At 56.5% G+C, this 57,062-nt stretch carries 57 protein-coding genes (1 of these 57 running past the window's edge); 12 read left to right on the forward strand and 45 right to left on the reverse strand.

The window, feature by feature from the left end; translation table 11 throughout:
• Positions 1-252 precede the first annotated feature (252 nt).
• Positions 253-2,184 (forward strand): methyl-accepting chemotaxis protein, encoded by a 1,932-nt coding sequence (locus ACOTXT_RS12465; RefSeq protein ID WP_039266142.1) that lies wholly within the window; start codon positions 253-255, stop codon positions 2,182-2,184.
• A 45-nt stretch (positions 2,185-2,229) separates the two neighbouring features.
• Here the strand turns inward: ACOTXT_RS12465 and cobB are convergent, their stop codons facing one another.
• From cobB to lolC, 5 genes are read right to left on the reverse strand one after another with little or no spacing between them, the layout of a single operon-like run.
• The gene (gene cobB, locus ACOTXT_RS12470) at positions 2,230-3,051 is read right to left on the reverse strand and encodes a Sir2 family NAD+-dependent deacetylase (RefSeq protein ID WP_021240739.1); all 822 of its coding nucleotides are present in this window, start codon (positions 3,049-3,051) and stop codon (positions 2,230-2,232) included.
• 14 nt (positions 3,052-3,065) lie between these two features.
• Positions 3,066-3,977: an N-acetylglucosamine kinase gene (gene nagK, locus ACOTXT_RS12475; RefSeq protein WP_111986467.1), complete on the reverse strand. Its 912-nt coding sequence runs from the start codon at positions 3,975-3,977 to the stop codon at positions 3,066-3,068.
• Positions 3,978-4,030: 53 nt separating this feature from the next.
• Complete coding sequence (gene lolE, locus ACOTXT_RS12480) at positions 4,031-5,275, reverse strand: lipoprotein-releasing ABC transporter permease subunit LolE (RefSeq protein WP_045372940.1); 1,245 nt, start codon at positions 5,273-5,275, stop codon at positions 4,031-4,033.
• On the reverse strand, positions 5,275-5,976 hold the full coding sequence (gene lolD, locus ACOTXT_RS12485) for a lipoprotein-releasing ABC transporter ATP-binding protein LolD (protein ID WP_008500772.1): 702 nt from the start codon (positions 5,974-5,976) through the stop codon (positions 5,275-5,277). Before lolD ends, lolE begins: the two co-directional genes overlap by 1 nt.
• Complete coding sequence (gene lolC, locus ACOTXT_RS12490; protein ID WP_023616594.1) at positions 5,969-7,168, reverse strand: lipoprotein-releasing ABC transporter permease subunit LolC; 1,200 nt, start codon at positions 7,166-7,168, stop codon at positions 5,969-5,971. Before lolC ends, lolD begins: the two co-directional genes overlap by 8 nt.
• A gap of 256 nt (positions 7,169-7,424) precedes the next feature.
• Here lolC and ACOTXT_RS12495 point away from each other — a divergent pair, with 256 nt between their 5' ends.
• The 3 genes from ACOTXT_RS12495 (at position 7,425) to ldtC (ending at position 13,203) form a co-directional block, all read left to right on the forward strand.
• Positions 7,425-8,498 (forward strand): acyltransferase family protein, encoded by a 1,074-nt coding sequence (locus tag ACOTXT_RS12495; protein ID WP_008500774.1) that lies wholly within the window; start codon positions 7,425-7,427, stop codon positions 8,496-8,498.
• 148 nt (positions 8,499-8,646) lie between these two features.
• Positions 8,647-12,093 (forward strand): transcription-repair coupling factor, encoded by a 3,447-nt coding sequence (mfd, locus tag ACOTXT_RS12500; protein WP_055321336.1) that lies wholly within the window; start codon positions 8,647-8,649, stop codon positions 12,091-12,093.
• 144 nt (positions 12,094-12,237) lie between these two features.
• Complete coding sequence (gene ldtC, locus ACOTXT_RS12505; protein ID WP_025911795.1) at positions 12,238-13,203, forward strand: L,D-transpeptidase LdtC; 966 nt, start codon at positions 12,238-12,240, stop codon at positions 13,201-13,203.
• Between the two features lie 75 nt (positions 13,204-13,278).
• Here ldtC and bhsA read toward each other — a convergent pair whose 3' ends face one another.
• Entirely contained in the window at positions 13,279-13,536 is a 258-nt protein-coding gene (bhsA, locus tag ACOTXT_RS12510; protein WP_023616599.1) for a multiple stress resistance protein BhsA, read from the reverse strand.
• Between the two features lie 244 nt (positions 13,537-13,780).
• Between bhsA and comR the strand changes: the two genes are divergently transcribed.
• Complete coding sequence (gene comR, locus ACOTXT_RS12515; protein WP_219983583.1) at positions 13,781-14,416, forward strand: TetR family copper-responsive transcriptional repressor ComR; 636 nt, start codon at positions 13,781-13,783, stop codon at positions 14,414-14,416.
• Between the two features lie 60 nt (positions 14,417-14,476).
• On the opposite strand, the gene ACOTXT_RS12520 is transcribed toward comR, so the two are convergent.
• From ACOTXT_RS12520 to yceD, 22 genes are all read right to left on the reverse strand, one after another.
• On the reverse strand, positions 14,477-15,016 hold the full coding sequence (locus ACOTXT_RS12520; RefSeq protein ID WP_008500779.1) for a glycine zipper 2TM domain-containing protein: 540 nt from the start codon (positions 15,014-15,016) through the stop codon (positions 14,477-14,479).
• A 193-nt stretch (positions 15,017-15,209) separates the two neighbouring features.
• Positions 15,210-16,514, reverse strand: a complete 1,305-nt coding sequence (locus tag ACOTXT_RS12525) for an NAD(P)/FAD-dependent oxidoreductase (protein ID WP_008500780.1) — start codon at positions 16,512-16,514, stop codon at positions 15,210-15,212.
• A 237-nt stretch (positions 16,515-16,751) separates the two neighbouring features.
• A complete protein-coding gene (ycfP, locus tag ACOTXT_RS12530; protein ID WP_008500781.1) occupies positions 16,752-17,294 on the reverse strand; it encodes an alpha/beta hydrolase YcfP in 543 nt (180 codons plus the stop codon).
• 34 nt (positions 17,295-17,328) lie between these two features.
• Positions 17,329-18,354, reverse strand: coding sequence for a beta-N-acetylhexosaminidase (nagZ, locus tag ACOTXT_RS12535; protein ID WP_032655375.1), 1,026 nt, complete (start codon positions 18,352-18,354; stop codon positions 17,329-17,331).
• 23 nt (positions 18,355-18,377) lie between these two features.
• Positions 18,378-19,190, reverse strand: a complete 813-nt coding sequence (gene thiK, locus ACOTXT_RS12540; RefSeq protein ID WP_039266137.1) for a thiamine kinase — start codon at positions 19,188-19,190, stop codon at positions 18,378-18,380.
• Positions 19,171-19,818, reverse strand: coding sequence for a penicillin-binding protein activator LpoB (gene lpoB, locus ACOTXT_RS12545; RefSeq protein ID WP_008500784.1), 648 nt, complete (start codon positions 19,816-19,818; stop codon positions 19,171-19,173). The genes thiK and lpoB overlap by 20 nt, the downstream gene beginning before the upstream one ends.
• Positions 19,819-19,828: 10 nt before the next feature.
• The gene (locus ACOTXT_RS12550; protein WP_095428598.1) at positions 19,829-20,203 is read right to left on the reverse strand and encodes a YcfL family protein; all 375 of its coding nucleotides are present in this window, start codon (positions 20,201-20,203) and stop codon (positions 19,829-19,831) included.
• A 1-nt stretch (position 20,204) separates the two neighbouring features.
• Complete coding sequence (gene hinT, locus ACOTXT_RS12555; protein WP_008500786.1) at positions 20,205-20,564, reverse strand: purine nucleoside phosphoramidase; 360 nt, start codon at positions 20,562-20,564, stop codon at positions 20,205-20,207.
• Positions 20,565-20,810: 246 nt separating this feature from the next.
• Positions 20,811-22,244, reverse strand: coding sequence for a PTS glucose transporter subunit IIBC (gene ptsG / locus ACOTXT_RS12560; protein WP_333164382.1), 1,434 nt, complete (start codon positions 22,242-22,244; stop codon positions 20,811-20,813).
• Positions 22,245-22,541: 297 nt separating this feature from the next.
• The gene (locus tag ACOTXT_RS12565) at positions 22,542-23,336 is read right to left on the reverse strand and encodes a metal-dependent hydrolase (protein WP_008500789.1); all 795 of its coding nucleotides are present in this window, start codon (positions 23,334-23,336) and stop codon (positions 22,542-22,544) included.
• A 10-nt stretch (positions 23,337-23,346) separates the two neighbouring features.
• Positions 23,347-24,351, reverse strand: coding sequence for a DNA polymerase III subunit delta' (gene holB / locus ACOTXT_RS12570; protein WP_008500790.1), 1,005 nt, complete (start codon positions 24,349-24,351; stop codon positions 23,347-23,349).
• Positions 24,348-24,989, reverse strand: coding sequence for a dTMP kinase (tmk, locus tag ACOTXT_RS12575; RefSeq protein WP_008500791.1), 642 nt, complete (start codon positions 24,987-24,989; stop codon positions 24,348-24,350). The genes holB and tmk overlap by 4 nt, the downstream gene beginning before the upstream one ends.
• The gene (gene yceG, locus ACOTXT_RS12580; RefSeq protein ID WP_333164378.1) at positions 24,979-26,001 is read right to left on the reverse strand and encodes a cell division protein YceG; all 1,023 of its coding nucleotides are present in this window, start codon (positions 25,999-26,001) and stop codon (positions 24,979-24,981) included. Before yceG ends, tmk begins: the two co-directional genes overlap by 11 nt.
• Positions 26,002-26,003: 2 nt before the next feature.
• Entirely contained in the window at positions 26,004-26,813 is an 810-nt protein-coding gene (gene pabC / locus ACOTXT_RS12585; protein WP_039024713.1) for an aminodeoxychorismate lyase, read from the reverse strand.
• A 121-nt stretch (positions 26,814-26,934) separates the two neighbouring features.
• Complete coding sequence (gene fabF, locus ACOTXT_RS12590) at positions 26,935-28,176, reverse strand: beta-ketoacyl-ACP synthase II (RefSeq protein ID WP_008500794.1); 1,242 nt, start codon at positions 28,174-28,176, stop codon at positions 26,935-26,937.
• Positions 28,177-28,267: 91 nt separating this feature from the next.
• Complete coding sequence (gene acpP / locus ACOTXT_RS12595) at positions 28,268-28,504, reverse strand: acyl carrier protein (RefSeq protein ID WP_003857954.1); 237 nt, start codon at positions 28,502-28,504, stop codon at positions 28,268-28,270.
• 154 nt (positions 28,505-28,658) lie between these two features.
• Entirely contained in the window at positions 28,659-29,393 is a 735-nt protein-coding gene (fabG, locus tag ACOTXT_RS12600) for a 3-oxoacyl-ACP reductase FabG (RefSeq protein WP_008500795.1), read from the reverse strand.
• Between the two features lie 12 nt (positions 29,394-29,405).
• Positions 29,406-30,335, reverse strand: a complete 930-nt coding sequence (gene fabD / locus ACOTXT_RS12605; protein ID WP_421625319.1) for an ACP S-malonyltransferase — start codon at positions 30,333-30,335, stop codon at positions 29,406-29,408.
• 15 nt (positions 30,336-30,350) lie between these two features.
• Positions 30,351-31,304, reverse strand: coding sequence for a beta-ketoacyl-ACP synthase III (locus tag ACOTXT_RS12610; RefSeq protein ID WP_008500797.1), 954 nt, complete (start codon positions 31,302-31,304; stop codon positions 30,351-30,353).
• Between the two features lie 6 nt (positions 31,305-31,310).
• Positions 31,311-32,345 (reverse strand): phosphate acyltransferase PlsX, encoded by a 1,035-nt coding sequence (gene plsX, locus ACOTXT_RS12615; RefSeq protein WP_021240758.1) that lies wholly within the window; start codon positions 32,343-32,345, stop codon positions 31,311-31,313.
• Between the two features lie 80 nt (positions 32,346-32,425).
• Positions 32,426-32,599: a 50S ribosomal protein L32 gene (gene rpmF / locus ACOTXT_RS12620; protein ID WP_003857964.1), complete on the reverse strand. Its 174-nt coding sequence runs from the start codon at positions 32,597-32,599 to the stop codon at positions 32,426-32,428.
• A 16-nt stretch (positions 32,600-32,615) separates the two neighbouring features.
• Positions 32,616-33,137 (reverse strand): 23S rRNA accumulation protein YceD, encoded by a 522-nt coding sequence (gene yceD, locus ACOTXT_RS12625; RefSeq protein WP_021240759.1) that lies wholly within the window; start codon positions 33,135-33,137, stop codon positions 32,616-32,618.
• A gap of 140 nt (positions 33,138-33,277) precedes the next feature.
• On the opposite strand from yceD, the gene ACOTXT_RS12630 reads away from it, so the two are divergent.
• A complete protein-coding gene (locus ACOTXT_RS12630) occupies positions 33,278-33,862 on the forward strand; it encodes a Maf family protein (protein ID WP_032622831.1) in 585 nt (194 codons plus the stop codon).
• Positions 33,863-33,938: 76 nt separating this feature from the next.
• On the opposite strand, the gene rluC is transcribed toward ACOTXT_RS12630, so the two are convergent.
• Positions 33,939-34,886 (reverse strand): 23S rRNA pseudouridine(955/2504/2580) synthase RluC, encoded by a 948-nt coding sequence (rluC, locus tag ACOTXT_RS12635; protein ID WP_021240761.1) that lies wholly within the window; start codon positions 34,884-34,886, stop codon positions 33,939-33,941.
• Between the two features lie 572 nt (positions 34,887-35,458).
• Here rluC and rne point away from each other — a divergent pair.
• On the forward strand, positions 35,459-38,578 hold the full coding sequence (gene rne / locus ACOTXT_RS12640; protein WP_055321341.1) for a ribonuclease E: 3,120 nt from the start codon (positions 35,459-35,461) through the stop codon (positions 38,576-38,578).
• Positions 38,579-38,624: 46 nt separating this feature from the next.
• Here the strand turns inward: rne and ACOTXT_RS12645 are convergent, their stop codons facing one another.
• On the reverse strand, positions 38,625-39,527 hold the full coding sequence (locus tag ACOTXT_RS12645; protein WP_008500803.1) for a LysR family transcriptional regulator: 903 nt from the start codon (positions 39,525-39,527) through the stop codon (positions 38,625-38,627).
• A 145-nt stretch (positions 39,528-39,672) separates the two neighbouring features.
• Between ACOTXT_RS12645 and ACOTXT_RS12650 the strand changes: the two genes are divergently transcribed.
• Entirely contained in the window at positions 39,673-40,887 is a 1,215-nt protein-coding gene (locus tag ACOTXT_RS12650) for an MFS transporter (protein ID WP_008500804.1), read from the forward strand.
• A gap of 75 nt (positions 40,888-40,962) precedes the next feature.
• On the opposite strand, the gene flgL is transcribed toward ACOTXT_RS12650, so the two are convergent.
• From flgL to flgB, 11 genes are all read right to left on the reverse strand, one after another.
• Positions 40,963-41,916: a flagellar hook-associated protein FlgL gene (gene flgL / locus ACOTXT_RS12655; RefSeq protein ID WP_023292790.1), complete on the reverse strand. Its 954-nt coding sequence runs from the start codon at positions 41,914-41,916 to the stop codon at positions 40,963-40,965.
• 14 nt (positions 41,917-41,930) lie between these two features.
• On the reverse strand, positions 41,931-43,571 hold the full coding sequence (flgK, locus tag ACOTXT_RS12660; RefSeq protein WP_021240766.1) for a flagellar hook-associated protein FlgK: 1,641 nt from the start codon (positions 43,569-43,571) through the stop codon (positions 41,931-41,933).
• 75 nt (positions 43,572-43,646) lie between these two features.
• Positions 43,647-44,600, reverse strand: a complete 954-nt coding sequence (flgJ, locus tag ACOTXT_RS12665) for a flagellar assembly peptidoglycan hydrolase FlgJ (protein ID WP_021240767.1) — start codon at positions 44,598-44,600, stop codon at positions 43,647-43,649.
• A complete protein-coding gene (locus ACOTXT_RS12670; protein WP_008500808.1) occupies positions 44,600-45,697 on the reverse strand; it encodes a flagellar basal body P-ring protein FlgI in 1,098 nt (365 codons plus the stop codon). The genes flgJ and ACOTXT_RS12670 overlap by 1 nt, the downstream gene beginning before the upstream one ends.
• Before the next feature lie 12 nt (positions 45,698-45,709).
• Positions 45,710-46,408, reverse strand: coding sequence for a flagellar basal body L-ring protein FlgH (flgH, locus tag ACOTXT_RS12675; protein ID WP_008500809.1), 699 nt, complete (start codon positions 46,406-46,408; stop codon positions 45,710-45,712).
• 57 nt (positions 46,409-46,465) lie between these two features.
• Entirely contained in the window at positions 46,466-47,248 is a 783-nt protein-coding gene (gene flgG, locus ACOTXT_RS12680; protein ID WP_008500810.1) for a flagellar basal-body rod protein FlgG, read from the reverse strand.
• A gap of 11 nt (positions 47,249-47,259) precedes the next feature.
• Entirely contained in the window at positions 47,260-48,015 is a 756-nt protein-coding gene (locus ACOTXT_RS12685) for a flagellar basal body rod protein FlgF (protein WP_008500811.1), read from the reverse strand.
• 20 nt (positions 48,016-48,035) lie between these two features.
• Positions 48,036-49,244 carry a flagellar hook protein FlgE gene (gene flgE / locus ACOTXT_RS12690; RefSeq protein WP_008500812.1) on the reverse strand — a complete coding sequence of 403 codons (1,209 nt, stop codon included), beginning with the start codon at positions 49,242-49,244 and terminating at the stop codon, positions 48,036-48,038.
• Between the two features lie 26 nt (positions 49,245-49,270).
• The gene (flgD, locus tag ACOTXT_RS12695) at positions 49,271-49,981 is read right to left on the reverse strand and encodes a flagellar hook assembly protein FlgD (RefSeq protein WP_023343755.1); all 711 of its coding nucleotides are present in this window, start codon (positions 49,979-49,981) and stop codon (positions 49,271-49,273) included.
• A gap of 11 nt (positions 49,982-49,992) precedes the next feature.
• Positions 49,993-50,397, reverse strand: coding sequence for a flagellar basal body rod protein FlgC (flgC, locus tag ACOTXT_RS12700; protein ID WP_008500814.1), 405 nt, complete (start codon positions 50,395-50,397; stop codon positions 49,993-49,995).
• A 3-nt stretch (positions 50,398-50,400) separates the two neighbouring features.
• Complete coding sequence (gene flgB / locus ACOTXT_RS12705) at positions 50,401-50,817, reverse strand: flagellar basal body rod protein FlgB (protein WP_008500815.1); 417 nt, start codon at positions 50,815-50,817, stop codon at positions 50,401-50,403.
• A gap of 157 nt (positions 50,818-50,974) precedes the next feature.
• Between flgB and flgA the strand changes: the two genes are divergently transcribed.
• The 3 genes from flgA (at position 50,975) to flgN (ending at position 52,451) form a co-directional block, all read left to right on the forward strand.
• Positions 50,975-51,634 carry a flagellar basal body P-ring formation chaperone FlgA gene (flgA, locus tag ACOTXT_RS12710; protein WP_095428606.1) on the forward strand — a complete coding sequence of 220 codons (660 nt, stop codon included), beginning with the start codon at positions 50,975-50,977 and terminating at the stop codon, positions 51,632-51,634.
• A gap of 93 nt (positions 51,635-51,727) precedes the next feature.
• A complete protein-coding gene (gene flgM / locus ACOTXT_RS12715; protein WP_008500817.1) occupies positions 51,728-52,021 on the forward strand; it encodes a flagellar biosynthesis anti-sigma factor FlgM in 294 nt (97 codons plus the stop codon).
• A 4-nt stretch (positions 52,022-52,025) separates the two neighbouring features.
• Entirely contained in the window at positions 52,026-52,451 is a 426-nt protein-coding gene (flgN, locus tag ACOTXT_RS12720) for a flagella biosynthesis chaperone FlgN (RefSeq protein ID WP_008500818.1), read from the forward strand.
• Between the two features lie 59 nt (positions 52,452-52,510).
• Here the strand turns inward: flgN and murJ are convergent, their stop codons facing one another.
• The 4 genes from murJ to rimJ all read right to left on the reverse strand — a co-directional run bounded on the left by murJ (position 52,511) and on the right by rimJ (position 56,346).
• Positions 52,511-54,046 (reverse strand): murein biosynthesis integral membrane protein MurJ, encoded by a 1,536-nt coding sequence (murJ, locus tag ACOTXT_RS12725; protein ID WP_032674525.1) that lies wholly within the window; start codon positions 54,044-54,046, stop codon positions 52,511-52,513.
• Positions 54,047-54,175: 129 nt separating this feature from the next.
• Positions 54,176-55,099, reverse strand: coding sequence for a Gfo/Idh/MocA family protein (locus ACOTXT_RS12730; protein ID WP_021240771.1), 924 nt, complete (start codon positions 55,097-55,099; stop codon positions 54,176-54,178).
• Between the two features lie 2 nt (positions 55,100-55,101).
• Positions 55,102-55,752 (reverse strand): YceH family protein, encoded by a 651-nt coding sequence (locus ACOTXT_RS12735; RefSeq protein ID WP_055321344.1) that lies wholly within the window; start codon positions 55,750-55,752, stop codon positions 55,102-55,104.
• Between the two features lie 9 nt (positions 55,753-55,761).
• Entirely contained in the window at positions 55,762-56,346 is a 585-nt protein-coding gene (rimJ, locus tag ACOTXT_RS12740) for a ribosomal protein S5-alanine N-acetyltransferase (RefSeq protein ID WP_008500822.1), read from the reverse strand.
• Positions 56,347-56,582: 236 nt separating this feature from the next.
• Here rimJ and mdtH point away from each other — a divergent pair, with 236 nt between their 5' ends.
• Positions 56,583-57,062: the 5' portion of a multidrug efflux MFS transporter MdtH gene (mdtH, locus tag ACOTXT_RS12745; protein WP_023292794.1), read on the forward strand. 729 nt of this gene lie beyond the right edge of the window; the window shows 480 of its 1,209 coding nt (coding positions 1-480); it begins with the start codon at positions 56,583-56,585; its stop codon lies beyond the right edge, outside the window.

A 57,062-nucleotide genomic window follows, 5' to 3' on the forward strand; every position in this document is an offset into this window, starting at 1 on the left:
CAGGGCCAAAATCAGCCACGAAGAGACGATTTTGGGCTGAAAATTGGAAAATTGAGCCACAGGACGTCGATAAAGGACGGTTTGGGGCGTCATATCGGGAGCTGCGGACCACTTAATCGCAACTTCCCTAATTAACGGGAATTAATCGTCTGGATTTAAATTAAATATATCCATCGCTCTACAGAAAGGGGATGGAATATCCGATAAGTACTTTGTGCCTGCCCGACATGCACGACATTACGGGAGATGAGAATGAAAGACGCCATGGTCCGAAGACAAAAAATAAGAGTCAAGACGTTGATGCTATTGTCCATTTTCCTCACCGTGACGGTGGGCTTTACGGCAACGATCGGGTTTATGATGTGGCAATGGATGGCGCAGCAAGAGGTGCTGGCCAAAAACCATATCCGCCAGATAGCCGAGGTACACGCTTTACAGGTCAGCAAACAGCTGGATTCTGCCCTGACTGCCGCCCGGGATATGGGCAACAGCGCCCTCGCGCTGCGCGAAGCGGGCATTTCCGACCGCCAGAGCCTGAACCAGCTGCTCGTCCACTTCCTCTCGGCTCACCCGTCGTTTCTCTCCATGTCGATGGCCTTTGAGCCCAACGCGTTTGACGATAAAGATGCCGTCTTTGCCGGTCAGAGCGGTGAAGATCCTGCCGGGCGCTACGCCCGCTACGTCGACCGCGATGCCACCGGCAAACCGACATTGCACCTGCTGACGGACATCGAAACGCCCGGCAGCGGTGATTACTATCTGTTGCCGAAACAGCGGCATAAAGATGTGATCATCGAACCCTATATTTACCCCTACAACGGCGTGGACGTGATGCTCACCTCAATTGCCGCCCCCATCATGCGTGACGGTCAGTTTCTGGGCTCAGTCACCTCTGACTTCTCGCTCGCCACGCTGCAGTCCATGATTGGCGCCATTAAACCGTGGAACGGCACAGGCTACGCCCTGCTCCTGTCTGCGGGCAATAACGTGGTGTCCAGCCCGGACAAAGGTGCGGCAGGCAAGCCTTACGCGGGTCAAATTGCAGGACATGACGTCACCCGGGTAAACGATCCGCTGCTGAAAGAAGAGGTATTTATCACCTGGCAGGCGATCGCCGTCGGTAATAGCCAGACGCCGTGGAAACTCGCCATCATCACCCCGGTCAGCGAAGTGATGGCCGAAGCGCGCGCATTTTTACTGAAGGCCATCGTCATGATGGTGTTAAGCATCGTTGCGGTTAGCCTGGTGATGGCCCAGATTTTTACCCGCAAGGTTGATCGTCCGGTGGGGGGAGAACCTTCCGAGGCCGCCGGGATCGCCCTGGCCGTCGCCCGCGGGGATCTGAACAACACCATCCCGGTGCGATCCGGGGATACCCACAGCATTTTTTATGCCCTGCACACCATGCAGACGCAGCTCAAGCGCATCGTCGACAACATCAGCGAAGCCAGCCACTCCGTGCACGGCGGGACCAGCGAAATTTCGGCGGGCAACCTTGACCTCGCCTCGCGTACCGAGGAACAGGCGGCGGCGATTGTTGAAACCGCTGCCAGCATGGAAGAGATTTCGGTTACGGTGAAGAACAATGCCGACAACGCCCACAAGGCGACCACCCTGACCGATCGCGCCGCGAGCCTTGCCGGGCATGGCGAAACGCTGGTGAACGATGTGGTCGTGGTGATCGGCGAGATTGATGAGAGCGCGCGCAAGATCGGTGAGATTAACAGTATCGTCGATGGCATCGCCTTCCAGACCAATATCCTGGCGCTGAATGCTGCCGTTGAAGCGGCACGCGCGGGTGAACAGGGACGCGGTTTCGCGGTAGTCGCAGGTGAAGTACGCAACCTTGCGCAGCGAAGCGCCAACGCGGCCAAAGAGATCTCTCAGCTGATTGCCGAGTCCTCAGGCCGCGTCAGCAAAGGCGTCGAGCTGGTCAATGAAACCGGCGTAATGATGAAACAGGTGATTGAGGCGGTGTCGCACGTGCATCTGGTCATCAACGACATTGTCCAGGCGCTGGACGAGCAGAATCGGGGGATTAGCCAGGTCAGTACCGCCGTTAACCAGATGGACAGCACCACCCAGCAGAACGCCTCTCTGGTTCAGCAGATCTCTGCGGCGGCGCTCTCGCTGGACGAGCAGGCTAAATCGCTGGAGAAGACGCTGGCGTTCTTTCATTCTTAAATAAAAAGGCACCCGTCCAGCGGGTGCCTTTTCACGCGATTCGCGTTACAGACCTTTCAGCAGCTTGTCGACAAACTCAGGAACAACCGTGCTTGCCAGACCGTAGTGTTTCTCTTCAAACTCGCTGCCCACCTGGCTTGGCTCAAGATTGAGTTCAACGGTATGCGCGCCGTGCAGTCGCGCTTCGTGGACAAACCCCGCCGCCGGATAAACATGGCCGGATGTGCCGATGGCGATAAACACGTCGGCCATCGCCAGCGCGCTGTAGATCTCATCCATTCCCAGCGGCATTTCGCCGAACCAGACCACGTGCGGACGCAGGCGCGACGGGAACTGGCAGCAGTGGCACTTATCCTCCGGCAGCACGTCCTCTTTCCAGTCCAGCACCTGACCGCTCCAGGCGCAGCGAACCTTGAGCAGCTCGCCGTGCATATGGATGATGTTCTTGTTGCCGGCCCGCTCGTGAAGGTTGTCGATATTCTGCGTCACCAGCAGAAAACGATCGCCCAGCGCCTCTTCCAGCTTCGCCAGCGCCAGATGCGCGGCATTCGGCGCGACGTCAGGCTGCTGAAGCTGACGACGGCGGGCGTTGTAAAACGCCTGCACGAGATCCGGGTCGCGGGCAAAGCCTTCCGGCGTGGCGACATCCTCCACGCGGTGCTCTTCCCACAGCCCGTCCGCCGCGCGGAAGGTTCGAATTCCTGACTCGGCGGAGATCCCCGCCCCGGTCAGCACCACCACTCTGGGTTTATCCATCGCTTCTGGCATCATTCTGTCTCTGAAAAAGATCCGCTGGCGCAGACGCTCACGCAAGCGGCGTTTGTTTTTGCGAAAACGGCTGAGTCGACCCTGGCGACGCGACAGCATAGAAACCTCGTAAACTAATCGGTGAGATGAAGGAATGCGGCTCCGCGCATGCCTCCTGCGTCCCCGTGTCGCGCGCGTTCAATACGCGGCACGCGGGCAACCGGCAATAAGTGTCGGGGCAAACGCCCGGACAACCGTTCCGTAATCGCGGTAAAGTTTGAGAGCCCTCCCCCGATCACCAGCAGATCCGGGTCGACGATAGTGAGAATATTGCCCAGACACACCGCCAGCAGATCCAGATAGCGCTCGACGTGCTCACGCGCCTGCGCATCCCCTTGCTCCCACAGGGTAATGATTTGAGGGGCCTCAAGTTTCTGATGATAGAAGTGTTCGTAAAGCCATGCAAACCCGCGGCCTGACAGGTAGTTCTCAATACAGCCGTGCTGCCCGCAGCCGCAGCGGGTCAGCGGGAAATCACGGCCGACGACCTCCAGCGCATCCACCGGCAGGCGGATATGACCAAACTCGCCGGTGATGTAGCTGCGGCCGGTGATGGGCTTACCGTTGATGACGATTCCTCCGCCGACGCCGGTACCGAGGATCAGCCCCATCACCAGCGGATATTGACGGAACTCATCATCCCAAGCTTCGGAGAGCGCAAAGCAGTTGGCGTCGTTATCTAAACGCACGTCGCGTTCAAGGAGCGCGGAGAGATCGGCGCGCAGCGGTTTACCGCTGGCGGCAGGCACGTTGGCCGCGTAAAGCGTACCGTCGTCGGTTTCCGGCATGCCCGGAATACCAATGCCGACGCTGCCTTTCACGCCAACGCGTTCATCGGCCTGCGCCACCAGCGCGGCAATGGCGGTTAAAAATTCGTCGTAGCTGTCGCGCGGCGTGGGAACGCGGGTTTCCCACTGCAGTTTGAGGTCTTTATCAAACACGCCGAGCGCAATCTTGGTGCCGCCAATATCAAATCCATAATACATAACGCATTCCTCTTTCGATCTGGCGACCCGAAAGCCGCTAGATCGTGACGTAATTACTGGCCACTTAATACCCTCGCCGGATCAATTCGGCTTGCGCGACGCGCCGGATACCAGCTTGCCAGCAGACTCAGTAAAAGTGCTGTAAGCAGCACATAAAAAACATCCAGCCAGTGCAGTTCAGACGGCAGGAAGTCAATAAAATAGATATCACCCGACAGGAACTGGTGACCAATAAGCTTTTCAATCCCGTTGATAATTGGCGTCAGCTGCAGGGAAACCACCACGCCAATCACCACGCCGCACAGGCTGCCGAACAGACCCGCCAGCAAACCGTACCAGACGAAGATGGCGCGAATAAGACCGTCTTTTGCTCCGAGGGTACGCAGCACGGCGATGTCGCCGCTCTTGTCCTTGACCGCCATGACCAGCGTCGAGACGATATTAAAGCACGCGACGCCAATCACCAGCACCATCGCCAGATACATAATGGCGCGGATCATCTGGATATCACGGTACATATACCCGTAAGTGCCGATCCAGCTTTTGATGTAGACATAGTTATTGGTCACGCTGCCCGCGTCGCGCACCAGTTTGTTGGCGTTAAAGACGTCGTTCACCTTAATCGCTATGCCCGTCACGCTGTCGCCCATGTCGAGATACTGGCGTGCATCCTCCATCGGCACCATCGCAAAGCTGTGGTCAAGCTGACCGCTCAGCTGAAGAATACCGGTAACGTGCAGGCGCACGCGCTTTGGCTGCTGCAGTTTGTGATCGGCGCTGGCATTCGGGATCATGATTGACACCCAGTCGCCCTGCTTCACCTTCAGGGCATCAGCAACGCCTTTACCCATGATGATCTGCTGCTCGCCCGCCTTGAAGTTGGCCCACGCGCCGTTCTGCACGTAGTTCGGCAGCGCGCTGAGGCGCGCTTCCTGCGTCGGATTCACCCCTTTCACCTGGATGGCGCGCAGGTTTACCCCGCTCTCCACCAGCCCGGTAAAGTTAATGTAGGGCGCAGCCGCGGCGATGCCCGGCACTTTTTCAACTTTGGTGAGCGCATCGCTCCAGTTCGTCCACGGCTGGTTAACCGGTTCGATCTCCCCGTGCGGCACCACCGCCAGAATGCGGTTATTCAGCTCGCGCTCGAAACCGTTCATGGCGCTTAAGCCCACGATCAGCACCGCCACACCCAGCGCAATACCGATGGTCGAGATAACGGAGATCAGCGACACCATGCCGCCGCGACGGCGGCCACGGCTAAAACGTAAACCGATGAGTAACGATAACGGTGACGCCATTACTCTGCTCCCATCAGGGTCAGTTCCGCGTTCAGATGGCCGTCGCGCATCTCAAGCTGGCGCCCCATGCGTTTTGCCAGCTGCAGATCGTGGGTCACCACCAAAAACGCGGTGCCCTGCGAGGCGTTCAGCTCGCCCAGAAGCTGGAAAATACTGTCCGCGTTGCGCGCGTCCAGGTTACCGGTAGGCTCATCCGCCAGCACCAGACGCGGATTGTTGACCAGCGCACGGGCAATCGCCACGCGCTGACGCTCGCCGCCGGACAGCTCCGACGGACGGTGGTTTCCGCGATGGCCCAGCCCTACCGCTTTCAGCATGTCGCTGGCGCGGGCGTTAATCTCAGCCGGTTTCTTTTTGCCAATCAGCAGCGGCATCGCCACGTTTTCCAGCGCCGTGAAGTCCGGCAGCAGGTGGTGGAACTGGTAGATAAAGCCCAGCTCGCGGTTACGCAGCTCGGCCTTCGCCGCTGAGGACATTTTGCTCATCGGCTGGCCGGAGAAAATCACGTCGCCGTTGGTTGGGGTATCCAGCCCGCCCAGCAGATGTAATAAGGTACTTTTACCGGAGCCGGAGCTGCCGACAATCGCCATCATCTCGCCTTCGCCCACGCTAAAGCTCACATTGTGCAGCACGTCGGTTTGCACAGTGCCTTCCTGATAGCGTTTGGACAGGTTGTCGCATTGCAACAGGATCTTATTCATAACGTAAAGCCTCAGCGGGTTGAGTGGCGGCAGCGCGCCAGGAAGGATAAAGCGTAGAAAGCAGCGCAATGGCCATCGCGGCCAGCGCGATACCGACCACCTGCAGCGGCTCGATGGCCACCGGCAGCGCCGCGCCGTCAAGCAGCGCGCCGATGATCGGCATTAAATTGTTGAGCTGGCTGGCAAGCAGCGCACCCAGCACCGCCCCGAGCAGCGCGCCGATGATACCGGCGCTGGCCCCCTGCACCATAAACACGGCCATGATCTGCCGCGGCGTCAGCCCCTGGGTTTGCAGGATAGCGACCTCGCCTTGCTTCTCCATCACCATCAGCCCCAGCGAGGTGATGATGTTAAATGCCGCCACGGCGACGATCAGACTCAGCAGCAGCCCCATCATGTTTTTCTCCATCCGCACGGCCTGGAACAGCTCGCCTTTACGCTCGCGCCAGTCCTGCCATTTGGTGCCGTCCGGCAGTTTTTGCTGGCTGAGGGTATCGACCTTCAGCGGCGCGTCGAGCCACAGGCGCCAGCCGGTGATATTGCCGGCCGGGTAGCGCATCAGGCGTGACGCGTCCTGAATGTTAACCAGCATCTGGTAGCCATCGACTTCGCTGTTGGCGGCAAAGGTCCCAACCACGGTAAACAGGCGCTGGCTTGGCAGGCGCCCCATCGGCGTAAACTGGCTGGCTGAAGGCACCATCACGCGGAGCTGGTCGCCGCGGTTAACGCCAAGCTGGCCGGCAAGCTGCTCACCCAGAATCACATTGTATTTTCCGGCTTCCAGATCGGTCTGCTTCACGTTAACGAGATACGGCGTGAGCGGATCTTTTTGTGCCGGGTCAATACCCAGCATCACGCCGACCGCCACGCTGCGGGCGCTTTGCAGCACCACGTCGCCGGTGGTCAGTGGCGCAACGCGCGTGACGCCCTGTAACTTCGCCGCGCTTTCCGGCAGCTGCTGTGGGTTAACCGAACCGTTAGTCGATGAGAGTACGGCCTGCGGCATCAGCCCCAGGATGTTGTTTTGCAGCTCGCGCTCGAAGCCATTCATGACGGAAAGCACCGTCACCAGTGCCATCACGCCAAGCGTAATGCCAATAGTCGAAAGCCAGGAGACAAAGCGACCGAAGCGGTCCGCGGCGCGCCCACGCATGTAGCGTAAGCCTATGAAGAGTGCGACAGGTTGATACATGAAGTCCGTCTGTTTGCTGATAGCAGACCCACGAGTATATAAGCGAATCCGTTAAGCGTAAATGACTGAAACCGTAAGCTTTGGTAAGCATTTTTCCAAAAAATTCAGATAAATCAGGATACTAATATCTGAAACCGCACCTCGTAACCTCCACCTTTTCCGAAAAACCTCCTGATACAGACTGTTACCCATTACAGCCCGGTTTCGTTTAACAACAATTGCTCGTTCGTCTATGGCAATAAGGTAGTTGCGAACAATGAAGCAAAAAGCATTATGGATTAACCAGATAAAAGGGCTGTGTATCTGCCTGGTGGTTATCTACCATTCAGTTATCACGTTTTATCCGCACCTGATCGGGCTGCAACACCCGCTCTCTGGCCTTCTCGCCAAATGCTGGATCTATTTTAATCTCTATCTCGCCCCCTTCCGTATGCCGGTCTTTTTCTTTATCTCCGGCTATCTGATCCGTCGTTATATTGACGAGGTGGACTGGCGAACCAGCCTCGACAAGCGAATCTGGAGCATTGTCTGGGTTCTGGCGCTGTGGGGGATTCTGCAATGGCAGGCGCTGACCCACCTGAACGCCTGGCTGGCGCCCGATCGCGAGGTTACCACCTCGTCGAACGCGGCCTACGCCGATTCGCTCCTGGGATTTGTGCAAGGGATGCTCACCGCCAGCACCAGCCTGTGGTATCTGTATGCCCTGGTGGTCTACTTCACGTTGTGTAAACTGCTGAGCCGCTGGAAGCTGCCGATGCTGGGACTGCTGGCGCTGGCAAGCATCGCGATCAACTTCCTGCCGCTGCCGTGGTGGGGAATGAACAGCGTGGTCCGCAACATGATCTACTACAGCCTCGGGGCGTGGTATGGCGCTGAGCTGATGGCATGGATGAAAAATCTAAACCTGCGCCGCACCTGGCTGGCAACGGGCGCTTTCGCCGCCGTCTCCGTGGTGCTGTTGTTTGCTAACGTTCCGCTGCTGCTCTCCTTGCTGTCGATTGTGCTGATCATGAAGCTGTTCTACAGCGTTGAGCAGCGCTATGCCGTTCACCCTGACAACCTGCTGAACGTGATTGGCTCCAATACCATTGCGATTTATACCACCCACCGCATCCTCATTGAGGCCTTTAGCCTGTTCCTGATTGGCGAGATGAATGCCGCGTACTGGCCGCTCTGGGCTGAACTCACCTTAATTCTGGTCTACCCGTTTGCCAGCCTGCTTATCTGTACCCTGGCCGGGCTGGGGGTGCGTAAACTCTCCACCGCGCTGTTCGGGGACATTTTCTTTTCTCCGCCTTCGACGCTTACGCTCTCGCCGACCACCCGTTAATGCCCTCTCCGCCCCCTTTCGGGGGCGTATAACCCCGCCGTGCGGTTACGATTTGCTTATGTAAAACGATCGAGGATAATAAAGACATTGCGTATCAGTGATATGCCCCAATACTGTTGGTATATCCATAAGAGACTCTGACATAGCCATGCCTGAACACTATCGTTATTCCTTGCCTGTCAAAGCGGGCGACCAGCGCCAGCTGGGTGAACTCACGGGCGCAGCGTGCGCCACGCTGGTGGCGGAAATTGCTGAGCGTCATCCTGGCCCGGTGATCCTGGTTGCCCCGGATATGCAAAACGCCCTGCGCCTGCACGATGAAATTCGCCAGTTCACCGATAATCTGGTGTTCAGCCTGGCCGACTGGGAAACGCTGCCCTATGACAGCTTCTCTCCGCACCAGGAGATCATCTCCTCGCGCCTGTCGACGCTGTATCAACTCCCGACCATGCAGCGCGGCGTGCTGATTGTGCCGGTAAACACCCTGATGCAGCGCGTCTGTCCGCACAGCTATCTGCACGGTCACGCGCTGGTAATGAAAAAAGGCCAGCGCCTGTCCCGTGATGCCCTGCGGGCGCAGCTTGACGGCGCCGGGTATCGCCACGTCGATCAGGTGATGGAGCACGGGGAATATGCGACCCGCGGCGCGCTGCTCGACCTTTACCCGATGGGCAGCGACCAGCCGTATCGTCTGGACTTTTTCGATGATGAAATCGACAGCCTGCGCGTCTTCGACGCCGATACGCAGCGCACGCTAGAGGAGGTCGAGTTCATCAATTTACTGCCCGCGCATGAGTTCCCGACGGACAAAACCGCTATCGAACTGTTCCGCAGCCAGTGGCGCGATAAGTTCGAGGTGAAGCGCGACGCGGAACATATTTATCAGCAGGTCAGCAAAGGCACGCTGCCTGCCGGGATCGAATACTGGCAGCCGCTGTTCTTCAGCGAGCCGTTGCCTGCCCTGTTCAGCTACTTCCCGGCGAATACGCTGATTGTTAACACCGGGGATATCGACGCCAGCGCCAGCCGCTTTGAAAGCGAAACCCGCGCTCGCTTCGAAAACCGGGGCGTTGACCCGATGCGTCCGCTGCTGCCGCCGGAAGCGCTGTGGCTGCGTACCGACGAGCTCAACGCCGAGCTGAAGCGCTGGCCGCGCATGCAGCTGAAAACCGATTCGCTTGCCGATAAGGCCGCTAACACCAACCTCGCCTTCCGGACGCTGCCGGACCTGGCCGTCCAGGCGCAGCAGAAATCCCCGCTGGATAATCTGCGCAAGTTCCTGGAGTCCTTTACCGGCCCGGTGGTGTTCTCCGTTGAGAGTGAAGGCCGTCGCGAAGCGTTAGGTGAGCTGCTGGGACGCATTAAGGTGGCGCCGAAGCGCATCCTGCGCCTGAGCGAGGCGACCGGAAACGGCCGTTACCTGATGATTGGCGCCGCCGAGCATGGGTTCATCGACACGCTCAACAACCTGGCGCTGATTTGCGAAAGCGACCTGCTGGGCGAGCGCGTCGCGCGCCGTCGTCAGGACAGCCGTCGAACCATCAACCCGGACACGCTGATCCGCAACCTGGCCGAGCTGCATCCGGGCCAGCCGATTGTGCACCTGGAGCATGGCGTTGGGCGCTATCAGGGCATGACCACGCTCGAGGCGGGCGGCATTAAAGGTGAATACCTGATGCTGACCTACGCGAACGACGCCAAACTGTATGTCCCGGTGTCGTCCCTGCATCTGATCAGCCGCTACGCGGGCGGTGCCGAAGAGAACGCGCCGCTGCACAAGCTGGGCGGCGACGCCTGGGCGCGCGCGCGCCAGAAGGCCGCGGAAAAAGTGCGTGACGTGGCCGCCGAGCTGCTGGATATCTACGCCCAGCGCGCGGCCAAAGAGGGCTTCGCTTTTAAGCATGATAAGGAACAGTATCAGCTGTTCTGCGACAGCTTCCCGTTTGAGACCACGCCGGATCAGGCTCAGGCTATTAACGCCGTGCTGAGCGACATGTGCCAGCCGCTGGCGATGGACCGTTTAGTGTGCGGCGACGTCGGCTTCGGTAAAACCGAAGTGGCGATGCGCGCCGCCTTCCTTGCGGTGGAAAACAACAAGCAGGTGGCGGTGCTGGTGCCAACCACCCTGCTCGCTCAGCAGCATTTCGACAACTTCCGCGACCGCTTCGCCAACTGGCCGGTACGCATCGAGATGCTGTCACGTTTTCGCAGCACCAAAGAGCAGACGCAGATCCTGGAGCAGGCAAGCGAAGGCAAAATTGACATTCTGATCGGTACACACAAGCTGCTGCAAAGCGACGTGAAGTGGAAAGATTTGGGGCTGCTGATCGTCGACGAAGAGCACCGCTTCGGGGTTCGTCATAAGGAACGCATCAAAGCGATGCGCGCCGACGTCGATATCCTGACCCTGACCGCGACGCCGATCCCGCGAACCCTGAACATGGCAATGAGCGGCATGCGCGATCTGTCGATTATTGCCACGCCGCCGGCGCGCCGTCTGGCGGTAAAAACCTTCGTCCGCGAATACGATAATCTGGTGGTGCGTGAGGCCATTCTGCGTGAAGTGCTGCGCGGGGGTCAGGTCTATTACCTGTACAACGACGTGGAAAACATCCAGAAAGCGGCCGACAGGCTGGCGGAGCTGGTGCCGGAAGCGCGCATTGCTATCGGTCACGGGCAGATGCGCGAGCGCGAGCTGGAACGGGTGATGAACGACTTCCACCATCAGCGCTTTAACGTGCTGGTGTGTACCACCATCATCGAAACCGGGATCGACATTCCGACGGCGAACACCATCATCATTGAACGTGCGGATCACTTTGGCCTGGCGCAGCTTCACCAGCTGCGCGGCCGCGTCGGGCGTTCGCACCATCAGGCCTACGCCTGGCTGTTGACGCCGCACCCGAAAGCGATGACCACCGACGCGCAGAAGCGTCTGGAAGCCATCGCCTCGCTGGAAGACCTCGGCGCAGGCTTCGCGCTGGCCACGCACGATCTCGAGATCCGCGGTGCCGGTGAACTGCTGGGTGAGGACCAGAGCGGCTCGATGGAGACCATCGGCTTCTCGCTCTATATGGAGCTGCTAGAGAACGCGGTTGATGCCCTGAAGGCCGGGCGCGAGCCGTCGCTGGAAGATCTCACCAGCCAGCAGACCGAGGTCGAGTTGCGTATGCCTTCCCTGCTGCCGGATGATTTCATTCCGGACGTGAATACCCGACTGTCGTTCTACAAGCGCATCGCCAGCGCGAAGACGGAAAGCGAGCTGGAAGAGATTAAGGTTGAGCTGATCGACCGCTTTGGTCTGCTGCCCGATGCGGCGCGAAATCTGCTGGATATCGCGCGCCTGCGCCAGCAGGCGCAGAAGCTGGGCATTCGCAAGCTTGAAGGCAACGAAAAAGGCGGCGTGATTGAGTTCGCGGAGAAGAACCACGTCAACCCAATGTGGCTCATCGGTCTGCTGCAAAAACAGCCGCAGCATTTCCGTCTGGATGGCCCAACGCGTCTGAAATTTACCCAGGAGCTGACGGAGCGCAAAACCCGCATGGACTGGGTGCGTAACTTTATGCGCCAGCTGGAAGAGAACGCGATCGCCTGACCTCCCTTCCCCCGTTAGCCCAGCGCTAACGGGGGACAATTTACAAACTCTTTGCACTTCACCCGATCTTCCCGACACACCCATTCGCCATAATTATCGTTAACGCCTTATAAAACAATAACCTTATCATTTATATGGACTATGGTGATGATCTCTTCGCGTATGACTCGCTGGTTAACCCTGTTTGCGCTGGCAGCCACCGTTGCGGTTGCGCTTCCCGCTCGCGCAAATACCTGGCCCCTTCCTCCGCCCGGCAGCAAGGTGGTGGGGGAAAACCGCTTTCATGTGGTTGAAAATAATGGCGGTTCGCTGGAAGCCATTGCCAAAAAATATAACGTTGGTTTTCTGGCCCTGCTGCAGGCGAACCCTGGCGTCGACCCCTACGTCCCGCGCGCGGGCAGCGTATTGACTATCCCGTTACAGACTATCCTGCCGGACGCTCCGCGTGAGGGGATCGTCATAAATCTGGCGGAGCTGCGTCTGTACTATTACCCGCCGGGTAAAAATGAGGTGACCGTCTACCCGATTGGTATTGGTCAGCTGGGCGGCGACACCCTGACGCCGACGATGGTCACCACCGTCTCGGATAAACGCGCGAATCCAACCTGGACACCAACGGCCAATATTCGTGCACGGTATAAAGCTCAGGGCATCGATCTTCCAGCCGTGGTGCCAGCAGGCCCGGATAACCCGATGGGTCACCACGCGATCCGTCTGGCGGCCTACGGCGGCGTTTACCTGCTGCACGGAACGAATGCGGACTTTGGCATCGGCATGCGCGTCAGCTCGGGCTGCATTCGTCTGCGCGATGACGATATCAAAACGCTGTTTAACGTCGTTACGCCGGGTACCAAAGTCAATATCATCAATACGCCGATCAAGGTTTCTGAGGAGCCGGGCGGCGTGCGGCTGGTTGAAATTCATCAGCCGCTATCGAAAAACATTGGCGATGACCCGCAGACGCTGCCCATTAACCTGAATGCCGCGATGGTAAGCTTTAAAACGAATGCGAATACCAACAGCGAGGTGATGGAGCGCGCAATGGAGGCCCGCTCAGGTATGCCGACCGACGTCACCCGGCATCACGATGTCATCCAGCAATCGATGTAAATCATAAATAAAAAAACGCCCTGCTAAGCAGGGCGTTTTTTATTGCAGTGGCATAAATGAGGGTTTATGCCCGGCTTATTTGTAGATGACGGCGGTGCCGTGCAGGGTGTTAGGACCGGTCACAGAGGTGATGCGGTAAGATTTTGCACCCATCTCTTGCGCTTTTTGCGCCAGCTGATCTTCCAGTGAACCCAGGTTAGTCCCGGCAGAGGCAGAGATCGTGCCGACTTTATGCTGATCGGCTGGAGTGGACTGTACCTGTACAGCCGCAAAGCTTGCGAAAGAGAGTGAACTCAGGACAGCAGCAGCGATGAGGGTTTTTACGTTTTTCATGATGTTTACCTTTAGCAGATGAATTTGGAGGTCGTTAGCTATTTAGTTAACGATCGATAGGTAAATCATAAATGTGATCCATCTCACACGTCAACATAATTTTATAATGGTCGTTAACTTAATTTTAAAGTCGTTATTTTTCATACTCATATGATTAATTTATTTTTAAGCATTCAGCGCTGGTGGTGACTTGCGTTTATTTTTATAATGGTCATTCAACAAACCAACAGAGGACCAACGGCACATGACAACCGACGTCACGAGTTGTGTAAAGAAAAGCCGTGGCCGACCAAAAGTGTTTGACAGGGATGCAGCGCTTGATAAGGCCATGACTCTCTTCTGGCAACATGGGTATGAAGCAACCTCGCTTTCCGATCTGGTAGAAGCCACCGGCGCCAAAGCGCCGACGCTCTATGCCGAATTTACCAATAAAGAGGGGCTGTTCAGAGCGGTGCTGGACAGATACATTTCGCGCTTTGCGGCGAAACACGAAGCCCAGCTGTTTTGTGAAGAGAAAAGCGTCGAACAGGCGCTTCGGGATTACTTCACCGCCGTCGCGACCTGCTTCACCAGTAAGGACACACCTGCGGGCTGCTTTATGATTAACACCTCTGCCACCCTGGCGGCGTCCTCGAAAGAGATTGCCAATACGGTGAAATCGCGTCATGCCATGCAGGAGGAGACGCTGAGCGCCTTTCTGGCTCAGCGGCAGCAGCGCGGTGAAATCCCTGCGCAGTGCAACCCTCAGCTGCTGGCGCAATACCTGAGCTGTATTTTGCAGGGGATGTCGATCAGCGCCCGTGAAGGGGCAACGCTGGAAAAACTGCAGAATATTAGCGACACCACGCTGCGGCTGTGGCCTGAGCTACTCAAAATCTGAAGCAAAAAAAAAGCTCCTCAGCCTGAGCGCATGAGGAGCTAAATTCAGAGAACATCTTTTTTACACTTTGTTATTCAGAACCAGCTGGCCATTTCCATCGAGCGGAATTTGCGTGCCCGGGTCTTTATCCATGCGGATTTTGCCCTGCTGATCGCCAATTTTGTACGTCACGTCATAACCCAGCATTTTTTCCGACTTGTCATAGACGGTTTTGCAGCGTTGCTGAGTCGTGGTGTAGGTATCGTTATCCTGCATCGCGCCCTGCACCTGGTTACCGGCATAGCCGCCACCCAGCGCGCCGACCACGGTCGCCACATCTTTACCCCGGCCGCCGCCAAACTGGTGACCAATCACGCCACCCGCTACCGCACCCAGAACAGAACCGGCGATACGGTTTTCATCCTGCACCGGACGGCGATGCGTCACGGAGACGTTACGGCACTCCTGACGAGGCGTTTTTACCGTTTCTTTAATCGGTGTAGCAGAAACCACCTGCGCATACTGCGGGCCGCGGTCTAATACGTTGAGACTGGCAACGGCAGCCACACCTAACGCAGCCGCGACGCCAATCCCTATACCCGCCAACATTGATTTATTCACGGGACTTCCTCCTTTGTTGCTATTGGTAACAATTTTGCAATGGAGGCACGGCTTCGCCAATCAGATAAAGGATCAAAAAAGGGGCATAGCGAGGAGATATATTCTATTTAGGAGAACTCTTAAGCAGTCAAACTGTGATCTACAGCATGAAATGCTAAAAACTCCCTCCGGAGAGCCCGGAGGGAGTGAAAGATTAGTGCAGCTTCAGACGCGGACGGATCACGCGGTTGATTCTGCCCACCAGCATCATCAGCCCGGTTTTGAAGTAGCCGTGCAGTGCAATCTGGTGCATACGGTACAGGGAGATGTACACGAAGCGGGCAATGCGCCCTTCTACCATCATCGAGCCGCGCATCAGGTTGCCCATCAGGCTGCCGACGGTTGAGAAGTTTGACAGAGACACCAGAGAACCGTGGTCTTTGTAAACATAGGCCTTCATTGGCTTGCCTTTGTACTGCGCCAGAATGTTGTGCAGGACCAGGCTTGCCATCTGGTGTGCAGCCTGGGCGCGCGGCGGCACGAATCCACCTTCAGGACGGGCGCAGGAGGCACAGTCACCGATAGCAAAGATTTCAGGGTCACGCGTGGTTTGCAGCGTTGGCTCCGTGACCAGCTGATTAATGCGGTTGGTTTCCAGGCCGCCGATATCTTTCATAAAGTCAGGCGCTTTGATACCTGCCGCCCAGACCATCAGATCCGCTTTGATATACTCGCCGTCTTTGGTGTGCAGGCCGCCTTCGTCGGCGCTGGTCACCATGGTCTGCGTCAGCACCCGCACGCCCAGCTTGGTGAGTTCATTGTGCGCCGCACCGGAAATACGCGGAGGCAGCGCAGGCAGAATGCGTTCACCGGCTTCGACCAGCGTGACGTTCAGCGCTTCGTTCGTTAACCCTTTGTAACCGTAGCTGTGCAGCTGCTTCACAGCATTGTGCAGCTCAGCGGACAGCTCAACGCCCGTCGCACCGCCGCCGACAATGGCGATATTGACCTTACCGTTCGCACCCATATTGCTGGTGTACTTCAGGAACAGGTTCAGCATTTCCTGATGGAAACGACGCGCCTGGTGCGGGTTATCGAGGAAGATACAGTGCTCTTTCACGCCCGGCGTGTTGAAGTCGTTGGAGGTACTGCCCAGCGCCATGACCAGGGTGTCGTACGGCAGCTTGCGCTCAGGAACCAACAGCTCCCCTTTTTCATCACGCAGTTCTGCCAGAGTGATGGTTTTGCTTTCACGGTTGATGTCCACCACCGAGCCCAGCTGGAACTGGAAATGATGGTTGCGCGCGTGTGCCAGATAGCTGAGCGCGTCCACGCCCTCGTCCAGAGAGCCGGTCGCTACTTCGTGCAGCAGCGGTTTCCACAGGTGGCTGTGGTTACGATCCACCAGCGTGATTTTGGCTTTTTTACCGCGCCCCAGCTTCTTACCCAACTGTGTCGCCAGCTCCAGCCCGCCAGCACCACCGCCTACAATCACTATCTTTTTCAATGGCGTAGTCAACGTGACCCCCTCAAATTATTAACCAATTGTTAATTAAAAGTTATAAAAATAACCCTTAATTAACAACAGGTTACAGCACTGAAACCATTCAGGTGCATTGAGAATACCACGTCAGGCGCATTGGTCATACCAAAATTGATATGCATCAAGTTTTGATGGCTTAAAAGTAGACAATTCTGGACAAAAAGAAACCCGGTGCGCGTTCGCGACCGGGTTTCTGAAGTGGCAGGCTGTGGTTTAGCCCAGCGTTTTAAAGGCTTTGATGCGCTGCAGATGCGGGGAGATATTCTTAAACTTGTGGGTCTGTTCTTCGTCCCAGACAATTTCATAGTAATGATGCAGCAGTTCTGCAGCCCGGTGGCTGTTGAGAGCCTCATCGTTACGCGACAGGATCACCAGGCAGCGGTCACGGTTTTTCTCCCGAAAATTGCTGACGCACTTGGTCGCAATATCGACATACTCTTCCGGGCGGTCGATTTTGCCTTCCATGTTTTCGTTCGGGAAAAGGTTGGGATTGAATACCACCTGACGGATGTCGCACAGGAAGCCAATCCGCTCTGCCCAGTAGCCGCCCAGCCCCACGCCGCAAATCAACGGCCGATCGTCGACGTTGAGCTGCAACATCTTGTCCACCTCTTTGAGCAGGTGCTGCATATCATGCTTCGGATGGCGCGTGCTGTAGCTGATCAACCGGACATCCGGATCGATAAACTGCAGCTGCAGCACCTTCTCATGATTACCAGGACTGTTTGAGTCAAAACCGTGTAAATAGATGATCATCGTCTTCTCACCACGCTACGCCTTCCGGGAGGGTTTACAGGCTGGCTTTATGTGCCTGCCAGCGCTCATTCAGGTCTTCAAGCCGGGCGTTGACCGTCTTCCAGCGCGCCGAATCCATCAGCTCCTGACGGCTAAATGAACCTTTATGATACAATTGTGTAACACGCTCTGCATTGATCGGCGACAGGTTATCCAGCACGCTAACGGCACCTTTACGATTATTGCAGACCAGGATCATATCGCAACCTGCATCCAGCGACGCCTGACCGCGTTCAGCGTAGCTGCCCATAATCGCCGCCCCTTCCATCGATAGATCGTCAGAGAAAATCACGCCATTGAAGCCCAGCTCCTGACGCAGAACGGTTTTCAGCCAGTGCGGAGAGCCGCTGGCAGGACGTGGGTCAACGTCGCTGTAAATCACGTGCGCAGGCATGATGGCATCCAGCTTGTTGTCGGTGATAAGCGACCTGAACACCGACATATCTTTGGCGCGAATTTCCGCTTCCGGGCGCGGATCGCGCGGGGTCTCTTTATGCGAGTCCGCCGTTACCGCCCCGTGGCCAGGGAAGTGTTTCCCGGTGGTTTTCATCCCGGCATCGTGCATGCCGTCAATGAAGCGGGTCGCCATGGCCAGCGCAATGCGCGGATCGTCATGGTACGAGCGCTCGCCAATGGCGGCGCTGATATGCCCCACGTCCAGAACCGGGGCAAAACTGATGTCGATATCCATGGCAATCATTTCACTGGCCATCAGCCAGCCGGCCTCCTGCGCCAGTTTCCCGCCCTCTTCCGTGCCGAGCAGCGCGGCAAAAGACTGGGCCGCCGGCAGGCGGGTAAACCCTTCGCGAAAACGCTGCACGCGTCCGCCTTCCTGATCGACGGCGACCACCAGATGATTGCGCGACGCGGCGCGGATCTGGCGCACCAGCTCGCGCAGCTGCGCCGGATCGTGATAGTTGCGGGTAAACAGGATCAGGCCCCCCACCAGCGGATGCGCCAGAATTTCACGCTCCTCCGCATCCAGTTCAAACCCTTCTACATCCAACATGACTGGACCCACATCCACCTCTCTTATCCTTTCGTTTATAACTGACGCCAGGCATCGTCTGCCAGCGCAATAAAATGTTTGTCTCTTGACTGCTGATAGCGCATTTCAAACCAGCCAGCCATTAACATGACGACCCATGGCCGCCAGCGTTTGACCTGACGCCTCAGCGCGTCGGCGTCAATGTGCGCCACCTCGGCGTAGTCCCTGATAAGCCTCTGCCGCGCGTCGTCACTCTCCGTCCAGACTGCCGCCAGCTCCAGCGCCACATCGCCATCTCCGGCGTATTCCCAGTCGATGAGCCTGATGCCCTCTGCCGTATGCACAATATTTCCGGCATGAACATCCATGTGCAGCGGCGATAGCCGAATCGGCTGCGGCTCGCCTGCTTTACGCAACCGCTTGAGATGTGCCAGCCACACTGGAGTGCGTCTGTCAGGCGCGGCCTGCTGCCAGTAGCGTTCAAGCAGCGGGTATAACGTGATTCGCCATCCCAGACGTGGCTGTCGGTGCAGATGATACAGCATTGCCGCGAGCGTCGGCGTGTCCGGCAGCGCGCTTTTCACGTCACCGTCCAGATAGTCGACGGCCATCCAGCCCTCTCTGAAAAAACGGGGGGCAGGCACGAGATCTGACGGAAGGCGCCTCAGGGCGCGAAACTGACGACGGAAATGGGAGGCAGGCGCATAGGGGTCGTGATGTTGCCGCAAGACCAGGCGTCGTTCCCCCTGCGCTATAATGCAACTCGCGCCGCCAAGCCCGGAGTGGGCCTGCGGCGCGATAAGGCGGTACTGAGGAAAATAGCGCGTCAGAATCTCTTCACGCGTGCTGTCATTGTTGCGTAACCGCACCTTTACCTGACCAGATAATTTCGCCTGTCTGAACCAGCATCAGCTGCATCTGCAGGGCCGGCGTATTCACGTTACCGGTGGCGTTAGAGTACAGCACATACTGTGCGCCAACGTTACGGGCAATGCCGATCGCCTTGCTGCGTGTGCCGAGGCTATCCTGCGGCGACAGGCCCAGCTGCTGTTTGGCTACCGCGAGTTGCTGAGCCGAGACCAGCGTAAACTTACCGTTGTTTGCCAGCGCATTGCGCAGCGTTTCTGTCGCTTCACCCGCGTTCAGCGAACCGTTGGTACGGTTGTTCACGCTATCGACCAACAACACGCTGCCTGCCGTCACGCCCTGTGCCTGCAGCATTTTGCCGACCATGGGCTGCATTGCCCCATTCCAGTCGTAATGGCGCACGCGCGGCGTGGGCTGCGACGTCTGGTCCGGATGCTCAATCGGGCCAGGCTGTGACGGAATAGACGGCACAGACGGCACGGTTGGCTGCGGCTGCGTTGGCTGTGTCGGCTGTTCAGTGCCCGGTTTCGCCTCTTCCACAGGCGCTGGCTGTTCAGTTCGGGTCACACACCCCGCCAGGAACAGCGCGAAAGCTGTCACGAGCGCATAGCGGCTCAAGTTTTTAATCAAGGTTCACCCCTTAGAGATAAAGATAAAGTCTCACCTTATGCGCACCCAGATAGTTGGCGCTGCCATAGAGCGTTACCGACGATCTGGCCGGAATGGTGACGCTGCGCGGCGCCTCCAGCGGATGCATTTCAAGACCTCTTACGTCATACCAGAAAAAACGGTAGTGGATCGTCACGGGTTCATGTCTTTCATTAAAGAGCGTAGAGGAGGCAGAGGAATTGATTTCACTGATGGTCAGCACGGGTTGTTGCGCCGTGATGCCCGCGGCAAGCACGGAGGATTCCATCACCAGCGTCTGTTCATCGTTCACGGGGATCGCCGGGCGCGAGCTGCACCCCACAATCATCATCGTCAATACCAGCGCTGCAATACGCCCTTTACGCATATCAAAGACCTTTATGTGCCAGCATCGGCCCCAGAGGACGTCCACCCAGCAGATGCATGTGAATATGATAAACTTCCTGACCACCATGACGGTTGCAGTTCATGATCAGACGGTAACCGTCTTCTGCAATGCCTTCCTGTTCAGCGATTTTCGCGGCCACCGTCAGCATACGACCTAACGCCACTTCATGCTCGGTTTTTACGTCGTTTACGGTCGGAATCAGAATATTGGGAATGATAAGGACGTGCGTCGGGGCCTGAGGGGAAATATCCCGGAAAGCCGTTACCAGTTCATCCTGATAGACGATATCCGACGGGATTTCGCGACGGATAATTTTACTGAAAATCGTTTCTTCAGCCATGACCTTTTCCTTTTTTGTTTAATCTGGCGCGAGCAATTGCTGTTAACACACGCTCTGGTTGAGTGCGTGACACAATTCAAGAGTATGAGCGAGTTTCTCCTGTCCTTTCAACCTCCTCCCTCGATTTCTTTCCTGAATGTTCATCAGCTGAACGAAGAGTGACCGTTAAAGCGCGCTGCTGCATTTTTTTAAGACAGAAATAAAAAAGGCAGCCATTCGGCTGCCTTAGTCTCCCCAGGTCACAGCTTAGTTGTTGCGGATGTATTCATCCATTTCGGTTTTCAGGTTATCGGATTTCGTACCGAAAATTGCCTGTACACCAGAACCTGCAACAACCACGCCCGCTGCGCCCAGTTTTTTCAGACCCGGCTGGTCTACTTTCGCGACGTCGGCAACGCTCACACGCAGACGAGTGATACACGCGTCCAGGTTAGTGATGTTCTCTTTACCGCCGAACGCGGCAACCAGTGCCGGAGCCATTTCGCTGGTCGCGCCAGCTTTGCTGTCTTCTGTCGCATCTTCACGGCCTGGGGTTTTCAGGTCCAGTGCTTTAATCAGCACGCGGAAGATGGTGTAGTAAACAACGGCGTAGCACGCACCCACGATTGGGAACAGCCACAGTTTGCTGCTGTTACCGGACAGAACGATGAAGTCGATCAGACCGTGAGAGAAGGACGTACCGTCACGCATACCCAGCAGAATACAGATTGGGAACGCCAGACCCGCCAGAATCGCGTGGATAACGTACAGGATCGGCGCAACGAACATGAAGGAGAACTCGATCGGCTCGGTGATACCGGTCAGGAACGAGGTCAGCGCTGCGGAGATCATGATACCGCCCACTTTTGCACGGTTCTCTGGCTTAGCAGAGTGCCAGATAGCAATCGCCGCTGCTGGCAGACCGTACATTTTGAACAGGAAGCCACCAGACAGTTTACCTGCAGTTGGATCACCCGCCATGTAACGTGGGATATCGCCGTGGAATACCTGGCCTGCTGCGTTGGTGAATTCACCAATCTGCATCTGGAATGGAACGTTCCAGATGTGGTGCAGACCGAATGGCACCAGGCAACGCTCGATGAAGCCGTAGATACCAAACGCCACAACCGGGTTCTGGTAAGCAGCCCACTGAGAGAAGGTCTGGATAGCGGAGCCGATTGGTGGCCAGATGAAGGACAGGATCACGCCAGTGAAAATCGCTGCCAGACCAGAGATGATCGGAACGAAACGCTTGCCCGCGAAGAAGCCCAGGTACTCAGGCAGCTTGATGCGATAGAAGCGGTTGAACATGTACGCTGCAATCGCACCGGAAATGATACCGCCCAGAACACCGGTGTCCGCCAGGTGTTTCGCGGCGATCTCTTCTGCCGGTAAATGCAGAACCAGCGGCACAACCACAGCCATGGTTTTCACCATGATGCCGTAAGCAACCACTGCAGCCAGCGCAGATACGCCGTCGTTATTGGTGAAGCCCAGAGCCACACCGATCGCGAAGATCAGTGGCATGTTAGCAAAGACAGAACCGCCTGCTTCGGCCATCACATGGGACACTACGGCTGGCAGCCAGCTGAAGTTAGCAGAACCGACACCCAGCAGGATACCTGCGATAGGCAGTACGGATACTGGCAGCATCAGCGATTTACCGACCTTTTGCAGGTTAGCAAATGCATTCTTAAACATAATTGAGAGTGCTCCTGAGTATTTGTGCTTTTTTTACGCTTTCACGCATTGGCCCGGGGGGAGTACCGTGCCGTGGACAGGACATCTAAGCGCCCTTTATTTATTACACAGAGTAAAATAATTCCCTCTGAGTTTGTTTGACGGCTATCACGTTTCAGCTTAAGGCGGTCGAAAAACTTTCAGTTATTTACAAAAAGCATGTCCGGATGTGTCTAAAAACACCCTCACCGCCCCAAATGAGGCGGTGAACTTTACTCGTTTTATTTATTAATTACGAGCCTAAAAAAAACAGGTGTATCAGACAGATTGCAGGCGGGCGGGGTCAATATGGAACAGCGTTGAGAAGTTTTCCGTGGTCACGCGGGCCAGCTCTTCGATGCTGACGCCCTTCAGTACGGCCATGTACTCAGCCACGTCTCGCGTCATCGCCGGTTGGTTCTCTTTACCGCGATGCGGAACCGGGGCCAGATACGGAGAGTCTGTCTCCACCAGAATGCGATCGAGCGGAACATAACGCGCGGCATCCCGGAGCTGCTCAGCGTTACGGAACGTCACGATCCCGGAAAACGAAATATAAAACCCTAAATCAAGCAGTTTACCCGCCGTTTCTCTGTCTTCTGTGAAACAGTGTAGTACGCCACCGCAATCCGTCACGTTTTCTTCCCGAAGGATCGCCAGGGTATCGGCACGCGCATCGCGGGTATGCACAATGACCGGCTTGTTCAGTTCGCGGCCAATGCGGATATGATGGCGGAAGGACTCCTGCTGTCGCGGTTTCGTTTCCGGCGTGTAAAAATAGTCCAGGCCGGTCTCCCCCATCGCCACCACGCCCTCTTCTGCTGCCAGTCGGCGCAGTTCCTCAACGTCATACGCCTCGTCCTGATTCAGCGGATGCACGCCGCAGGAGAACACCACGTTGTCGCGAACGCCCACCAGCTCACGCATGGTGCGATAACCCGGCAGCGTCGTCGCCACCGCAAGGCAGAATTTCACATCGCGGGCAGCGGCTTTTTCCAGCACGTCATCCACGTTTTTATGCAGGGATTGATAATCCAGGCCATCAAGATGGCAGTGTGAGTCGACTAAAAACATAATGTCTCTCTCAGAGATGGGAAACTGGCGGTGTGACGCCGGGTTGCAGGTAATGTTCAATACGCAGTAACTGGTCGGTCAGTAAAAGCTCGCGATTAAGACCCGTCACGGTTAAAAGCTGTTCGCGGCTCTGGCAAACTTCATGAAGCATCGCGTGAAGAATCGCGCCGGAGAGGCGGTTCGCCAGCGTACTCACCAGTGGCCACGCGTCAGGGTTAGTCAGCAGCGTTGCCCCTTGCTGAATTTTAAGGGCATCCAGCAGCAACGCGGCCAGCCAGTGCAGACGCTCAACGGCACTATCGCTGTTAAGTGTCGGGAGTAAGCTTAGCCAGTCGTTGTTATTCAGCGCCGCTTCGACGGCCCGGCAGAGCGCTTCTCGCTGTGACCAGACGTCAGGTTGCAGCAAGGCCAGCGCCGCCGCGGGCGCGCCGCTACTCAGGCGCAAGGCGGACAGCGCACTTTCAGGTGACGTTGTCACCTCTCGCTCCAGCCAGCTCAGCGCCCATGATTCCTGAGGCACCGCAAGGTGATGAAGACGGCAGCGGCTGCGCAACGTCGCCAGCAATCGTCCCGGATCGCGGCACGAGAGGAAAAACCACGTTTTTTCCGGCGGCTCTTCAAGAGTCTTAAGCAGGGCGTTAGCCGCCGCCTCGGTCAGCAGGGTGGCGTCTTTGAGCAAGACGACCTTAGCGCCACCCAGACGCGCATGTTCGTACAATTTTTCACTAACTTCACGCACGGCATCAATACCCAGCGCGCTCTTGCCCTTCTCAGGCTCAAGGGTGTAGTAGTCAGGATGTGTGCCCGCCTGCATCAGCTGGCAGCCGCGGCACTTACCACAGCTTTTGTGCCCTTCCGGCTGCTGGCACATCAGAAAACGGGTGAGGGCATAAATTAGCGCCTCATCCCCCATCCCTGGCAATGCCTGAATCAGTAACGCATGATGCCCCCGCCCCGCCTGATAGCTGCCGATCAGCTGCTCAAAGTGCGGACGCAACCATGGATACCATTTCATGCCTGCTGCTCCTGTACCCACTGCGTAACGGTCTGCTGGATGTTGTGCGTGACGTCATCCAGCGACTGCGTCGCATCGATGGTACGAATAGCGCTATCCTGTGCCGCCAGCTCAAGATAGCGCGCACGGGTGCGGTTAAAGAAATCAAAGGACTCTTGTTCAATGCGGTCCAGCTCGCCGCGCGCGCGGGCGCGTTTGAGGCCCACTTCCGGCGTAACGTCCAGATAGAGGGTCAGGTCGGGGCGAAAATCACCCAGTACGGCATCGCGCAGCGTTGCCAGCATCGTCTGGTCAATACCGCGTCCCCCGCCCTGGTAGGCCTGAGTCGACAAATCGTGGCGATCGCCGATCACCCATTTACCCTCGGCCAACGCGGGTTTGATCACCGTCTCAACCAGCTGTACGCGCGCCGCGTAGAACATCAACACTTCGGCTTTGTCAGTGATAACTTCGTCGCCAACGGATTTAATATCCAGCACCAGGCTGCGCAGTTTCTCCGCAAGTTGTGTACCGCCCGGCTCGCGGGTGAAGACCATGTCGGCGACGCCAAGCGATTTCAGCGTGTCCACCACTACGTTGCGGGCAGTGGTTTTACCCGCCCCTTCGAGTCCCTCAATGACAATGTATTTACTGCGCATTTTTTTCCTTAAGTGCCTTCAGATAGTCCTGAACAGAGCGATTGTGGCTGGCAAGGTTGGTGTTAAAGGTATGCCCCCCTTTTCCATCAGCCACAAAATAGAGATACGGTGTTTTCGCCGGGTGCGCGGCGGCTTTGAGAGAAGCCTCGCTCGGCGTGGCAATCGGGCCAGGCGGTAAACCGCTAATCACGTAGGTATTATACGCCGTTGGCGTTTCCAGATCTTTTCTGGAAATCTTGCCCGTATAGTTCTCTCCCATGCCGTAGATGACGGTAGGGTCGGTTTGCAGGCGCATACCAATGCGCAGACGATTGATAAATACTGACGCCACCCGATCGCGTTCAGCAGCAACGGCGGTCTCTTTCTCGATAATCGAGGCCATGGTAACAAACTGATTTTGATCTTTATAAGGTAAACCATCCATTCGCCCTTCCCAGGCGGCATCCACGGCGGCGACCATTTTTTTGTGCGCCCGCTTCAGGATCGCCACATCGGTCGTGCCTGCGGTGTACATCCAGGTATCCGGCCAGAACCAGCCCTCTACCCACTCGGGATGCTCAAACTTGAGCACGTCGGCCACCGTCTGGTAGCTGTCGTCCTTCAGGGTATGTTTGATATACGGCGCATCGCGCAGCTGTTTGAGGTAATCGCTCAGGCGCATCCCTTCGACAAAACGCAGCGGGAACTGGGCTTCTTTACCGCTTTCCAGCAGTTGCAGCATCTCTCTGACGGTCATGCCGGGCGTAAAGCGGTAGGTACCAGCCTTGAAGTGAGCTAGGTCAGGCTCAATACGCAATAACCACTGGAACACGCGTGGACGGTTGATGATTTTATCCCCGTAAAGCTGCTCGCCCAGCGCCATCCGCCCGGTACCGGCTTTCAGGGTAAAAATCGTCTCGTCTTTAATCAAGATTTTACTGTTCGCCAGCTGGCGGACTTTCCATACTCCCGCTCCGCCAGCAATGCCCAGCGCAATAATAAGGAGAAGGACAAAACGCAACATTTTCTTCATGACTATCTGGTTTGCTCACATATCGGGGCTAAAAACTGGAACAGCTCGCGCGAAGACCAGCGCTGTTGGTCATACGCACGGACGGCGATAACAGGCATCAACGCATTGCAGATCACAACTTCATCGGCGGTATGTAGCGCGTCTTCTCCTGCGCAAACTTCGACAATGCGAAAGTCTGAACGTGCGAGCTGCTGTAAACAAAACTGGCGCATGATGCCGTTAACGCCAGCCTGCGCCAGCGAAGGCGTAAAGACGTCGCGCCCCTTACGCCAGAGTAAATTAGCCGCACAGCATTCCGTAATGCGCCCTTCACTGTCAAGGACTAGCGCCTCATCGGCGTCCGTCTGTTCAAGATGAGTACGAATAAGCACCTGTTCAAGGCGGTTAAGATGTTTTAGTCCGGCAAGCATCGGGTTTCGCCCCAGCCGCACCGGGCTCAGCGTCAACGTCACGCCCTCTTCACGCCAGCGCGCATAGTGAGCAGGATAAGCTGAAACAGAGAGAATACGTGTTGGATGCGTACAGGCGGCACCGCTGTACCCCCGCCCACCGCTGCCTCGGCTAATGATAACTTTTAAGACACCGCTGGTTTTACCTGACGCCAGCTGACGCATCTCATGTTCAAGAATTTCCCACTGCGTAAAAGGGATCAGTAACGTCTGGCAGGCGTCTTGTAAACGGCGGAGGTGTGCATCAAGCAAGCACACGTCGCCTTCCAGAATACGCGCAGTCGTAAAGCAGCCATCGCCAAACTGCGTCGCCCTGTCGCTTGCCGGCAGCGTGTCTTGCTCAAGGCCATTAATTAAAAACATGGTGGCTCCTTATGCGTGGGCGTTTAGTCTGGCAGGATGCCATGCAACCGACAAGAAGATTAGGCTTAATAAAAAAGGCCCGGCAAGCGGACCTTTTTTTATAGCTTTCGGGCCGTCAGGCTCAGACCTTTTTGAAGATCAGAGAACCATTCGTGCCGCCAAAGCCGAAGGAGTTACACAGGGTGTACTCCATACCGCTAACCTGGCGCGCTTCATGAGGAACGAAGTCCAGATCGCAACCTTCATCCGGGTTATCCAGGTTGATGGTTGGCGGAACAGCCTGATCGCGCAGCGCAAGGATAGAGTAGATGGACTCTACTGCACCCGCAGCACCCAGCAGGTGACCGGTCATAGATTTCGTGGAGCTAACCAGTACGCGGCTGGCAGACTCGCCGAAGATAGACTTCACAGCCTGCGCTTCAGCTTTGTCGCCCGCTGGCGTAGAGGTACCGTGAGCGTTAACGTAGCCAATCTGCGCTGGGGTAATACCCGCATCACGGATCGCGTTTTCCATCGCCAGCGCAGCACCCGCACCGTTCTCCGGAGGAGAGGTCATGTGATAAGCATCGCTGCTCATACCAAAGCCAACGACTTCAGCATAAATTTTCGCACCGCGTTTTTTCGCATGTTCGTACTCTTCCAGCACGAGCATACCTGCGCCGTCACCCAACACGAAACCATCGCGGTCTTTATCCCACGGACGGCTCGCCGCCTGAGGATTATCGTTACGGGTAGAAAGCGCACGCGCTGCACCAAAGCCACCGACACCCAATGGGGTACTGGCTTTTTCAGCACCGCCCGCAACCATAGCATCTGCATCGCCGTACGCAATGATACGCGCGGCCTGGCCGATGTTATGCACGCCAGACGTACACGCGGTAGCGATAGAAATGCTTGGCCCACGCAGGCCGAACATAATGGTCAGGTGACCTGCCACCATGTTAACAATCGTGGACGGAACGAAGAACGGGCTGATCTTACGCGGTCCGCCATTCATCAGCGATGTATGGTTTTCCTCGATCAGGCCAAGACCGCCAATACCGGAGCCGATAGCAGCGCCGATACGGGTTGCGTTCTCTTCCGTAATCTCAAGGCCAGAATCCTGCATGGCCTGAACGCCAGCGACAATTCCATATTGAATGAAGGCATCCATCTTGCGCTGTTCTTTGCGCGAGATGATCTCTTCACAGTTAAAATCCTTTACTAAGCCAGCAAATTTCGTTGCATAGGCGCTAGTATCGAAATGGTCGATTAGGCTGATGCCGCTCTGACCGGCAAGGAGAGCTTTCCAGGTGGACTCTACGGTATTGCCGACAGGAGACAACATGCCAAGTCCGGTCACAACTACACGACGCTTAGACACGTTTGTCCTCCAGGGAGGGATAAAAAAAGAGATTCGTGGGACTAAAAAAGATAAAACTCAGGCGGTCGAATGACCGCCTGGAGATGTTCACTTACGCCTGGTGGCCGTTGATGTAATCAATGGCAGCCTGAACGGTGGTGATTTTCTCAGCTTCTTCGTCCGGAATCTCAGTATCAAACTCTTCTTCCAGAGCCATTACCAGCTCAACGGTGTCAAGAGAATCTGCGCCCAGGTCTTCAACGAAGGAAGCGGAGTTCACAACTTCTTCCTGCTTAACGCCCAGCTGTTCGCCGATAATTTTCTTAACGCGTTCTTCGATAGTGCTCATACTCTTAAATTTCCTATCAAAACTCGCTTTCGCGATGGTTTTCGTAGTGTATAAAATGTTGAAAAATTTGCAACTAAATCCCGGCAGGTCTTACCACGATTTTACGTTATTTTGAGGCCATTTGCCCTAATAACGCAAATATTTTCGATCGTGATTAAACCATGTACATCCCGCCGTTGACGTGGAGGGTCTCACCAGTGATGTAACCCGCTTCGTCAGAGGCTAAAAATGCAACCGCACTGGCGATTTCTTTAGGGTCGCCAAGACGACCCGCCGGAACTGCCGCCAGTGTACCCGCACGCTGCTCATCGGTCAGCGCACGCGTCATGTCCGTTTCAATAAAGCCCGGAGCAACAACGTTTACAGTAATCCCGCGGGACGCGACTTCACGCGCCAGCGATTTACTGAAACCGATCAGACCTGCTTTCGCCGCAGCGTAGTTAGCCTGACCAGCATTTCCCATGGTACCAACCACAGAACCAACAGTGATAATACGACCATGACGCTTTTTCATCATAGCGCGCATTACCGCTTTTGACAGACGGAATACAGATGACAGGTTGGTTTCGATAATATCGTTCCACTCGTCATCTTTCATTCGCATCAGAAGGTTGTCGCGAGTGATCCCGGCATTATTGACCAGAATATCCACTTCACCAAACTCTGCGCGAATATTTTCCAGAACAGATTCGATAGATGCTGGTTCGGTCACATTCAGTACCAGACCTTTACCGTTCGCACCCAGATACTCGCTGATGGCCTGCGCGCCATTCTCGCTGGTTGCTGTACCAATCACCTTCGCGCCGCGCGCAACCAGTGTTTCAGCAATTGCACGCCCGATACCGCGGCTTGCGCCAGTCACCAGGGCGATTTTTCCTTCAAAACTCATGGTATTCCTCTTTTATTGCGAGAGTGCCGCTGACATCGCTTCCGGCTCGTTAATCGCCGAGGCTGTCAGGGTGTCAACAATACGTTTCGTCAGACCGGTGAGGACTTTCCCTGGGCCGACTTCATACAGATGCTCAACGCCCTGAGCGGCCATAAACTCAACGGTTTTGGTCCACTGTACCGGGCTGTAGAGCTGGCGAACCAGTGCGTCGCGGATAGCTTCCGGCGCGGTTTCGCATTTCACATCGACGTTGTTCACAACGGCAATCGTCGGTGCGTTAAACGTAATTTTTTCCAGCTCAACCGCCAGTTTCTCGGCGGCTGGCTTCATTAACGTACAGTGGGACGGCACGCTGACCGGCAGCGGCAGCGCGCGTTTCGCGCCAGCAGCTTTACAGGCAGCACCGGCACGCTCAACCGCTTCTTTATGACCAGCGATAACCACCTGGCCCGGCGAGTTGAAGTTAACCGGTGAAACCACCTGCCCTTCAGCAGATTCTTCACACGCTTTTGCAATCGCAGCATCATCCAGACCGATGATAGCAGACATGCCACCTGTGCCTTCTGGCACCGCTTCCTGCATGAATTTACCGCGCAGTTCCACCAGACGTACGGCGTCAGCAAACGCGATCACACCGGCACAGACCAGCGCTGAGTATTCACCCAGACTATGGCCCGCGAGCAGCGCTGGCGCTTTACCGCCCTGCTGCTGCCAGACACGCCACAGCGCAACGGACGCTGTCAGCAACGCTGGCTGTGTCTGCCAGGTTTTGTTCAGTTCTTCGGCCGGGCCCTGCTGGGTCAGCGCCCATAAATCATAACCCAGTGCATCAGAAGCTTCACGGAAAGTCTCTTCAATGACCGGATAGTGTGCTGCCATTTCAGACAACATCCCAACGGTTTGAGAGCCCTGCCCTGGGAACACAAAAGCAAATTGCGTCATTTTTTATTCCTTATCCTAGAAACGAACCAGCGCGGAACCCCAGGTGAACCCGCCACCGAAGGCTTCAAGCAAGACCAGCTGGCCCCGTTTGATTCGCCCGTCGCGTACCGCTTCATCAAATGCGCACGGTACTGACGCCGCAGAGGTGTTGCCGTGACGATCCAGCGTCACCACAACGTTATCCATCGACATGCCCAGCTTTTTCGCGGTCGCGCTGATGATACGCAGGTTCGCCTGATGCGGCACCAGCCAGTCGAGCGCGGAGCGCTCAAGGTTATTCGCTTCCAGCGTTTCATCAACAATGTGCGCAAGCTCAGTCACCGCCACCTTGAACACCTCGTTCCCTGCCATGGTCAGGTAAATCGAGTTGTCCGGATTAACGCGATCGGCGTTAGGCAGGGTCAAAAGCTCACCGTAGCTGCCATCAGCATGCAGATGCGTAGAGATGATACCCGGCTCTTCGGACTGCCCCAGCAGCACCGCGCCCGCACCATCACCAAAAATAATGATCGTTCCGCGATCGGTTGGATCGCAGGTACGCGCCAGCACGTCAGCACCGATCACCAGCGCATATTTGACGGCTCCGGACTTCACGTACTGATCGGCAACGCTCAGCGCATAGGTAAAACCTGCGCACGCAGCGGCAACGTCAAACGCCGGGCAACCTTTAATGCCGAGCATATTCTGCACCTGGCATGCCGCGCTTGGGAAAGCATGTGTAGCAGACGTCGTGGCCACCACGATCAAACCGATCTGTTCTTTATCAATGCCCGCCATCTCGATAGCACGCTGTGCGGCTTCGTAACCCATGGTGGACACGGTTTCGTCTGGCGCGGCGATACGACGTTCACGGATACCTGTGCGCGTGACAATCCACTCGTCAGACGTATCTACCATTTTTTCCAGATCGGCGTTGGTACGCACTTGTTTTGGCAGGTAGCTGCCGGTACCTAAAATCTTCGTATACATGTACGCTCAGTCACTTTTAGCTAATACAGATTCCAGGCGAGCGGCAATCCGCTGAGGGACTTGTCGCTGCACCGCCTGCACTGCCTGTTCAATGGCGACAGAAAATGCTCGCTGATTGGCGGCGCCATGACTCTTAATCACGATGCCGCGCAATCCTAACAGACAGGCGCCATTATACTGGTCGGGGTTGAGGTGACTGAATCGCCGCGTCAGGCTCTTTTGTAACCAACGCTTCAATAAAATCAGCCACCAGGCGCTTTTTTTGCCCTCTCCCTGTGATTTCAGCAGAGAAAGAAACATCCGCACGACCCCTTCCATGGTCTTCAACGTTACGTTTCCGGTGAAGCCATCGCAGACCAGAACATCCGTTTTACCCGTCAACAACTCATTGGCTTCGAGATAACCAATATAGTTGATGGAGGGAACCTGTTTGAGCAATTCAGCTGCTTCGCGAATGCTGTCCAGGCCTTTGGTCTCTTCTTCACCAATGTTCAGTAACGCAACACGGGGAGTATTGATCCCGACCACTTCTTCTGCCAGCACCGATCCCATTACGGCAAACTGAGCCAGCATTGTACTATCACAATCGACGTTCGCGCCCAAATCGAGCACCACCGTCTTGCCCTTCTGCTGATGCGGCAACACCGTCACCAGCGCCGGGCGCTCAATACCGTCAATCGGTTTGAGCAACAATTTCGCCAGTCCCATCAGCGCGCCGGTATTACCCGCGCTGACGCAAGCCTGGGCTCGTCCTTCTTTCACCAGCTCCAGCGCTATCCGCATCGAGCTGCCGCGGCTATTGCGAATCGCCTGCGAGGGTCGGGCATCACTGGCAATAACTGACTGCGCAGGAATAATCTGCAGACGTGAACGTTGTTCAAAGTCAGCTTTTGCAAGTAATGGCGTGATTGCGTCGGGATTGCCGACTAAAAGAAGAGTGAGTTGCGAATTAGAATTCAGTGCCTGCAATGCTGCAGGCACTGTCACGGAAGGGCCAAAATCTCCCCCCATGACATCTAACGCCAGGGTTAGACGTGTCAAGGTATCGTCGCAGCCTGGTTCGGTAAGTTCCCCGTTTGCACGGGGAGCTCCTCACTAAGCCTAATCACGCTGACGCGTGATTACTTAGTGATAACCTTGCGGCCGCGGTAGAAACCGTCAGCGGTGATGTGGTGACGCAGGTGTTTCTCACCAGAAGTCTTGTCTACAGACAGGCTGGTAACTGCAGTCAGCGCGTCATGGGAACGACGCATGCCACGTTTGGAACGGGTTGGTTTATTCTGTTGTACGGCCATGGACCTTACTCCTCAATTACTTACGCTTTAAGCTGGCTAATACGGCAAATGGGTTTGGTTTTTGCGCTTCATCAGGCAGTTCCCCAAAGACCATGTCCGCCTCGGACACTTCACAGTGTTCAGAATCATGCACCGGAACGACTGGCAAGGAGAGGATGATTTCATCTTCAACCAGAGCCAGAAGATCGATTTCACCGAATTCGTTAACCTCAATCGGCTCATACGCTTCCGGGAGTGCTTCAGCCTGTTCGTCAGAACGAACCGGACTGAAACAATACGTTGTGTGAACATGCTGTACAAACGGTTTCCCGCAACGCTGACACTCGAGCGTTACCGTCACCTTTGCATCACCGGTTAACACGGCGAGGCGCTGGTTGTCGATAGCGAACGACATGGAGCATTCTACATCACTGTCCACACTGACTACGGATTCGGCAATACGCTCAGCCTGATCGGAAGTATAGATACCTTCGTAATCGAGGCGTTTTTGAGCCGTACGTACCGGATCAAGAGTCAGGGGTAATTTTACCTTTTGCATAGGGCGCGCATATTAACTTTGTAACGTCATAGAGTCAAAGAAAAAGGCAACCAGAGCTGCCTTTTGCCAATTATTCGCACACATTGCGGCCTGTAGTTTAAAATGGCTGGCATCGATACGCTATATCTGGTGATAAAAATATGCCAAATCTCGTCCTTGCTTCCACGTCTCCCTACCGCCGAATGCTGCTGGAAAAGCTTGGGATCCCGTTTGAATGCGCTGCTCCAGACGTGGATGAGACGCCACAGCCGGGCGAGTCACCGCGCCATCTGGTGACGCGTCTTGCTAAGGAGAAGGCGCAGTCGCTGGCCGCACGCTATCCTTCGCATTTGATTATAGGCTCGGATCAGGTTTGCGTACTGGACGGCGAAATCACCGGCAAGCCGCATACAGAGGAAAATGCCTGCCAGCAGCTTCTGCGTGCGCGCGGTACTATCGTGACCTTCTATACGGGCCTCGCCCTCTATAACGCCGCGTCAGGCCATCTGCAAACGGAGTGCGAGCCGTTCGACGTACACTTCCGCCATCTCAGCGAGCAAGAGATTATGGATTATGTGCGTCGTGAGCGTCCGCTGAACTGCGCGGGGAGCTTTAAAAGTGAGGGGCTGGGGATTGCGCTGTTCGACAAGCTGGACGGTCGGGATCCGAACACCCTGGTGGGGTTACCGCTGATTGCCTTGTGTCAGATGTTACGGCGAGAAGAGTGTAATCCGCTGACGATGTGACCTTCGCCGGGTGGCGCTGCGTTTACCCGGCCTACAAAACCGTAGGCCCTTGCAAGCGCAGCGCCGCCGGGCAAAATCAGCCGCGCAGAACCTTCAGGCAGCGTTTCAACTGCTCATCCAGCGGCGCTTCAATACGGATGACTTCACCGGTATTTGGGTGGGTAAATTTCAGCGCTGCCGCATGCAGGAACAGACGCGATAGCCCCGTTCCCGCCAGCTGCTTATCAAACTCGCGGTCGCCATAGCGGTCATCAAACGCGATGGGGTGCCCTGCAAACTGCGTATGTACGCGGATCTGGTGGGTACGACCGGTCACAGGACTGCAGCGCACCAGCGTGGCAAACTCATAGCGCTCTTCAACCTTAAACCTCGTCTCAGACGGTTTCCCTTCCTGGCTGACGCGGACAATACGCTCGCCGCTTTGCAGAATGTTCTTCAGCAGCGGCGCCTGCACCACTTTTACATGGGATTGCCACTGGCCGCGCACCAGCGCCAGGTAGTCTTTCTGCATCCCTTTTTCACGCAGCTGTTCATGCAGGGAACGCAGCGCAGAACGTTTTTTCGCTACCAGCAGCACGCCAGAGGTGTCACGGTCGAGACGGTGCACCAGTTCAAGGAAACGCGCTTCCGGGCGCAGCGCGCGGAGCCCTTCAATCACACCGAAGCTCAGGCCGCTACCGCCATGGACTGCCGTTCCTGACGGTTTATTCAGCACCAGAATGTGGTCATCTTCGTAAAGGATGACATCGCTCAGGGCCGCCACTTTCTGTAGCTTCGGTGAAACGGTCTCTTCTTCACGCTCTGCCACGCGCACCGGCGGAATGCGCACTTCATCGCCCGCCTCGAGTTTGTACTCGGGCTTCACGCGTTTTTTGTTCACCCGCACTTCGCCCTTACGCAGGATGCGGTAAATCATGCTCTTTGGCACCCCTTTCAACTGGGTGCGCAAGAAGTTATCGATACGTTGCCCCGCTTCATCTTCGGCGATGGCAACCATTTTTACGGCTGGAGTCTCTGTTTTCATGGTTGGCGATTCTAAATATCGTCAGCCATTAGCGCCACTCATTTTTCTATGCTTATATTTACTTTTATCCGGCCTGCGCCCCGTTTCACGCAATCGATTTGGTGGTTATTAAACCAATCACCACCTTGAGGTGAAGAAACTGTGAGTAACCGGGTGATAATTGGTAAAAGTCATCTTGCTATAACCCGGCGAGCAGTGGAATAATGAGGTCGTTTTCCGCGTTAAATCCGGGTTTTGTAAGGATGTCGACGGAATGACCAATTTTGTCTGACCGATCATCCACGCAGCAATGGCGTAAGACGTATTGATCTTTCAGGCAGTTAGCGGGCTGCGGGTTGCAGTACTTCCCGGTATAAGGATTGTTCTCTGGAGAGTTCTACCCAGGCAATTCCCCTGATAATTGCGCTGTGTTTCCGTATGAAACACAGGCAACCGACACTCTGCGCCTCTTAAGCGAGCGACAACCGTGAGGTTGGCGACGTGAACAGACACGAGGCCATCGGTTCATACCCCGGAAAGCGTCACCTTGCCCGCAGCTTTGTCGTCAATGTAAGAATAACGAGTAAGTTACGATGAAAAGAATGTTAATCAACGCAACTCAGCAAGAAGAGTTGCGTGTCGCCCTTGTGGATGGGCAGCGCCTGTACGATCTGGATATCGAAAGTCCTGGACACGAACAGAAAAAAGCGAACATTTACAAAGGCAAAATCACCCGCATTGAACCAAGCCTTGAAGCTGCATTTGTCGATTACGGTGCTGAGCGTCATGGTTTCCTCCCTCTGAAAGAAATCGCCCGCGAATATTTCCCTGCAAACTACAACGCCCATGGCCGCCCAAACATCAAAGATGTTCTGCGTGAAGGTCAGGAAGTTATCGTTCAGATTGATAAAGAAGAGCGTGGCAACAAAGGTGCCGCACTGACAACCTTTATCAGCCTGGCGGGGAGCTATCTGGTTCTGATGCCTAACAACCCGCGTGCGGGTGGCATCTCGCGCCGTATCGAAGGTGATGACCGTACCGAGCTGAAAGAAGCGCTGGCAAGCCTTGAACTGCCTGACGGCATGGGGCTTATCGTGCGTACCGCAGGCGTCGGCAAATCCGCCGAAGCGCTGCAGTGGGACCTCAGCTTCCGTCTGAAGCACTGGGAAGCCATCCAGAAAGCAGCGGAAAGCCGCCCTGCTCCGTTCCTGATCCACCAGGAAAGCAACGTGATCGTGCGTGCCTTCCGTGACTACCTGCGTCAGGACATCGGTGAGATTCTGATCGATAACCCGAAAGTGCTTGAGCTGGCGCGCCAGCACATCGCCGCGCTGGGCCGTCCGGATTTCACCAGCAAAATTAAGCTCTACACCGGTGAAATCCCGCTGTTCAGCCACTATCAGATCGAATCCCAGATTGAGTCCGCCTTCCAGCGTGAAGTGCGTCTGCCATCCGGCGGTTCTATCGTTATCGATACCACTGAAGCGCTGACCGCTATCGACATCAACTCCGCTCGCGCAACGCGCGGTGGCGATATCGAAGAAACCGCCTTCAACACCAACCTTGAAGCCGCTGATGAAATCGCCCGCCAGCTCCGCCTGCGCGACCTGGGTGGTCTGATTGTTATCGACTTCATCGACATGACCCCTGTACGTCACCAGCGTGCGGTAGAAAACCGTCTGCGCGAAGCGGTGCGTCAGGATCGTGCGCGTATTCAGATTAGCCATATCTCACGCTTTGGCCTGCTGGAGATGTCCCGTCAGCGTCTGAGCCCATCGCTGGGTGAGTCCAGCCATCACGTCTGCCCACGCTGCTCCGGCACCGGTACCGTGCGTGATAACGAATCGCTGTCCCTCTCTATCCTGCGTCTGATTGAAGAAGAAGCGCTGAAAGAGAATACCAAAGAGGTTCACGCGATTGTGCCTGTGCCAATTGCGTCCTACCTGTTGAACGAAAAACGTGCTGCGGTCAGTGCCATTGAAGCACGTCAGGGTGGTGTTCGCTGCATCATCGTGCCAAACGATCAGATGGAAACCCCGCACTACCACGTGCTGCGTGTCCGTAAAGGTGAAGAGACGTCAACGCTCAGCTACCTGCTGCCGAAGCTGCACGAAGAAGAGATGGCCCTGCCATCTGATGACGAGCCAGCAGAGCGTAAGCTGCCAGAGCAGCCTGCGTTAGCGACCTTCATCATGCCAGAAGCCCCACCGGAAGCCGCCCTGGAAAAACCAGCGGCCAAACCTGCGGCGCAGAAACCAGAAGCGACGGCAGCGAAAGCACAGCCAGCGCAGCCGGGTCTGCTGAGCCGCTTCTTCGGCGCGCTGAAGAAGATGTTTGCCGGCGAGGAAGTTCAGCCAGAGCAGCCGAAAGAAGAGCCAAAAGCGGCCAAGCCTGAACGTCAGCAGGACCGCCGTAAGCGTCAGAACAACCGCCGCGACCGTAATGACCGTAGCGATCGTAATGAGCGCAACGAGCGTCGTGACAACCGTGATAACCGCTCTGACAATAACGAAGGCCGTGAGCAACGCGAAGACAACCGTCGCAACCGTCGCGAGAAACAGCAGCAGAATGTTGAAGATCGTGAAATTCGCCAGCAGGCGGGCGATGAGTCTGAGAAGAGCAAACAGCGTGACGACCAGCAGCCGCGCCGTGAACGCAACCGTCGTCGTAACGACGAGAAGCGTCAGGCACAGCAGGAAGTCAAAAACCTGAATCGCGAAGAGCCTGTTGAGCAGCAGGACGGCGAGCAGGAAGAACGTACTCAGGTCATGCCGCGCCGTAAGCAGCGCCAGCTTGCTCAGAAAGTCCGCTTCGCCTCTGAAGCAACCGAAGAGACAGCAAACGTTGCGGTTGAAACTCGCGAGAGCGCAACCGGTACGCAGCTGGCAAAAGTTGACCTGCCAGCGGTCGTTGATAACAATATTGAGCAAGATGAAAACGGTGAAAACCGTGATAACGCCGGTATGCCGCGCCGTTCACGTCGTTCCCCACGTCATCTGCGCGTCAGCGGCCAGCGCCGTCGTCGCTATCGTGACGAGCGGTACCCGACTCAGTCTCCAATGCCGCTGACCGTTGCCTGTGCTTCACCAGAAATGGCTTCCGGCAAAGTCTGGATCCGCTACCCGGTTGCTCGCCCGGAGCAGGTTGTTGAAGAACAGCCGGTAACGGAAGAGGTCATTGCACCTGTAGCAGCGGTAGAAGAGGTCGTGACTGAAACGGCAACCGTGGTTGAACCTCAGGTTGTTGAAACTGAAGCACCTCAGGCCGCGGACGTCGAAACCACGCATCCCGAAGTGATTGCCGCGCCGGTTGATGCCGCACCGCAGCTTATTGCTGAAGAAGATGTCGTGGTGGCTGAGGAAATCGCTGAAGAGGCTGAACCTGTAGCCGCGGTAGAAGAAGCCGCTGAAACCCTCGTCGAAACCACCGCTGAAGAGGTCGTTGAGGACGTTGAGATTCAGGTTGAACCGGTTGTTGAAGAGCCGAAAGCGCCTGAAGTGAAACCTGAGCCGGTTGTCTCTGCGCCAGCCGCTGCCCACGTGGCGACAGCACCAATGACCCGCGCCCCGGCGCCGGATTACGTGCCTGAAGCGCCGCGTCACAGCGACTGGGTTCGCCCGGCCTTCAGCTTCGAAGGTAAAGGCGCAGCCGGTGGTCATAGTGCAACGCATCAGGCGACTGCACCGGCAACGCGTCCACAGTCTGTCGAATAACGACAAACGACACTGAAGTAAAAAGCCGACCCTTGGGTCGGCTTTTTTATGGCTGCTGAACAGGCTTTCTCATCCCGGTCACCTCCGGCATGACCTGCCGCATCAACTCCAGAAATCGCCGCAAGCGTGCCGGATAATAACGGGACCAGGGATAAACCAGATGTACCGGTAGCGCCGCGGGCTGCCACTCGGGCAGCAAATGCACCAGCCGCCCTTCCCGAATATCGTCCTGTACCGTCCAGCTGGATACCACGGCCACGCCAAGGCCGGTCAGTGCCGTATTGCGTGCGACATACAGGCTGTCGGTGCTGAGCCGTGGCGTAATAGCAATCCGCGCGGTGGCGGACGAGGCATCGTGAAAAAGCTCCACGTGGCGCTGGTAGAAAGAGCTGATGGCTATCCAGGGAAACTGCTGCAAATCCTCCGGCGTATTCACCGCCGGGAAGCGGGCCAGCAGTGCCGGAGAAGCTACCACCGAGCGCGGCACCTCCGCCAGCAGTACGGATACGGTTGCCGGATCGACCTCCACGCCCACCCGAATAGCACAGTCAAGGTTGTCGCCGAGGAAATCCGCCGACCGATCGTTGAGCATCCACTCAATCGAAAGCTGCGGATAGCGTTGCAAAAATTCGGTTACGGGTTTCAGAAGCTGATCCTGACCAAACGCGTGCGGCGCCCGCACCCGCAGCACGCCTACAGGCTCATCTTCCGTCTGCCCTACCTCATCCTCCAGCGCCAGCCAGCTGTCAATCACCCGACGGGCGTGCTGATAGCAGCGCTCGCCGTCATCCGTTAGCCGCGTCGTGTGGGTGGTGCGCAACAACAGGCGCACGCCCAGCATGGTTTCAAGCGACTGCAACCGTCGGCTTACCGTGGCCTGGGTTGTTGCCAGCTGCCGCGCCGCCGCAGAGAGCGAACCCGCCTCGACAATGCGGACAAACGTCCGCATTAGCTCTACCCTGTCTATACGCTCAGCTCTTTTCATTGCATTTTCACTTATACGTTCAGCGTATAAGCGTTTTACCACCGGGCCCGCTACCGTCGCAAGGCGTACTGATAAAAAATAGCCGCACACGATGAATGAGGAACAACTTATGAACACAACAACGACTCCCCATGCTGTAAGCCGCTGGGTGATCTTTATGCTGGCTCTGGGGGCTGGCTTCAGCGTGGCATCAATCTATTACGCGCAGCCCCTGCTGCCGCTGATGGGTGCCGACCTGCATTTGAGTATTGAAGGTATGGGCCTGGTGCCAACATTAACGCAGGCAGGCTACGCGCTTGGCATCCTGTTCCTGCTTCCTCTGGGCGATCGCCACGACCGCAGGACGTTAATTTTGATCAAAAGCGCGGCGCTGGCGCTGTTTCTTCTCGGCTGTAGCCTGACCGGGCAGATCCATTCCCTGCTGCTGGCAAGCCTGCTTATCGGCATGGCCGCCACCATGGCACAGGATATCGTCCCTGCCGCGGCCATTCTTGCGCCGGAAGGCAAACAGGGAAAAACCGTAGGTACAGTAATGACCGGGCTGCTGATGGGTATCTTATTATCCAGAACCGTGAGCGGCGTGGTGGGCGAAGCGTTTGGCTGGCGCGTCATGTACCAGCTGGCAGCGGCGAGCATTGCGTTCATCGGGGTAATGATGTGGTTTGTACTTCCCCGTTTTGCCATTCACTCCACGCTGAGCTACCCCGCGCTGATGCGCTCGATGGAACACCTGTGGCGTCGCTACCCGGCGCTGCGCCGCGCGGCGCTGGCTCAGGGTTTCCTGTCGATTGCCTTTAGCGCCTTCTGGTCAACGCTTGCGGTCATGCTGCTGGAACGCTATCACCTGGGTAGTGCCGTCGCAGGTGGTTTTGGTATTGCCGGTGCCGCGGGTGCGTTAGCTGCCCCACTGGCGGGGGGGCTGGCGGACAAACTGGGGGCAGGAAAAGTCACGCAGCTTGGTGCCGTTCTTGTGACCGTCTCTTTCGCCCTGATGTTCCTGATGCCCGCGCTGGGCGTTCATGGACAGCTGATGCTGATCGCCATCTCTGCCGTCGGGTTCGACCTGGGCCTGCAGTCCAGCCTGGTCGCCCATCAGAACCTGGTGTACAGCCTTGAACCGCAGGCGCGTGGTCGTCTCAACGCCCTGCTCTTTACGGTCGTCTTTATCGGGATGGCGCTGGGGTCCGCGTTAGGCAGCAATATCTACTCGCTGGCTGGCTGGACGGGTGTGGTCGCACTGGCCACCGTCTGTGGCGTCATTGCGCTGGTCATCCGTCTGATAGAAAGCGCGCGTGTCGCCTCAGTAACGGCAGAAGTCGCATAAAAAAAATGCCCAATCCAGACGGATTGGGCAGCAAAACATGCCCAGTTTCAAGACATGTTCTAAGAGGTCAAGATGTTATTTGTTCAGCTGGAACAGAGACATGCCCTGCATATCGCTAAACGCTTTATAAGACGCCTGCAAGGCCGCCTGCTGCATGGTGTAAGAGGAAATTGCCGCATTCCAGTCAACGTCCACAAGGTCACTCATTTGCGAAGTCTGTGCGAGTGACCGGTCGTTACTCAGTGTGTTCAGTTTATCCAGTTCGTTAAGTTTGGTACCCAAATCGGCCCGTACAGTTAATACATTATCAAGCGAGTTACGCAACCCCCGGTTCGCAGCATCAATGGCTGCATTTTCCTGATCGACCTTCGCTTGATCGTCTCCGACCGGTGTGTTCAACGAGGTGATAGCATTATCCAGTATCTTGAATAAATTCTTTTCAGGTGTTCCACCACCCGGCTCCGGTGTTGCATTGCTGGTAAACGTGGCGAAAACCTCTGTGCCAGTGTGGCTGATTTGCATATTTCGTGCAGAATCCACCTGTTGGTTAACTGGGGTAGTACCACCGATATAATTGCCGCTGGTTTGGTCAAAAGCGACATTCTCCGTCTTGTACCCTGCGAAGATATATCGTCCATTACCGTCAGTGCTGTTGGCGAGGTTCATAAGCTGATCGCGTATGCCTTGCAGGTCTGTCGCCAGAGATGCCCGATCGCTGTCACTTAATGTCCCATTCCTCGCATAAACGACTTTTTCCTGAGCGCTCTGAATGGCCGTTGTAACCTGTGAAAGGACACTCTCCTCAAGCGATACTTTCTGCGTTGCAAAGGTACGCGCAAGATCGAATTGGCTATTCTGCGCCTGAGCCTGTGATAGAACAATCGCCTGCGACGCCGCGATAGGATCGTCCGACGGACGATTAACGCGCTTACCGGTGGACATTTGTTCCCCGAAATTTAGCCATTTGCTTTGGGAATCGGTGATCCCCCGCATGTTCTGGTCGTACATCATTTGGGTGCTAATACGCATTGTTCACCTCAACCTTAGCGAATATTGATAATTGCGTCGAAGAGCGTACTAGCAGTTTGTAACACCTGCGCGTTGGCAAGGTAATACTGCTGATAACGCTGCAAATTGCCATACTCTTCGTCGAGGTTTACCCCTGAGATGGACTGCTGTTGTTTGGTTAACTGTGTTTCCACATTCGCTTTCGTCTGGCTGCTCACCTTCAGTGACGCCGTTGAGCTACCGACTGTACTGACGAGAGAGGCATACGCATCGTTAAAGGTTTTATTCCCACCCACAACTTTCGCGTTTTGAAGATCAAGCAGTTTCTGGCCATTACGGTTATCACTTTCGCCGCCGTTCTGCACTGACGCCATCGCCAGTTTGGACTCGTCGCTGATCGCCAGATCCATGTTCATGATGACGTCGGAAACCGGCTTCACGGTAAAGCTGTCTTTGGTATTTGCCGTGCCGCTCACGTTGACGTTAAGACCATCAAACGACAGGTTGCCGCTGGCATCCGGGCTCATCGTAAAGCTGGTTTTGTCTGATGTACGGGTGATCGTCCAGTCAGTGCCGTTGAACTGCAGCTTATAGTCTGTCGCCTGGACCTGTTTGCTGTCGGTCACAGAGGCCGTAACAACCGCCGATCCGCCGTTCTTGCTGTTGGACAGCACCGCCGGAGAACCAAAGTTGAACAGCTTACCGCCCGCATCACCGTTAGCGTCAAAGCCGGCTTCATGCTGCGTGTTCATCGAATCGGCAAAGGCCAGCGCCATCTGGTTCAGGGTGTTACGAGCTTTATCCAGATCTTCCGTGCGGAAGGTCAGTAAACCGCCCAAAGAACCGGTGGTGATCATCTTTTCCGGGATCTCTACGTTCCCGGCCACGTCATCGACATAGGCCACGGTGGTACGGGACGGATCGGCGCTGGACTTCACGGCCGCCAGCTGGTTAGCTTTGCTGCCCTGCACCAGGCTGTAACCGTTGCCGAAAGAGATGTTATACGTGCCGCTATCCTGAACAGACACTTCCACGCCGACGATTTTGTTCAGCTCAGTGACGAGCTGATCGCGCTGGTCAAGCAGATCGTTAGGCGATGCGCCCGCACCGACGCCGGTCAGACGGGAAATCTGATCGTTCAGATTGGCAATCTGTTTGGCATAGTTGTTGATCTGAGAAACGCTGGTTGAAATCGCGGTGTTCACCTGCGTATCCTGGTCACGAAGATACTGATCGTTGGTTTTGAACTGATTGACCAGACCGCCCGCTTTACCCAGCACCGTCTGACGCGCCGCCGGATCTTCCGCGTTGCTCACCAGGGTTTGCAGGCTTTTGAAGAAGTCCTGCAGCGTGGTGGAGAGCGAGTTGGTGGTATCGGAGAGCACATCGTCGATTTTTGACATCTGCTGATAGCGCGTCGTCAGGCCGCTGCTCTGCGTCTGTGCGGCGCGCAGCTGATTGGTGATGAAGGCGTCATACTCACGCTGGACACCGGAGACATACACCCCGTTACCCACCCAGCCACCGCCGGTCAGCGTGCTGTTAGATGCGCCCAGCACCGTGGTCTGGCGGGTATAGCCTGCCACGTTATAGCTTGAAATATTATTACTGACGGTATTGAGTGCCGACTGCGCAGCACTGAGGCCACTCATGGCGCTGTTAATCAAACTGGACATGGGGGTTCCTTTTATACGTTCAGACACGAGTCCTGATGAAGGTTATCGGCAACCTCCACCGGGACTTGAGAACTTTCAGAACAGATTTTCAATATCTGTGCTATAGGCTTTGCTGACCTTCTCGCCCATGGATTTCAGCTGCTGGATCATGCTGGTGAGCTTGCGCGCATAGTTCGGGTCGGTCGCGTAGCCCGCGTTTTGCAGCGCCTGAGCGCCCTGCTCCGCCGTCGCCGCCTGCGTCACGGCGGTATAGCGCGGATTTCGGCTCAGCAGGCCAACATAATCGGACAAGGCTTCCAGATACGAGCTGTAGACGCGGAATTTGGCTTTCACCTTCACCGCCGCACCGTTCTCGTATTCGGTGGTTGTGATCTCCGTGGTTGGCCCCTTCCAGCTGGAGGTGGCCTTCACGCCGAAGATGTTGAAGCTCGGCTCGCCGTTTTCCTTGCGGATCTGGCGCTGACCCCAGCCCGACTCCAGCGCGGCCTGCGCCAGAATCAGGTGATGCGGCACGCCGCTCTGTTCGCTGGCAAGGCGCGCAGGCAGAGAAAGCTGCGCCAGGAAGTCTTTGCTGTCACCGGAGAGCGGCTCATCGCCGCTGCCCGTGGCTTTCGGCATGGCTTTACGCACCATTTGCGTCAGAGCCTGGTTCTGATAGCTGGTCACCGTTTCCAGGTCGAACTTCATCGGTACCTGCTGCGGCTGATCCTGAGGCTGAATGCCCTGTGCGGCTTCGGTCTGCTTGACAATCATGTCAGCCAGACCAAGGCCTTTCCCGGCTGTCATCTGCTGCGCAATCTGCTGGTCATACATGCTGGTGTAGAGACGCGTTGAATCACTGCTGAACATCCCGTCTTTCGGCAGGGTTTCACGCATGCTCTTCAGCATCATCTGTACAAACATTCCTTCCACCTGGCGGGCGACCGGGCGGATATTCGCCGCCGGGTCTTTACCTGCTTTGGTTTTCAGTTCGTTGAGCGACTGGGCGTCCCAGGCTGCACTGGTCAACAATTTGCTATCGGTCAGCATTAAATGATTTCCAGTTTGGCGCGCAGGCAGCCCGCGCTTTGCATGGATTGCAGAATGGACATCAGATCCATCGGCGTTGCGCCCAGGGCGTTCAGGGCGCGCACCACGCTGTTCAGGTTGGCGCTTGATCGCACGCTCTGTAAAGACCCACCGCTCTGACGTAAATCAATCTGCGTTTGCGGGGTTACCACCGTCTGACCACCGCCAAACGGCGTGTCCGGCTGGCTGACGTTAGCGGAGCGGTTCACCGTCACCGACAGGTTCCCCTGCGCCACGGCACAGCTGTCGAGCGACACTTCCCGGTTCATCACCACCGAGCCGGTACGGGAGTTGATGATCACCTTCGCATCCTGGACCGGAACGTTCACTTCCATATTCTGGATATCGGCCAGCATGCGCACCTGATTGCTGCTGCCGGTGGAGGTACGGATCTGCACGGTGCGCGCATCGAGTGCCGTGGCATTACCGTAGCCGCGGCTGCGGTTGATGGTATCGGCAATCTGCTGCGCCATCGTGAAGTCTTCATTATTGAGCTGCAGGTTGATGGTGTTGCCCGCGCCAAACTGGGTCGGCAGTTCACGCTCAATGATCGCCCCGTTGGTAATCCGTCCGCCGTTGAGCTGGTTCACCTGCACGCTGCTTCCGCCTGCGGATGCACCCGCACCGCCGACCAGAATGTTCCCCTGCGCCAGCGCATAAACCTGGCTGTCGACGCCTTTCAGCGGAGTCATCAGCAGCGTACCGCCGCGCAGGCTTTTGGCGTTACCCATTGAGGAGACTACCACGTCAATGGTCTGTCCCTGACGCGCAAACGCCGGGTAGGACGCGGTGACCATTACTGCCGCCACGTTTTTCAGCTGCATGTTAGTTCCCGCCGGCACGGTAATGCCGAGCTGGGAAAGCATGTTGTTCAGACTTTGGGTGGTAAAGGGGGTCTGGGTCGTCTGGTCACCGGTACCGTCCAGCCCCACCACCAGGCCATAGCCAATCAGCGAGTTTTCACGCACGCCCTGAACGCTGGTGAGATCGCGAATACGGTCAGCCTGGGCAAACGTTGCCACCAGCGCGAGCGCCACGGCGAAGATCGATTTAAACATGGGTCACCTCGCTTACATCGGCGATAAGTTAAGGAAGAAGCGCTGCAGCCAACCCATATTCTGCGCTTCATTAATGTAGCCGTTACCGACGTACTCAATGCGCGCATCCGCCACCTGGGTGGACGGAACGGTGTTGGTGCCGCTGATGGTGCGAGGGTTAACCACGCCCGAGAAGCGAATGAATTCAGTGCCCTGGTTGATGGCGATCTGTTTTTCACCCACCACGTGTAAGTTGCCGTTAACCAGTACCTGGTCAACCGTGACCGTCAGCGTGCCGCTGAAGGTGTTGCTGGCGTTCGCGCCACCTTTACCGTTAAAGGTGTTGCCGCCAGAGGCATCGACATCAGCACGCGCGTTGCCGAACAGTCCCTGCAGGTAGCGCGGAACGGTATCGAAGCCAAAATTCGTTTTGCCATCGCGGCTGGCGTTCGCCGACGAGCTCTTGCTCGCGCTGACGTTTTCCTGCAGCACAATGGTCAATGTATCGCCGACGTTACGCGGGCGGCGATCTTCAAACAGCGGCTGATAGCCGTAATTAATCGGCTGCGCGGTCTGGAAAATGGAGCCGTTGACTACTGGCGCAGGGCCAGGAACGGGTTGGGCAGTCGTCGCACCCTGGACCAAAGGTTTAGACGGGATCCAGGCACACCCGCTGAGGGTGACGGCCAGAACAGTCAGTATCGGATAACGAAACGCCGCGTTTTTTTGCATTGCCTTCATCTTCGAAAACAGGGAGCCGGCGCGGCGTTTACCGCACCGGACTACACCTTAGAGTTGCGTCAGTTTCTGCAGCATCTGGTCGGTCGTCGACACTGCTTTACTGTTAATTTCATACGCGCGCTGAACCTGGATCATATTCACCAGCTCTTCCGCCACGTTCACGTTGGAGGTTTCAACATAGCCCTGATACAGCAGGCCCGCGCCGTTCAGGCCCGGGGTGCTCTCATTTGGCGTACCGGAGGATTGCGTCTCGGTGTAGAGGTTCTCACCAATGCTTTCCAGACCGGTATCGTTCATGAAGGTGGTCAGGTTGAGCTGCCCAACCTGAACCGGCGCAGCCTGCCCCTGCTGGGTTACGCTGACCACACCGTCACGTCCGATAGTAATGCTCAGGGCGTTCGCCGGGATGGTAATCGCAGGCTGAACCTGGAAACCGCCCGCCGTCACCAGCTGGCCGTTCTGATCGACCTGGAACGAGCCGTCGCGGGTGTAGGCAGAAGTCCCATCAGGCAGTTGCACCTGGAAGAAGCCCTGGCCTTTGATCGCCACGTCTTTGCTGTTGTTGGTCTGAGACAGGTTGCCCTGGCTGTGCAGACGCTCGGTCGCCACCGGACGAACACCGGTACCGATCTGCAGGCCCGATGGCAGCGTCGTCTGTTCAGAAGACTGCGCGCCCGGCTGGCGGATGGTTTGATAAAGCAAATCTTCGAAAACGGCGCGCTGACGCTTGAAACCATTGGTGCTCACGTTTGCCAGGTTGTTGGCAATCACGTCCATATTGGTTTGCTGGGCGTCCAGGCCAGTTTTCGCGATCCATAAAGAACTGATCATAAGGAATCCTGTTAGCTCATAGCCAGAAGTTGGTTAGCCTTGCCCGCGTTTTCATCGACGCTGCTGATGATCTTCATCTGCATTTCAAAACGACGGGCGCTGGCGATCATGTCGGTCATGGCTTCGACCGGCTTGACGTTACTGCCTTCCAGAACACCGGACATCACGCGGATGCTCGGATCGGCCTGTAAGGTGGCACCCCGCGTCGCCTGCGCCGCCTGGGTCAGACGGAACATGCCGTCGTCGCCACGCTGCACCTCTTTGCCTTCCGCCTTAACCAGCTTCAGACGACCGACGGGCGCAACGGTATTGGCCGGGTCGCCCGGGTTGAGCGCCGAAATGGTGCCGTCCGCAGCGATAGTCAGCTCAGAGCCTTCCGGTACGGTCAGCGGACCCGCTTCCCCCATCACCGGATGCCCCTGAATCGTCAGCTGGCCCGTCGCGCTCACCTGGATGTTCCCGTTACGGGTATAGCCTTCGCTACCGTCCGCCGTTTGCACCGCCAGCCAGCCGTCCTGCTGCAGAGCCACGTCCAGCGGGCGTGAGGTGTAATCCATCTGCCCTGGCGTCATATCGGCGCCAGGGGTTGATGCGGTCACCAGCGTACGGGTCGGCAGGGAAAGTCCTTCTACCGGCACCGCGCGCAGCGCATTAAGCTGCGCGCGAAAGCCCGGCGTGGAGGCGTTTGCCAGGTTGCTGGCGGTAACGGCCTGCTGATTGAGCGTCTGACTTGCCGCGCCCATCGCGGTATATATTGCGTGATCCATTGCGCTTTCCTGTTAGCCGCTTAACGCAGGTTAACCAGCGTGTTGAGGATCTGATCCTGAGTTTTGATGGTCTGCGCGTTCGACTGATAGTTACGCTGCGCGACGATCATGTTCACCAGCTCTTTACTCAGATCGACGTTAGAGGCTTCCAGCGCACCGTTGGTCAGCGTGCCGAAGTTACCGCTTCCGGCAGTACCCAGCAGCGCCACGCCGGAGGACTGGGTGGCAGACCAGACGTTGTCGCCTTCCGATTTCAGACCTTCGTTGTTGGCGAAGTTTGCCAGCACGATCTGGCCCAGAACCTGGGTCTGTTCATTGGAATAGTTACCGACCACAGTGCCGTCGTCATTGATTTGGTAGCTCACCAGGTCGCCTGGTTTAAAACCATTCTGGCTGGTCGCGACGATATTGTTCGCACCGGTGTTCTGCTGCATGGAGTTAGCAAAACTCATGGCGAAGGTCGCTGGCGTCGCACCTGGGATGGTCGCGGTAGTGATGTTGATATTTCCACCACCGGTCAGCGTACCGTTATTATCGAAGGTCAGCGTGGTGGCCAGTGCCGCCGTGCTGCCTGCGACGCTACCGTCCTGGGCATACACTTTCCAGGAGTTAGCCGGGGTCGCATCTTTGACATAAAACAGGTTCATGTTGTGCGCATTACCCTGGCTATCAAAGACGGTCACCGTACCTTTTTTGTTGTACGTGTCCGGGTTAGCCGGATCAAAGGCGGTGGTCGGCGCGGTATCGGTGGAATTCAGGTTAATCTGCTGGGAAGCCGTGGTGGTGGACTTCGCGGCCATCAACGTGGTTGGGATATTAATGACCTGTGGGTTCGCCCCGGTCTGAACCGTTGATGGCGTCCCGGCAACCGGATACCCCGTTAACTGCATCCCCTGCATGTTCACCAGGTTACGGTTTTCATCCAGCTTGAACTGGCCGTTACGGCTGTAGAACACAGAGCCGTTGGAGTCGACCATACGGAAGAAACCGTTCTGGCTGATGGCAACGTCCAGGCCACGACCGGTGTTGGTGGTGGTGCCGTCGCTAAAGTCCTGCGTGATGCCCGCAACTTTCACGCCCAGGCCGACTTTGGAACCGGCAAACATGTCTGCAAAGGAAGCAGAACCGGATTTAAAACCATAGGTCGCGGAGTTGGCGATGTTGTTGCCAATGACGTCCAGGTTGGTGGCCGCAGCATTCAGGCCGCTGACCGCTTGAGAAAAGGCCATGACTTACTCCTGATAAGTGTTAAGGCTTAGATAATCTGCCGAACTTCGTCGAGTGTGGTGGAACCAGAGGTTCCCAAATCCAGTTTGTTGCCGTCGCTTCCTTTAATCACGCCCTGGACCAGCGCGAACTGCAGCGGCTGCGCCACCAGCTGGGTCGTCCCGTTGCTGGCGCTGATCGCGACTTTGTAAGCACCGTTTGGTGCTTTCGTGCCGTCGGTCAGGCTGCCATCCCACGTAAAGGTGTGAACGCCCGCCTTCAGCTCGCCGATGTCGATGGTGCGAACCACGGCGCCGGTTGAGTCGGTGATCGTCGCCGTCACTTTGTCAGCCGCCTGCTGCAATTCAACGCCGAACGGCGTAGTGGTGGTGGTCGATGTACCGTCGGTAGTGCTGGTGCCTGCCAGAATCGTGGTTCCCGGGATCATCACCCCGTGGCCAATCAGGCTTGCCGCCTGCAGAGACTGGGCGCTATTAATCTGTCCAGAGACGGAACCAAGGGTGGTGTTGAGTTTCTCAATGCCGCTAACGGTGCTGATCTGCGCAAGCTGCGTGGTCAGTTCGTTGTTCTGCATCGGGTTAGTGGGATCCTGGTTCTTAAGCTGCGCCACCAGCAGCGTCAGAAAGCTGCCCTGAAGATCGGCGGCGTTACTTCCCGTCAGGGAGTTAGAACCCGTCGTACTCTTTGTGTTGTTAACACCCGAGTTCGTCGGATCATTCACATTTACGGCGATGGACATGCATGTCTCCTTTACTGGCCGAGAGTGAGTGTTTTGAGCATCATGCTCTTCACGGTATTAAGCACTTCGACGTTGGCCTGGTAGCTACGGGAAGCCGACATGGAGTTCACCATCTCACCCACCACATCCACGTTTGGCATCTTCACGTATCCGCTGGCATCCGCCAGTGGGTTACCCGGCTCATACACCAGCCTGTCCGGGGCCTGGCTCTCCACCACATCCGAGACCTTCACGCCGCCCGTCGCCGCGCCTGGCGCAGCATCGACCTGAAAGACAACCTGTTTGGCACGATAAGGCTGGCCGTCGGGTCCGGTGACGCTGTCGGCGTTCGCGAGGTTACTGGCGGCCACGTTCAGGCGCTTGGACTGTGCGGTTAACGCCGAACCGGCGATATCAAAAATATTCAGCAAGGCCATCTATCAATTCCCCCCCTGCAGGACGTTCATCATGCCTTTGATTTGTCCGCCGAGTACGGTCAGGCCCGTCTGGTATTTCAGGCTGTTGTCGGCAAACTGGGTACGCTCCCGGTCCATATCCACGGTGTTACCGTCGAGTGAGGGCTGATCGGGAATGCGATAAAGTAAATCGGTCGCTGGCGCGGTCATCGCCTGAGCAGGAATATGGCGAGAGGATGTCATGGCAAGTGCAACACCCGTTCCTTCGGCACGTCCACGCTCCATCACCTTTTTGAGTTCACTGGAAAAATCAATATCGCGCGCCTGATACCCCGGGGTATCGGCGTTAGCGATATTGGCGGCTAAAATCTCCTGCCGCTGGGCGCGTAAGTTGAGCGCTTCCTGCTGAAAACGTAACGCGGCGTCGAGTTTATCGAGCATGTCTCCTCCGCTGATGGCAAAATTTCAGTTCACAGCTTAAATCTCACCCGGTCTCCCCTATCGACGGAATAAGCGCAAAATGCGTCGCTATTTATTCCGTTGATGCAAAACCACTGCAGGTAGAATTCGTTCAACTCTGGAAACGGTGGAACTTGCGATGCAAACGTTAAAACGTGGTCTGGTGGCGGCTCTCTTGCTGTTAAGCCCTCTGGCGCAGGCTGAAGGGATACAGGATCGGCTAACGGCTTTTTTTGCTGAAAAACTGGCAGGCTTTAGCGATGACGTGGCCGTTACCGTGCGCACGCCACCGAATCTGTACCCGACGTGCGACCAGCCGTCCTTCAGCGTGGTAGGGTTCACAAAGCTCTGGGGGAATGTGAACGTGCTGGCACGCTGCGCCAACGAAAAACGCTATTTACAGGTTGCCGTTCAGGCGACGGGCAATTATGTTGTCGCCGCCGTGCCCATTGCGCGCGGCAGCGTACTGCAGACAAACAGCGTGACCTTGAAGCGCGGCCGTCTGGATCAGCTGCCGCCACGCACCATGCTGGATATCAACCAGGCACAGGATGCCGTCAGCCTGCGCGACGTCGCGCCAGGCCAGCCGATACAGATCTCCATGCTGCGTCAGGCATGGCGGGTAAAAGCAGGCCAACAGGTGATGGTGGTGGCCAACGGAGATGGCTTTAGCATCAACAGTGAAGGGAAAGCGTTGAACAATGCCGCTGTGGCGCAAAACGCCCGCGTCAGAATGTCCTCAGGCCAGGTGGTGAGCGGAACCGTCGATGCTGATGGGAATATTCTGATTAACCTATAATCTTTTTAAAGATTTCGCGGCGCGTGCCGATAAATATTCCACTAATGATGATGTCAGGCGCAAACGCCGCGACCCCTCGATGAGGACAACACTATGAGCATTGATCGTACATCAGCCCTGAAGCCGGTAAGCGCTGTACAACCTCGCGAAACGAATGACGCAACGGCGCAGAAAACGCGTCTGGAGAAACCGTCAACGTCCAACAGCACCAGCGTGACCCTGAGCGACGCGCAGGCAAAACTGATGCAGCCGGGCAGCAACGATATCAATATGGAACGTGTTGAAGCGCTGAAAACGGCTATTCGTAACGGTGAGCTGAAAATGGATACCAGCAAGATCGCTGACGCCCTGATTCAGGAAGCACAGAGTTTCTTACAGAGTAACTAACCGTATGAGTCGACTGTCAGAAATACTGGATCAAATGACGGTTGTCCTGAACGACCTGAAAACGGTAATGGACGCTGAACAGCAGCATCTCTCTTCCGGTCACATCAACGGCAGCGCGCTGCAGCGTATTACTGAAGACAAAAGTTCGCTTCTGGCAACGCTGGATTATCTGGAACAACAGCGACGCGCTGAGCAAGATCCTAAGCGCAGCGCCAATGACGATATTATTGAGCGCTGGCAGACCATTACCGAAAAAACTCAGCACCTGCGCGATCTTAACCAGCATAACGGCTGGCTACTGGAAGGGCAGATTGAGCGTAATCAGCAGGCGCTTGAGGTGTTGAAACCGCATAAAGAAACCGGTCTGTACGGTGCGGATGGTCAGACGGCGACGGCGCGTATTGCAGGTGTGAAAAAGATTTCGATTTGACGCATAAGCGACTCATCATGCAGTGGGGAGCACCATGAGGTGAACTCCCCTTTTGGCGTTTATGCCGTCCGGCGGGCAAACTCTTTGACTTTGAAACCCAGCACCGCGAGCGTGGCAAAGTACGCCACCACACCAACGCACACCACGGCCATCAGGCGCATCAGACGATAAGGCATCGTGCCCAGGGACCACTCCGGCATCACGTGCATCATGCCAAGCAGCGCGGCAGACATCACCAGTACCGCAACGATCAGACGCATCAGGAAACTGCCCCAACCCGGCTGCGGCGTGAAAATATCCTGCTTGCGCAGCTGCCAGTACAGCAGCCCGGCATTCAGACAGGCCGCCAGACCAATCGATAATGACAGGCCGGCATGTTTCAGCGGACCAATAAACGCCAGGTTCATCAGCTGCGTCATAATCAGCGTCACGATGGCAATTTTTACCGGCGTTTTAATGTCCTGACGCGAGTAAAAGCCCGGCGCCAGCACTTTCACCACGATCAGCCCCATCAGTCCCACCGAGTAGGCAATCAGCGCGCGCTGGGTCATGGCGGCATCGAAGGCAGTGAATTTCCCGTACTGGAAGAGCGACACCGTCAGCGGTTTGGCCAGAATACCCAGCGCCACCGCACTTGGCAGGGCCAGCAGGAAGCAGAGACGCAGGCCCCAGTCCATCAGGCGGCAATACTCATCATGATTGCCGCTGGCAAAACTTTTCGACAGCGACGGCAGCAGGATGGTCCCCAGCGCCACGCCCAGCACCCCGGACGGAAACTCCATCAGGCGGTCGGCGTAGTACATCCAGGAAACCGAGCCGGACACCAGGAACGAGGCAAAGATGGTGTTGATAATCAGCGAGATCTGGCTGACGGAGACGCCGAGAATGGCGGGCCCCATCTGCTTGATGACGCGCATCGCCCCGGCATCTTTGAGGTTGATGCGCGGCAGCACCAGCATGCCGATTTTTTTCAGGTGCGGCAGCTGATACGCCAGTTGCAGCACGCCGCCGACGGTGACCGCCCAGGCCAGCGCCAGCACCGGCGGGTTGAAGTGCGGGGCGGCGAACAGGGCAAAGCCGATCATGCTGACGTTAAGAAACGTCGGCGCAAACGCCGGTACAGAGAAGCGGTTCCAGGTATTGAGGATCGCCCCCACCAGCGAGGCCAGCGAGATCAGCAGAATATAGGGGAAAGTAATGCGCAACAGCTGCGAGGTCAGGGCAAACTTGTCGGCCGTATCGGCAAAGCCGGGCGCGGTCACCATAATCACCCAGGGCGCGGCCAGCATCCCGAGGACGGTCACCACCGCCAGCGCCAGCGTCAGCAGGCCGGAGACATAAGACACAAAGACGCGCGTGGCGTCCTCGCCCTGCTTGCTTTTATATTCTGCCAGGATCGGGACGAATGCCTGAGAAAACGCCCCTTCCGCAAAAATACGACGCAGCAGGTTCGGTAATTTGAACGCGACGAAAAAGGCGTCCGTGGCCATCCCTGCACCAAATACCCTTGCCACAATGGCGTCGCGCGCAAAACCCAGCACGCGGGAAAACATGGTCATCGAGCTGACGGCCGCCAGCGATTTTAATAAGTTCATTAACGTGAATTTCCAGAACCATACGGATTTCCAGGACGGGCAAGCGTAAGCGCCACCCGGCAAAGCCTACAAGCGGCGCTTAGTCTACCCGGATTTCAACGAATTACTATCCGCAGATGTTACAGCGAGTTATTCACTCATGGCCTCGCGCCAGAGCCTTTCCACAATGCGCTGCGCCATGATGGCCTGCTCGCCGGACGTTTCAGGAACCGTCTGATTTTGCACGCAGGTGATGAAGTGGCGGGCGCAACCGGCAAAACCGCGCTGTTCAAGCGTGCTCTGCCAGCCAGGCGCGGGGAGCGTCATCACGCCGCTGCCCTTCTCTTCCCGCCATTCACGCATGTCGGTAATGTCGTACAACGCCCCGTCGGTGACGGCCTGGACGCATTCTCGCTGGCTGCCGGCACGACGATGCATGCTGGTAGTTACCTGCAGATGGTCAATCGCGAAATGGTGTTCTGCATAGACCATTTCACCCTGCTCGTTCGTGAGCAGCGTGCCACTTTGCAGCTGCGCGTTGCTGCCGGCGAGCCACAGCGCCGTATCCACAACGTGGAGATAATCATCCAGCAGCGTGAAGCGCAAATCGTTCGGCCCAATGCTGTCCGTGCGGTGCTTATCCATCCGCAGCGAGGCAAACGTGCCCGACTGTGCCTTAAGCTGCTGGTAAAGGGGCGCGAAGCGGCGGTTGAAGCCGACCATCAGCGTCAGTTTTTTACGCGCCGCCAGTTCAATCAGGCGTTCCGCGTCCGGAACATTTTCCGCCAGCGGTTTATCCACGCAAACGTGAACGCCCGCATTGAGCAGCTCGCTCACGACCTGATAGTGGGTAGACGTTGAGGTATGTACAAAGACCGCATCGCACTCGCGGGCCAGATCCTGAAGCGATGCCGCATACGGCATACGCCAGGTTTCGCAGATCCGCTCGGCCTTCTCGCGCGTGGGTGACCATGCCCCTTGCAGCGTCCAGTCCGTCGCTGCCCCCAGAACCGGCAGCCAGGCTTTTTGTGCAATACCGCCCAGCCCTACTACGCCAATGCGTAATTTTTTCACCGTCAGTCTCCCAAATGTGCCAGCAGGGCATCCAGACGCTGTTTCAGCCCGGCGACCTCGTCTTCCAGCGCCGCTACGCGGGCAACCAAATCATCATCTACGGCCGTTATGTCAGTTGCGCTGGATTTAACTGAACTATCAACGTCACCGCTGAACAGGTGCATATAGCGGCTTTCACGCTTGCCCGGCTCGCGCGCCAGACGCACCACGTAAGGACCGTCTTCACGCGCGGCCAGCCCTTCCAGAGTTTGCTCGACCTCCTGCATATCGCTGAACTCATGCATACGGGAAGCGCGCGTGCGCAGTTCTCCCGGCGTTTGCGCTCCGCGCAGCAACAGCGTGGTGACGACCGCCACTTCCGCACTGCTCAGCTTCAGGTCACCGAATTCGGAGTTACAGAAGCGCTGTTCGTATTTGGTCACGCGGTTGCCGAAGCCGCTGACGGTGCGGAGATAGTGACGTTTTACCAGCGCATCCAGCACGTCCTGAACCTCATGCTCGCTGAGGTTCATCACCGGCTCGCGGTTGGTCTTCTGGTTGCAGGCCATGGTCACGGCGTTGACGGACAGCGGATACTGCTCCGGCGTGGTGACCTGTTTTTCGAGTAAGCACCCAATCACGCGCGCTTCTGTACCGTTTAGCTGATACTTCATCTTTTCTCCTTAACGACCTGCAGTCCAGTCCCGGGTGGTTAATGCCGTCAGAACGTGGTCGCGCCACTCTCCGTCTATCAGCAGATAGTCTTTGGCGTAACCCTCTTTCTCGAACCCTAAACGCGCCAGCAGATTTCCGCTGCGCTGGTTATGCGGCATATAGTTCGCCATAATGCGATGAATGTGCTGGGTGCGTTGCATATAGCGGATCGCTACCGTCAGCGCCTCGTACATCAGCCCCTGCCCCTGCCACTTCTGGCCGATGGAGTAGCCCAGGTAGCAGGCGTGAAACGATCCCCGCACCACGTTTGAAAAATTGGCGATCCCGATAATCTCTTTCTCTTCAGGATCCAGCAGCGCGAAATAAAACGCGCTGCCCTGCTTGTGAAATTCCGTAATCATGCTGAGGCGCGCCTGCCAGCCGGAAGGGTAACAATGGCTCTCATCCCGAACGGGTTCCCAGGGTTTTAAAAACTGGCGATTCTCGGCGTAATAATCCGCCAGACGCCAGGCATCACGCTCATGCACCAGACGAACGACCAGCCTGTCCGTTGTCAGACGCACTTTTGGCACATTACTGCGATAGCCAAACATCGATACCACTCCTTCCCGTCACTTCAGCTTGCCCATTAGCTTTACTATACCTGCGCCTGCGCCGTCTGTGAAAACAGTGACATACCATTTTCACCTCTTTTCACATTTTTCGATGAGAACTCTCTATCAAAGCACCCTTTTGATAAAAAAATATTGTCACGTGCAGGGGTGGGAAAAAACGCGGCGACACCGCAGAATGTTAGCGTGCTCACCATCTTATTTTCCCTGGAGGGAAAATGTCCCGCGTATCACAGGCCAGGAGCCTGGGTAAATATTTCCTGCTCGTCGATAACATGCTGGTCGTGCTCGGCTTTTTTGTCGTTTTTCCGCTTATTTCGATCCGCTTTGTCGATCAGATGGGCTGGGCGGCATTAATGGTCGGCATTGCCCTGGGGCTACGCCAGTTTGTCCAGCAGGGCCTGGGCGTCTTTGGCGGGGCTATCGCCGACCGCTTTGGCGCGAAACCGATGATCGTCACCGGTATGCTGCTGCGCGCGGCAGGGTTTGCCACGATGGCGGTCGCCCAGGAGCCCTGGCTGCTCTGGTTCTCCTGTTTCCTCTCCGGTATCGGGGGCACGCTGTTCGATCCGCCACGCACCGCGCTGGTGGTAAAGCTGATTCGCCCGCAGCACCGCGGCCGTTTCTTCTCGATTCTGATGATGCAGGACAGTGCCGGGGCGGTTATCGGCGCCCTGCTGGGAAGCTGGCTGCTGCAG

This window comes from Enterobacter cloacae complex sp. IR5422 (assembly GCF_049238165.1).
In the GTDB taxonomy this organism is placed as follows: domain Bacteria; phylum Pseudomonadota; class Gammaproteobacteria; order Enterobacterales; family Enterobacteriaceae; genus Enterobacter; species Enterobacter roggenkampii.

Excerpts from the sequence above, each read along its gene's own strand:
- ACOTXT_RS12465 (WP_039266142.1), top strand. The coding sequence starts at position 253 with ATGAAAGACGCCATGGTCCGAAGACAAAAAATAAGAGTCAAGACGTTG.
- cobB (WP_021240739.1), bottom strand. The coding sequence starts at position 3,051 with ATGCTGTCGCGTCGCCAGGGTCGACTCAGCCGTTTTCGCAAAAACAAA.
- nagK (WP_111986467.1), bottom strand. The coding sequence starts at position 3,977 with ATGTATTATGGATTTGATATTGGCGGCACCAAGATTGCGCTCGGCGTG.
- lolE (WP_045372940.1), bottom strand. The coding sequence starts at position 5,275 with ATGGCGTCACCGTTATCGTTACTCATCGGTTTACGTTTTAGCCGTGGC.
- lolD (WP_008500772.1), bottom strand. The coding sequence starts at position 5,976 with ATGAATAAGATCCTGTTGCAATGCGACAACCTGTCCAAACGCTATCAG.
- lolC (WP_023616594.1), bottom strand. The coding sequence starts at position 7,168 with ATGTATCAACCTGTCGCACTCTTCATAGGCTTACGCTACATGCGTGGG.
- ACOTXT_RS12495 (WP_008500774.1), top strand. The coding sequence starts at position 7,425 with ATGAAGCAAAAAGCATTATGGATTAACCAGATAAAAGGGCTGTGTATC.
- mfd (WP_055321336.1), top strand. The coding sequence starts at position 8,647 with ATGCCTGAACACTATCGTTATTCCTTGCCTGTCAAAGCGGGCGACCAG.
- bhsA (WP_023616599.1), bottom strand. The coding sequence starts at position 13,536 with ATGAAAAACGTAAAAACCCTCATCGCTGCTGCTGTCCTGAGTTCACTC.
- comR (WP_219983583.1), top strand. The coding sequence starts at position 13,781 with ATGACAACCGACGTCACGAGTTGTGTAAAGAAAAGCCGTGGCCGACCA.
- ycfP (WP_008500781.1), bottom strand. The coding sequence starts at position 17,294 with ATGATCATCTATTTACACGGTTTTGACTCAAACAGTCCTGGTAATCAT.
- ACOTXT_RS12550 (WP_095428598.1), bottom strand. The coding sequence starts at position 20,203 with ATGCGTAAAGGGCGTATTGCAGCGCTGGTATTGACGATGATGATTGTG.
- hinT (WP_008500786.1), bottom strand. The coding sequence starts at position 20,564 with ATGGCTGAAGAAACGATTTTCAGTAAAATTATCCGTCGCGAAATCCCG.
- ptsG (WP_333164382.1), bottom strand. The coding sequence starts at position 22,244 with ATGTTTAAGAATGCATTTGCTAACCTGCAAAAGGTCGGTAAATCGCTG.
- ACOTXT_RS12565 (WP_008500789.1), bottom strand. The coding sequence starts at position 23,336 with ATGTTTTTAGTCGACTCACACTGCCATCTTGATGGCCTGGATTATCAA.
- holB (WP_008500790.1), bottom strand. The coding sequence starts at position 24,351 with ATGAAATGGTATCCATGGTTGCGTCCGCACTTTGAGCAGCTGATCGGC.
- tmk (WP_008500791.1), bottom strand. The coding sequence starts at position 24,989 with ATGCGCAGTAAATACATTGTCATTGAGGGACTCGAAGGGGCGGGTAAA.
- yceG (WP_333164378.1), bottom strand. The coding sequence starts at position 26,001 with ATGAAGAAAATGTTGCGTTTTGTCCTTCTCCTTATTATTGCGCTGGGC.
- pabC (WP_039024713.1), bottom strand. The coding sequence starts at position 26,813 with ATGTTTTTAATTAATGGCCTTGAGCAAGACACGCTGCCGGCAAGCGAC.
- acpP (WP_003857954.1), bottom strand. The coding sequence starts at position 28,504 with ATGAGCACTATCGAAGAACGCGTTAAGAAAATTATCGGCGAACAGCTG.
- fabG (WP_008500795.1), bottom strand. The coding sequence starts at position 29,393 with ATGAGTTTTGAAGGAAAAATCGCCCTGGTGACTGGCGCAAGCCGCGGT.
- fabD (WP_421625319.1), bottom strand. The coding sequence starts at position 30,335 with ATGACGCAATTTGCTTTTGTGTTCCCAGGGCAGGGCTCTCAAACCGTT.
- ACOTXT_RS12610 (WP_008500797.1), bottom strand. The coding sequence starts at position 31,304 with ATGTATACGAAGATTTTAGGTACCGGCAGCTACCTGCCAAAACAAGTG.
- rpmF (WP_003857964.1), bottom strand. The coding sequence starts at position 32,599 with ATGGCCGTACAACAGAATAAACCAACCCGTTCCAAACGTGGCATGCGT.
- yceD (WP_021240759.1), bottom strand. The coding sequence starts at position 33,137 with ATGCAAAAGGTAAAATTACCCCTGACTCTTGATCCGGTACGTACGGCT.
- ACOTXT_RS12630 (WP_032622831.1), top strand. The coding sequence starts at position 33,278 with ATGCCAAATCTCGTCCTTGCTTCCACGTCTCCCTACCGCCGAATGCTG.
- rluC (WP_021240761.1), bottom strand. The coding sequence starts at position 34,886 with ATGAAAACAGAGACTCCAGCCGTAAAAATGGTTGCCATCGCCGAAGAT.
- rne (WP_055321341.1), top strand. The coding sequence starts at position 35,459 with ATGAAAAGAATGTTAATCAACGCAACTCAGCAAGAAGAGTTGCGTGTC.
- ACOTXT_RS12645 (WP_008500803.1), bottom strand. The coding sequence starts at position 39,527 with ATGCGGACGTTTGTCCGCATTGTCGAGGCGGGTTCGCTCTCTGCGGCG.
- ACOTXT_RS12650 (WP_008500804.1), top strand. The coding sequence starts at position 39,673 with ATGAACACAACAACGACTCCCCATGCTGTAAGCCGCTGGGTGATCTTT.
- flgL (WP_023292790.1), bottom strand. The coding sequence starts at position 41,916 with ATGCGTATTAGCACCCAAATGATGTACGACCAGAACATGCGGGGGATC.
- flgK (WP_021240766.1), bottom strand. The coding sequence starts at position 43,571 with ATGTCCAGTTTGATTAACAGCGCCATGAGTGGCCTCAGTGCTGCGCAG.
- flgJ (WP_021240767.1), bottom strand. The coding sequence starts at position 44,600 with ATGCTGACCGATAGCAAATTGTTGACCAGTGCAGCCTGGGACGCCCAG.
- ACOTXT_RS12670 (WP_008500808.1), bottom strand. The coding sequence starts at position 45,697 with ATGTTTAAATCGATCTTCGCCGTGGCGCTCGCGCTGGTGGCAACGTTT.
- flgH (WP_008500809.1), bottom strand. The coding sequence starts at position 46,408 with ATGCAAAAAAACGCGGCGTTTCGTTATCCGATACTGACTGTTCTGGCC.
- flgG (WP_008500810.1), bottom strand. The coding sequence starts at position 47,248 with ATGATCAGTTCTTTATGGATCGCGAAAACTGGCCTGGACGCCCAGCAA.
- ACOTXT_RS12685 (WP_008500811.1), bottom strand. The coding sequence starts at position 48,015 with ATGGATCACGCAATATATACCGCGATGGGCGCGGCAAGTCAGACGCTC.
- flgE (WP_008500812.1), bottom strand. The coding sequence starts at position 49,244 with ATGGCCTTTTCTCAAGCGGTCAGCGGCCTGAATGCTGCGGCCACCAAC.
- flgD (WP_023343755.1), bottom strand. The coding sequence starts at position 49,981 with ATGTCCATCGCCGTAAATGTGAATGATCCGACGAACTCGGGTGTTAAC.
- flgC (WP_008500814.1), bottom strand. The coding sequence starts at position 50,397 with ATGGCCTTGCTGAATATTTTTGATATCGCCGGTTCGGCGTTAACCGCA.
- flgB (WP_008500815.1), bottom strand. The coding sequence starts at position 50,817 with ATGCTCGATAAACTCGACGCCGCGTTACGTTTTCAGCAGGAAGCGCTC.
- flgA (WP_095428606.1), top strand. The coding sequence starts at position 50,975 with ATGCAAACGTTAAAACGTGGTCTGGTGGCGGCTCTCTTGCTGTTAAGC.
- flgM (WP_008500817.1), top strand. The coding sequence starts at position 51,728 with ATGAGCATTGATCGTACATCAGCCCTGAAGCCGGTAAGCGCTGTACAA.
- flgN (WP_008500818.1), top strand. The coding sequence starts at position 52,026 with ATGAGTCGACTGTCAGAAATACTGGATCAAATGACGGTTGTCCTGAAC.
- murJ (WP_032674525.1), bottom strand. The coding sequence starts at position 54,046 with ATGAACTTATTAAAATCGCTGGCGGCCGTCAGCTCGATGACCATGTTT.
- ACOTXT_RS12735 (WP_055321344.1), bottom strand. The coding sequence starts at position 55,752 with ATGAAGTATCAGCTAAACGGTACAGAAGCGCGCGTGATTGGGTGCTTA.
- rimJ (WP_008500822.1), bottom strand. The coding sequence starts at position 56,346 with ATGTTTGGCTATCGCAGTAATGTGCCAAAAGTGCGTCTGACAACGGAC.